The following is a 55734-nucleotide window of genomic DNA, read 5'->3' on the forward strand; positions in this document are numbered from 1 at the left end:
TCAATCACCGCAAATTGCCATTCAATGATCTCGTAGGCGGCGGCTACAGCCATGATTAAAAACAGCCCGAATAACATCGCCGTCACGGGGCGAGCCCATTGCTTACGCAGCAATAACTCAGCCGCCGCATAGGCATAAAAGCCCACACTAAAATGAGCCACCCGGTCGTAATGGTTGCGCTCAAAGGCAAAGGTTTCGGTGACCCAATCAAATGGCACTTTGGCAAAGGTGTAATGCGCACCTATGGTGTGCATGATGAGTAGCACGCTCATCAAAAGGTAGCTGGTATTGCTAAACTGAAAGTGCTTGTAGGTGACGGCCAAGCCGATAAAGATCGCAAAAATAGGTACCATTTCAGCCCACCAAACCCGATTATCAGCAGGCGCTATGGCTGACCAGCAGACGACCACCACAAACAGGCTGGCTAAGAATAATGGAACACGGTGATGGGTGGGCATATGCGTTTCCTTGTTATTGTTTGTGTTAAGTGCCAGCGAGGCTTAGCTGTTGCTTGCGGGTTGCAAGGGCCAGCCACCGAGATCTTGATAGCGATTAACCATATAGCAAAACAGCTCAGCGGTACGTTCAGTATCATACAGGGCAGAATGCGCCTGTTTACTATCAAAGGCAATACCAGCTGCTTGGCATGCTTTGATCAGCACAGTTTGACCTAAAAACACCGCAGCTAAAGCGGCCGTGTCAAAAGTAACAAACGGATGGAACGGATTGCGTTTGAGTTGTGCTCGCTCTGCTGCTGCCATAACAAAGCTATGGTCAAAGGTCGCATTGTGGCCGACTAAAATACAACGTTGACAACCCGCGTCTTTTTGCGCTTTACGAATCGGCTTGAACATGTCTTTGAGAGCTTCGCTCTCTGCTACTGCGCCGCGTAAGGGCGAGTGCGGGTCAATGCCATTAAAATCGATGGCAGCTTGCTCAATGTTGGCACCTTCGAAAGGCTCAACATGATAGTGCAAGGATTTGGCCGGTTGCAGTTGTCCGGCCTGATTGAATTCCAGAATAACCGCGGCAACTTCAAGTAAGGCATCAGTTTTGGCATTAAAACCTGCGGTTTCAACGTCAATAACGACCGGCATGTAGCCGCGAAAGCGCTCTTGCATGGTCACCGCAGCAGCGGGTGCAGTGCTGGCTGGCGTTGGTGTTGGCGTTGGCGTCTGGCTCATAAATCTCCAGGATTGGCTGCGCTACGCTCAATTAACTCAATGGCATAACCGTCCGGATCACGAACAAAAGCAATGATGGTTTTGCCACCTTTAACCGGCCCTGGCTTACGATAAACATCGGCACCAGCTTGCTCTAATTGCTCACAAACTTGATAAATATCGCTAACACCAATAGCAATATGGCCAAAGGCACCGCCGTGTTCGTATTCAGTAACCCCCCAATTGTAGGTTAACTCAAGCACGCTATGGTCAGCTTCATCACCGTAGCCAACAAACGCCAGAGAATACTTGTATTCTTCGTTATCAGCGGTACGTAATAGCTTCATGCCCAATAGTTCGGTATAAAATTGAATGGAGCCTTGCAGGTCGCCAACACGTAGCATGGTGTGCAGTAGTCTCATGTTAAACCTCGTCTGATGTCTTCTGTTTAAATTCGCACAAATCTTCGATTAAGCAACTGCCACATCTTGGTTTACGCGCAATACAGGTGTATCGCCCGTGTAAAATAAACCAGTGATGAGCATCTACTTTAAATTCGGCCGGAATCACTTTTTCTAGTCTATCTTCTACCGCTCGGACGGTTTTGCCTGGCGCAAATTTAGTCCGATTCGCAACCCGAAAAATATGGGTATCGACGGCAATAGTGGGCCAGCCAAACGCTGTATTGAGCACCACGTTAGCGGTTTTGCGTCCAACCCCTGGCAAGGCTTCTAGAGCCTCTCGGTCTTCTGGCACAGCGCCTTGATGTTGATTCACCAAGATAGTACAAGTTTTGATGATGTTCTCAGCCTTGGCATTAAAGAGGCCGATGGTTTTAATGTACTCTTTAACGCCGTCCACGCCCAAGGCTAACATGGCTGCCGGAGTATTGGCTGCGGCAAAGAGTTTACGAGTCGCTTTATTTACCCCAACATCGGTGGCTTGGGCCGATAACAACACAGCAATCAGTAACTCAAAACTCGAGTTGTACTCAAGTTCCGTAGTAGGGTGCGGATTGTGCTCGCGCAAGCGCGTTAAAATAGCAATACGTTTGTCTTTATTCATGATAGTTATTGGGCCGTAACCCGAGCCCGCGTTACTTGTTTTTCTGGTGTTTTGGCGCGTTCGGCTTGGCGCTGATCGAACCAGTTTTTACCCGCAATGATAAAGCCCATCACAATAAAGGCCCCCGGCGGCAGAATCGCCAACAGCAGCGGGTAGTCAAATTGAACCAGTTCGACACGTAGCTCACTGGCCCATGCCCCGAGTAGTAAATCGGCACCATCAAACAGGGTGCCGTTACCAATAATCTCACGAATGGCGCCTAACAACACTAATACTAAAGTGAACCCTAAGCCCATCATCAGGCCATCAAACGCCGATTTTTGCCAGGGGTTCTTGGAGGCATAAGCTTCGGCACGACCAATGATGGCACAATTGGTGACGATCAGCGGAATGAAAATACCCAGCGATTGATACAAGCCATACACATAAGCGTTCATCAATAATTGCATGACGGTAACAAAGGTTGCAATCACCATCACAAACACCGGAATACGAATTTCTTTAGGAACCCAGTCGCGCACTAGTGATACGGTGACGTTAGAACCCACCAACACCAGTAAGGTTGCCAAACCAAGCCCCAACGCATTCGTTACCGTTGAGGTAACTGCGAGTAGAGGGCACAGGCCTAGCAGTTGCACTAAGGCAGGGTTGTTGGTCCACAAGCCCTGTAGGGTTAACTCTTTGTAGGCGTTCATGAGCTTACTCCGGCACAGTTGTTAGGGGCCGCGAACCACTGTTGCTGTTGCTGCTGAAATAACAGGTTGGCACGTTTTACTGCCTGCACTACGGCTCTTGGGGTGATAGTAGCGCCAGTAAATTGATCAAACATACCGCCATCGCGAGTCACCGCCCAGCGGTTGTCATCAGCTCCTTGCACGGTTAAACCGTTGAAACTGGTGATCCAATCATCTTTGCGGATCTCAATTTTATCACCCAAGCCCGGGGTTTCTTGATGGCGTAGGGTACGCACGCCACTCACCTCACCGGCGACGGTGAAGGCTACTAGTAGTTCAATCGCACCACTGTAACCATTCGGTGCGGTCACTTCTACCGCTAAGGCGGTGGCTTGCTGGTTCAGGCTAGCCCGATAAATGCGATGAGAGCCAGGCCCCAGTTCAGCATGGTCAACTAAACTACAGCTCTGGTACAAGTCGTTATCATGCAGCTCAGGTGGAATTAATTGGTTCAGCACTTGCAATAATTCTTGTTCTTGTTGGCGCTTAATGGGCTCCTCGGTAAACTGAGCTGTGGCCACAATGAGCAGGGTTGCAACAATAGCGAACAAGGCTAGAACCATACCATTATGGCGCATACTTTTGCCGATCATGTTCTACCTCCATGGCCATAGGCTAGCGGTTGGCTGTACTTATCAATCACGGGAACGGCCATATTAGCTAGCAACACCGCAAAGGCAACAGCATCAGGGTAGCCCCCCCAAGTGCGAATCACCATCACTAAAGCGCCAATGATGAGGCCGAAAATGAAGCGGCCTTTGTTAGACGTAGCCGCTGTTACCGGATCGGTGGCAATAAAAAAGGCCCCCAACATGGTTGCACCACTCATCAGATGTAGCCAAGGAGAGATGCTTTGATCCGGATAGAACAACCACAACAAAGTAGCCGGCACCGTTAAGCCTAGCAGCACCCCGGCCGGGATATGCCAACTGATAATACGTTGATAAATAAGCACCAAGCCGCCAAGCAAAAAGGCCAGATTGAGGTAGCCCCAGCCAACCCCAGCAAAACTCCCAAAAATAGGTTTTTGCAGCGCTTCTGCGGTGGTGAGTTGATGACTAAGATCGGTGCGTAAGCTATCTAGAGGAGTTGCCATAGTGACTCCATCAATACCGCTACGCAATTGCTCTAAACTGTAGCCTGCTTGGCTATAACCACTGCTGATTAACTGCCACGTATCGGTTAGCGATAACTGTAACTGTGCCAGTTGTTGTGGGATCGGCCAACTGGTCATCTGTACCGGAAAGGACACCAGTAACAGCACATAGCCAGCCATGGCAGGATTAAATAGATTTTGGCCAACGCCGCCATAGACATGCTTCACCACCAAGATGGCAAAGGCGGTGCCAATCACAATGATCCACCAAGGTGCCAAGCTGGGTATGCTAATGGCTAACAACACCGCAGTCACTATGGCGGTATGATCCCGCCAAGCACTTGCTACGGAGCGTCCACGAACACGCATCACGGCAGCTTCACAGATCCATGCCGTGAGTAATGCTAACAACAGTTGTAAGAAAATCCCTAAGCCAAAAAAGTAGCTGTGTACCAAGATGCCAGGAATTACCGCTAGGTAAACCCAACGCATCACTTGCGTGGTGGTACGCCGTTGGTGAGCGTGGGGCGATGCGGCTATTTTAAATGTCATGATGATTCACCTTCGGCAGAGTCGTTGGCCTTGGCGGCAGCAGCGGCTTGTGCGGCTTTGCGAGCTTTGGCCCGAGCAATCGCTGCTTGGACCGCATCTTGCGGGTTATCAGCGCCAGCGGCGACCGCTTCAGCTTGGGCCGCTTTACGTGCTTCAGCAGCTTGCCGATGACGTTCTAATCGTTCTTGTTTTTCGCGTTCAAGGCGCTCTTGGCGCGCTTCAAAGCGTTCGCGTGCAATTTCTGCCTTGGCTTTTTCGCGCGCAATATTGCGGATCTCAGCTTTGGCTTTACGATAGTAATGCACCAACGGAATTTCACTTGGACAGACGTAAGCGCAGGCTCCACATTCAATACAGTCAAACAGGTTCTGTTGCTCGAGGCCATCATAATCTTTGGCTTTGGCCAGCCATTGCAGTTGCTGCGGCAACAGTTGCGCCGGGCACACGTCAGCACAAGCGCCACACCGAATGCAATTCATTTCTTGCTGGGCTGGGGCTAGCTCGGTGGTTGAGGGCAATAACAAGCAGTTGGTGATTTTCACCACCGGCACTTGTAAATTAGCCAAGGCAAAGCCCATCATAGGCCCGCCCATGATCACCCGTTGTGCAGCCTTACCGGTAGTTTCATGAAAGCCCGCATAAGCTAGCAGATCAGCGACAGGGGTACCAAGACGAACCCAGTAGTTACCAGGTTTATCCACTTGTTCGCCGGTGACGGTAACCACCCGTTGTATTAACGGTATGCCCAGTACGATAGCTTGATGAATGGCAAACGCAGTTCCTACGTTGTGCATCAATAAGCCGACATCAATCGGTAGGCCGCGACTGGGAACTTGCCGTCCGGTTAAAATTTCAATCAGTTGCTTCTCGCCGCCCGAGGGGTATTTTACCGGCACTTGGCGTAACGCAATGCTGCTTGCTGTTGCAGCGCGTTCACTGAGTAACTGGGTAAATATCGCAATCGCCTCAGGCTTGTTCTCTTCAATTGCAATCAAGGCTTTGTTGCAACCGCTAACCTGCATTAAGATCTCGGTGCCACTGATGATTTCAGCGGCATGTTCACGCATTAAGCGATCATCAGCAGTAATATAGGGTTCGCATTCCACCCCATTGATAATGAGATATTCAAGCGGACGTTGTAACGCTAATTTTTGTGCACTAGGAAAGCCCGCACCGCCTAAACCTGCAATCCCGGCTGCTTGAATGCGCTCTAACAGCTCAGCCCGACTTAATTGCTGATAATCAGGGCAGGGAGTTGTTGGATACCATGCATCTTGGCCATCGGCAGCAAGGGTAATGGTGAGGTCAGTTAGGCCCGACGGATGAGCGATCGGCTGTTCGTCGATCGCCAGCACTGTACCCGAGGTAGGAGCGTGCACGGGTAAGCCACGTTGTAAGCCCGGTTGGGTGAGTGGTTGGCCAGCACGGACGTAGTCGCCGACAGCAACCATTATTTCACCACTGTTACCACTGTGTTGCTTAACCGGCACCACAAACGTCTTGCTTAACGGCAAGGTTTGGATGGGCGTTTGGTTCGATAGCTGTTTGCGCTCGGGCGGATGAATGCCGCCGTGAAAGCTCCACAACTGACCTGCCTCAATAGCACTGATGTTGATCGCGGACATTATTTAGCTGACTCCACAACAGTCACTGGAATCTGTTCTAGGTTCCATTGCCAATTTTCTGGGCGCACGGGTACCGGCACCATATCAATACAATCTACTGGGCATGGCTCCACGCAAAGATCACAGCCCGTACATTCATGGGCTATAACCGTATGCATTTGCTTGGCGGCGCCTAAAATGGCATCTACCGGACAGGCCTGAATACACTTGGTACAGCCGATACATTCATCTTCACGGATCACCGCAACCTTTTTAACATCCTCGGTACCATGAGCGGCATCAAGAGGTTGTGGTTCTACCCCCATCAACTCAGCTAGTTGCTTAATGGTTGCTTCGCCGCCCGGAGGGCATTTATTGATGGCATCGCCGTTGGCAATGGCTTCGGCATAGGGGCGACAGCCGGGATAGCCGCACTGACCACATTGGGTTTGCGGCAAAATAGCATCAATTTGATCCACAATAGGATCGCTTTCCACTTTAAAGCGTACCGCCGCGAAGCCAAGAATAAGCCCAAACACCAGCGCCAGTACACCTAACACAATGATGGCAGTCAACATACTCATGCGTTGGTCACCAAGCCGCTAAATCCCATAAAGGCTAATGACATCAGACCGGCTGTAATCATCGCCACCGCCGCACCTTTAAACGGCAACGGCACATCGGCCGCAGCTAGGCGTTCGCGCAACGCTGAAAACAAAATAAGGACCAGCGAGAAGCCGAGCGCTGCACCCAAGCCATAGATGATCGACTCGACAAAATTATGTTGTTCATTGATATTTAACAAAGCCACACCAAGCACCGCACAGTTGGTAGTAATTAACGGTAAAAAGATGCCCAGTAAACGGTATAACGTGGGGCTAGTTTTATGTACGACCATTTCAGTGAATTGTACCACTACGGCAATCACTAAAATGAAACTCAATGTTTGCAGCGCCATTAAGTCTAGCGGTGCCAAGATGTATTGGTTAACAAGGTAGCTACATACCGAGGCTAACGTCAGCACAAAGGTGGTCGCAGCCGACATACCAATGGCTGTTTCTAGCTTATTAGACACGCCCATAAAGGGACATAATCCAAGAAATTTAACCAACACGAAATTGTTGACTAGTACTGTTGCAACCAACAGCAGCAAGTAGTCACTCATGAAGATACCTGTTCGCTCTTTATCGATACTGCATATTATCGAATTTTTAGCCGCTATAAACAACCGATCAAATGTAGTGTTATTAGCATTTGTCATCGATTGTTCATCGAGTTGTCACAGAGCTGCCATGGCTACTGGTTAAATTTGCGCCAGTTAACCTGCAGAGGAAGAGCATATGACGGGGTGGATTAAGCAGCTAAACGACTACGATCAGCGCAGTTTTAGTTGGTGTAATCATCGTTACCGCGCCTTAGCTCAACGCAAGTTGGTGCGCTGGATATCGCATTCAGGTGATGGCTATTTGTACGCTGGATTAGCCCTGCTGCTAGCATTATTACAAACCAAATCTCAGTTGCAATACGCATTATGGTTGGGATTTGCGCTAGAAGTACCATTATTTTGCCTGCTCAAGCGTTACTACAAGAGACCCCGTCCATATCAAGCCAAACCTGCGTTAAAAGCGGTGATTATTGCGCACGATCCTTTTAGTTTTCCATCCGGGCATACCACCGCAGCATTTTTAATGGCAGCGCTGTTAACTTGGACCTGGCCAAGTTGGTCGTGGTTGTTTTATGCCTGGGCAGTGGCGGTGGGATCGTCGCGGGTGTTATTAGGAGTGCATTATCCGGGCGACATTTTGGCTGGGATAGGGCTAGGAAGTATGATCGCTATAGGAGTAATAGCATGCGTATCTTAGTAGGAGTACAGGGCACCGGTAACGGTCATTTAAGCCGGTGCGCGGCATTAGCTGAGGCTGCTAGTCAACGCAGCGATATCGAGCTTGATTTTTTAGTATCAGGACGGCCGCAAGCGGCTTTGTTCGATATGGAAGCGTTTGGTGATTGGCAATGGTGCGAAGGCCTCACCTTTGCCGTGCAGCAAGGTCGAGTATCGCTACGAGAAACCATGCGGCGCAATAACTGGGGTAAGTTCTGGCAGGATGTACAGCAGTTGGATCTAGCTCCTTACGATCTCATCGTTAGCGACTACGAACCCATTACCGCCTGGGCTGGTCGTAAACAACAGCGCCGAGTGATTGGTATTGGCCGCCAGTTTGCCTTTTATAAAGCCACGCAAACACTCCCTATTCATGTCGCTCAACGGCAGTTGCTGCGTTGGTTTGCACCGGTAAGTGAGGCGCTGGGCATGCATTGGTTTGAGGATGGCCAGCACACGGTGCCACCTATTATTCACCAACGCGCGCAAGTGACGAATCTGCAGCAACGACATTATTTAGTTTATCTACCGTTTGAGAATTTAGCTGCAATCCATCAGTTGCTGGCGCCCCTCAGCGATTACCGGTTCAGTGTTTTTCATCCCCAAGCCGAGCATCAGCAAGTGGGACATGTGCATTATTTCCCGCCATCCCGGCAGGGGTTTGCGGATTGCTTTGCGAGTGTGGCAGGGGTGATCAGTAACGCCGGCTTTGAAACCAGCTGTGAAGCCTTAGCGATGGGCAAAAAGTTGTTAGTGCGACCGCTCCAAGGGCAGTTTGAACAAGTAGCAAATGCGCGTTGTTTAGACATTGCAGGCCTTGCACAGGTGATGGAAGAACTGAGTACAGAGCAAGTACAACGCTTTATTGAGCAAGACAGTGCGGTTTATTGTAAATGGCCGAATGTGGCAGAAGCGGTGGTTGCTTGGTTAGCTGCAGGCGCTCAAGAGCCGGTGGCTAAACTGAGCAAAAGACTGTGGCAACAAAGCGAATTGCATGATTATTTTCAATTGGTAAAGCGCTATTGAGTTAATTGGGGTAAGCGGGAGTTGCGTGGGGGCTAGGTTATTTGTGGCTCCCCAGGTTGGATTCGAACCAACGACACATGGATTAACAGTCCACCGCTCTAACCAACTGAGCTACTGGGGAATTACAAATAGGTTGCAAGGAAGGTGGTGTTGGCTCCCCAGGTTGGATTCGAACCAACGACACATGGATTAACAGTCCACCGCTCTAACCAACTGAGCTACTGGGGAACACCTCAAGCAACGGATGCGAATGTTAAAGGGGCTTGCAGCGCCTGTCAATACTAAAAAAGTTCGTTTGCACGTTTTGTGCGCAAACTTGATAAAATAGTCCTTGTCAAGAGTGAACAAGGGCAGCGTTTATATCAAAAGATATAGTTGTGATCCGTCCTATGTTATCCACAGATCGGCGCAGCTCTTGATTTCAAAAGGCTAGCGGATCTTATCCACTAAATCTGTGGATAACCTTGTGGGAAAATCTGTGAGTAGCCATGAATGGTGCGCTATACAGGCCGATTTAGAGATTGCTTAAAAATTGACTCTATTTGTATTTTCGCAATAAAAACAAATGCTTACATATATACCCAGAGTTACTTTACAGGCTTTAAGAAAAACTTGAAGAAGCGCTTCTTTCTTGATCTGCCACTGTGTATTTCTTGTCAGCTTTGCTTCAAATATCGCCAATCATAGCTTGACTTTTTGCTTTAATCGCTTGAGTTTTCAAGAAAGCTTGCCGTGGTTAAAATTTAAACAGCTGTTTGATTGTCGTTGTCACCAAAGATTCATAAAAAATCCCGGCTCGGGGCCGGGATTTTAAAGAACCTTGAACTTGTCAGCAGTTTAACCGCGAGCGTAGGCATCAATACGTCGCACCGCTTCTTCTAAAGTTGCCATACTGGTGGCGAAAGAGAAGCGACAATGGCCAGGTGCACCAAAGGCTGAACCAGGTACCAGCGCCACTTTAGCTTGATTCAAGAGTTGTTCGCATAATTCAATATCCGTACTCACCCCTTTTTGTGCCATGAGTTCAGTGATATTGGCAAAGGTATAGAAAGTGCCGTCACCAGCAATGCATTGCATACCAGGAATCGTATTGAGTGCTGCAACTAAATAATCATGGCGTTTCTTAAATTCAGTGACCATGGTGGTAATGCACGTTTGGTCACCTTCTAACGCTGCAAGTGCCGCATATTGGCTAATGCTGGCTGGATTAGATGTGCTCTGTGACTGAATCTTTTTCATTGCCGCAATCAAAGGTTTAGGGCCCGCGGCGTAACCAATCCGCCAGCCGGTCATGGCATAAGCTTTAGACACCCCAGAAAGAATCACAATGCGTTCACGTAAGTCTGGCGCCACCATGGCGATATTGTGAAAAGCCTCTTCTGTCCACAAGATATGTTCGTACATATCATCCGTAGCAATAAGAACCTGCGGGTGCTGGCGCAACACTTCGGCTAGGGCAGTCAATTCAGCTTTGCTATAGGCGGTACCGGTTGGGTTAGATGGACTATTTAAGAACAGTAACCGAGTGGCTGGGGTAATGGCCGCCGCTAATTGTGCCGCGGTGATTTTATAGCGTTGCTCAATACCAGCTTCAATAAAGCGTGGTACCGCACCCACCAATAAGCTCATATCAGGATACGACACCCAGTAAGGTGCCGGGATCAGCACTTCGTCACCTGGGTTAAGCCAAGCACTAAGTAGATTAAAAATACTGTGTTTACCGCCCGCCGAAATCAAAATCTCTGCAGGTTCGTAGCTGAGTCCATTGTCGCGCTGAAATTTGTTAATGACCGCTTGTTTCAGTTGCGGAATACCGTCGACGGCTGTGTATTTGGTATGGCCAGCATCAATCGCGGCCTTGGCAGCATCCTTCACGAATTGGGGCGTATCAAAATCAGGCTCACCAACGCCTAAGCCAATCACATCATGGCCAGCAGCTTTAAGCTCAGCGGCTTTTTGCGAAACTGCTAGGGTAGGAGAAGGTTGAATAGCATTTACACGATCAGAAAGTTGATATTTCACGCTGGTATCCCTTGCTTCAGAGCCGTTAATAAAATATTGAGGGGAAAAAAGATGCTTTACTATATAGATATTGGCTATTTTTGTCCACGCAAGCAAGCTCTGGTCGGGGTAGATTGAGGATGGTAGTAACCAGCAAATTTGGGTACACTAGGAGCCTTTACGATACCCAAGCAATGGCTAAGTCGCAGTCGTAGCGACAGGTCCAAAACTACAGTCCCGCAGTAATAACTAGCAGTAACAACTAAGAGTATCTTCATGAGCCCAGCAGTGTCGGCAAAATCGTTGCTTCATCGGCCTATTCCTAGCACCCTATGGCAGATGACTTGGCCCGTTATTATTGGCGTACTAACGCTGATTAGCTTTAACGTGGTTGATACTTTTTTTGTCGGTATGCTAGGCACGGATCCGCTCGCTGCGGTTAGTTTCACCTTTCCGGTAACTTTTACCGTGGTGAGCTTGAGTATTGGCTTAGGCATTGGTACCTCGGCGGTGATTGCTCGTAAACGTGGTTCGGGGCGCGAGGAGCATGCGCGTTTTGATGGCACTACGGCACTGACCGTCGCTGCTTTATTGGTCGCTGTCTTAGCTCTGATCGGCTGGTTGTTGATGCCAGCCATTTTTGCCCTGCTTGGTGCCCAAGAACGCTTGTTACCCGATATTTATGCCTACATGACACCGTGGTTTATAGGCGCCGTCTGGTTAGTTATCCCGATGGTGGGTAATGCGGTGTTACGCGCGGCTGGCGATACTCGTACGCCCAGCTTGATCATGGCATCAGGTGGCTTACTGAACGCCGTGTTTGATCCTATTCTGATTTTCGGTTGGGGCCCGGTGCCGGCACTAGGAGTGCAAGGTGCGGCGCTTGCGAGTGTGCTGTCCTGGGTTATTGGTAGTGTGCTGGTACTCTGGTATTTGCGCTACAAGCAACTGTTGAGTTTGCGCGCACCTAGTGGCGCCACTTGGCTGCATTCAGCCCGACAAATTTTGAGCATTGGCTTACCCGCAGCGGGTGCGAACATGCTCACCCCTCTGGCTATGGCGGTACTCACTGCCTTGGTGGCCGTTTATGGTGCTGAAGCGGTCGCGGCGTTTGGGGTTGGCTCGCGGCTAGAATCCTTAGCCAGTGTGGTCATTCTGGCACTATCCATGTCGTTACCACCGCTCATTAGCCAAAACTTTGGCGCTCATGCTTTTGACCGGGTCGGTGCCGCTTACAAAGTGGCAGTGCGAGCCGTATTGATCATTCAATTGTTGATGTACGGCTTGTTGATTGCCCTAGCTCCTATGATTGCAGCGGTCTTTACCAATGACCCTGAAGTGGCTGAATTGATTCGTTTATTCATCTACGTGATGCCGCTTGGCTACGGTGCGCAAGGGGTGATTATTTTAACCAACTCAAGTTTAAATGCTCTGCATTTGCCAATGTCAGCGTTGAGCTTAAGTGTGATCCGTTTGTTCGTGATGTTTGTACCCCTGAGCTGGTTGGGCGGACTCTGGTACGACTTACCCGGCTTATTTGTAGGTGGCGTTATTGCTAATATCGTCACTGGCTTCATGGCTTGGTTTTGGTTTCAACGGGCCTTAGCACAAGAACGCGACAAACAGCAGCACGCGGTAACAGGATAAAACATGGTGAAACGTTTCGAATTAACCTCAGACTATCAACCCGCAGGTGACCAACCCAAAGCTATCGAAGCTCTGGTGGATAATCTGGAAGCTGGCCTGGCTCATCAAACGTTACTTGGGGTTACTGGTTCAGGTAAAACCTTTACCATGGCTAACGTTATCGCCAAGGTGCAGCGACCAACGTTGATTTTGGCCCATAACAAAACTTTGGCGGCGCAATTGTATGGCGAGATGAAAGAGTTCTTTCCTAACAATGCCGTTGAGTATTTCGTGTCTTATTACGATTACTATCAGCCCGAAGCTTATGTGCCGACCACGGATACTTTTATTGAGAAAGATGCCTCGATAAACGAGCATATCGAACAAATGCGGCTGTCTGCCACCAAAGCCCTGATGGAGCGCCGCGACGTGGTGCTAGTGGCTTCGGTATCCTGTATTTATGGTTTGGGCGATCCTGAATCCTACATGAAAATGATGCTGCACTTACGCCGTGGCGATATGATCGATCAGCGTGATATTTTGCGGCGCTTGGCGCAACTGCAATACAAACGCAATGATGCGGCCTTCGAGCGTGGCACTTATCGGGTGCGCGGCGAAGTGATAGATATTTTTCCGGCTGAATCTGAACAGTTGGCCATTCGGGTTGAGCTATTCGATGATGAAATCGACCGCATTAGCTTTTTTGAACCCTTAACGGGGCAAGTAACGGAAGCCGACGTGGCGCGAGCTACCGTGTATCCGAAGACCCACTATGTTACCCCGCGCGAAACCATTTTAGCGGCGGTGGAACGCATCAAAGAAGAATTAAAAGAGCGCAAACAGCAACTGTTAGATGCCAATAAATTGGTCGAAGAACAGCGGCTGAGTCAACGTACTCAATACGACATAGAAATGATGCTAGAGCTGGGTTATTGCTCTGGTATCGAAAACTACTCGCGCTATCTATCTGGGCGTGCGCCCGGCGAGCCGCCACCAACCTTGCTGGATTATTTGCCTGATGATGCACTGATGATTATTGATGAATCACACGTGACTGTGTCGCAAATCGGTGCCATGTACAAAGGCGACCGTTCGCGCAAAGAAAACCTCGTGAATTATGGTTTTAGATTGCCATCGGCACTGGATAACCGGCCGTTAAAGTTCGATGAGTTTGAGGCCATTGCGCCACAACTTATTTATGTCTCGGCCACGCCAGGTAAATATGAACTAGAAAAATCAGCCGGTGAAGTGGTAGAGCAGGTGGTACGTCCAACGGGCCTCGTGGATCCGCTCATAGAGATTCGCCCAGTTGCGACTCAAGTGGATGATTTGATGTCAGAAGTTAGAATCCGCGTGGAACGCAATGAGCGCGTGCTAGCCACCACCTTAACCAAGAAGATGGCAGAAGACTTATCGGATTACCTAGATGAACATGGTATTCGTGTTCGCTATCTGCATTCAGATATTGATACTGTGGAGCGTATGGAGATTATTCGCGACCTACGCTTAGGTGAATTTGATGTGCTGGTGGGAATCAACTTGTTACGTGAAGGCTTAGATATGCCTGAAGTAAGCTTAGTGGCGATTCTCGATGCGGATAAAGAAGGCTTTTTGCGCAGTGACCGGTCGTTAATTCAGACCATCGGCCGAGCCGCACGAAACCTCAATGGCCGCGCTATCTTGTATGCGGACAGAATCACAGGTTCGATGCAGCGGGCGATTGACGAAACCGATCGACGCCGGCAAAAACAGCAAGCCTATAACGAAGAACATGGCATCACGCCAAAGGGCTTAAACAAACGCATCACCGATGTGATGGACCTCGGTGGTACGGGTATTCGGGCGCCGCGTAAAGAACAACAGCGGGCTGCAGCTGAGCCACAAGCTAGTTATGATGCGAGCTTGTTCGATCCGAAACTGTTGGTACAGAAAATTGAAGCGGCAGAAAAAGCCATGTATCAAGCGGCTAAAGATCTTGAATTTGAACGAGCGGCAAGCATTAGGGATGAATTAACTCAATTACGTGAACAGCTCAAACGCCTGTAATGAGACGGTCGATATCTTTAATCGGTATTATTAATTAGATAATACCAACCTGATTGCTATTATCTATTCATCAAGCGCTAACCTAAGCGCTCAAACAGATGAGGAGATAGGCATGGCAAAAACAGTATCCTTTGGCGTAATGCACGTAAGTGTGGCCTTTACGCTGGTATGGCTCATGACCGGCGATGTGATGTTGGGTGGGGCAGTGGCAATGATCGAACCTTTAGTGAACACCATTGCTTATTATTTTCATGAAAAATTTTGGTCAAGGCGGCAAGTAGGTGCAACTGCAACTGGGTGATGAGCGCTACATTACGGCAGACGGACAGCTGAAGACACCGTTAAGTTTAACGGTGTTGTTGCTGTTTTTTTTGCGTGGTTACGTGGCTTGGATTTTATCCCTTTCTTTTTTTGAAGACCGCTCGCTCATTCTGCAGTTTTTCTACACCAACACCCACCAGTTTGCGTTGGCTCTAGCGGTAGGGCTGCCTGCGTTGGTGCTCTTTGTGTTAACCACTCAAGTTAAAACCGAGATAGCAGCTTGGGTCAGTAAAGCCTTTCGCTGGGCGCCGCTGTTACTCTGGCTGAGCTGGGTACTGGATGGCATCTTATTACTGAGTTTAATTGGGGCGCGCTGGCCGGCGTTTTCTTGGGTGAAGGCTATGCTATTGTTTGGCTGGCTGATGGGCTGTTGGCTGCTGCTATTTTCGCGGCACTTGAAGCGTTATTTCCAGTTGGTACGCACGGCGCAAGAAGAATAATCACGGCGCCTAAAATCAATGAGCCCATCAGTACAGGTGGCTAACATGCTTATTTAGGTGCTAATTTATTACTAATGATTGAAGTATTCTAGATTAGAGTTTTGCAGAGCTGCAAAAAAATGGTGGATGGTACTGGGTTCGAACCAGTGACCCCCGCCTTGTAAGGGCGGTGCTCTCCCAGCTGAGCTAACCATCCACAGGGAGACAGAGAAAATGAAGAATTGGTGGATGGTACTGGGTTCGAACCAGTGACCCCCGCCTTGTAAGGGCGGTGCTCTCCCAGCTGAGCTAACCATCCTTTTCTCTGCGTTGCGGGGCGTATTATAGGGGGCTGTGCGATACTGTCAACAAGAAATATGAAATGTTTTGTTCGACTGCTGGCTTTTTCGTCAGTTTGCACAAGTTTACAGCGAATCAGCTTGTGTATGGTGCGTAGCTAGGTTGTTCTTGCTAAACTACAGCCCTTATTGCTCGTTCAAAACGCCATAGTTAGCGGAGATTTAATTGCTTATGACAGTTGTCACTCGATTTGCCCCCAGCCCAACTGGATTCTTACACGTAGGTGGTGCCCGTACCGCACTTTATTCATGGCTCGTAGCTAAAGCTGCTGGCGGTAAGTTTGTGCTGCGTATTGAAGATACGGATCGCGAACGTTCAACCCAACCTGCGATTGATGCCATTTTAGAGGGGATGGAGTGGCTTGGCTTAACTTGGGATGAAGGTCCTTATTATCAAACCAAGCGATTTGATCGTTATGAGCATTACATTGCGCAGTTATTAGCAGAAGATAAAGCTTATAAGTGCTATTGCTCGACTGAACGTTTAGAGCAGATGCGTGAAGAGCAAATGGCGAACGGTGAAAAGCCTCGCTACGATGGCCATTGTCGCGATAACCCAGCCGCTGGTGGTGATTCTTTCGTGATCCGCTTCCGCAACCCACAAACGGGTAGCGTTAAGTTTCATGATCACATTCGCGGTCCGATTGAGTTTGCCAACAGTGAACTTGATGATTTGATCATTGCGCGCAGTGACGGTACCCCCACCTACAACTTCTGTGTGGTGATTGATGACTGGGAAATGCAGATCACGCACGTGGTACGCGGTGAAGACCATATCAACAATACCCCACGCCAAATTAATATCCTGCAAGCACTCGGGGCGCCGATTCCTGAGTATGCCCATGTATCCATGATTTTAGGTGATGATGGCAAAAAGCTGTCTAAACGTCACGGCGCCGTGAGCGTCATGCAATATCGCGATGACGGTTATTTACCTGAAGCTGTGTTGAATTACTTGGTTCGTCTGGGCTGGTCGCACGGCGATCAAGAAATCTTTAGTGTGGCGGAGATGACTGAACTGTTTCGTTTAGACGACGTGAACAAAGCCGCCTCAGCTTTCAATACTGAAAAATTAAATTGGTTAAATCAGCACTACATGAAATCGCTGCCGGTAGAGCGGGTTGTTCCTTATTTGCAATGGCACTTTACTGATCAAGCCATTGATGTGAGCAAAGGCCCAGCCTTAGAGCAGTTGTTGCCAGTTATGGCGGACCGGGTTAAAACCCTGAAAGAGCTCGCGGCCCAAAGCCGGTATTTTTATGAAGAGTACGAGGCTTTTGATGAGGCTGCAGCGAAAAAACATTTACGCCCGGTGGCACGTGAAGCTCTAGAAGCGGTGCAAGATAGACTAGCAAGTTTAACTGAGTGGAACCCAGCAAGCATTCAGCAGGCGATTCAACAAACCGCCGATGATTTGCAAGTTGGTATGGGTAAAGTAGGCATGCCACTGCGGGTGGCAGTGACTGGCTCAGGTAACTCGCCGTCGCTGGATGTGACTCTGGCCATGTTAAGCCAAACCCAAGTGGTAGGACGTATCGCTCGAGCAATTTCGTATATTATGGAGCGCGAACAAGCGCAATAAAGAAGAAAGGGCGCCAGGCGGCGCCTTTTTTTCACCAAATATAAGGATACTTTTATGCTTAAGATTCGTCAGCTGCTGGCTAACAATGCCGCTTGGGCTGAACGCATGTTAAAAGCTAACCCGGACTTTTTTAACCAACTCGTGGCCCAGCAATCGCCAGAATACCTCTGGATAGGCTGTTCGGACAGCCGAGTGCCGGCTAATCAGGTGGTAGGGATGGCGCCGGGTGAATTATTTGTGCACCGTAACGTGGCTAATCAGGTGATTCAAACGGATTTTAACTGCTTATCGGTGGTGCAATATGCCGTTGAAACCTTACAAGTAAAGCATATTTTAGTGGTGGGTCACTACGGCTGTGGCGGGGTTAAAGCTGCCACCGAAAGTTGTAGCCATGGTTTGGTTGATCATTGGTTGTTTGGTATCAAGGATATTTACCGCGAATATCATCAGGAGCTTGAAGCCATCGGTGATAGCCGGGCGCGGTTAGACCGTCTGTGTGAGCTGAACGTGATCGAGCAGGTTCGCAATCTTGCTAAAACCACCATCATTCAACAAGCTTGGGATAGAGGCCAAGAGCTAGCTATTCATGGCTGGGTGTATAGTATTGAAGATGGTTTAGTGCGAGATATGGAAGTTACGGTCCGCGACCGAGCATCGTTAGAGCGTATTTATCATTTTAATGAGTAACTATTAGCGAAGAACTATTAACCAAGAGGCTAGAAGTTCAGGGAGTTGTGTATGGCTGAGTCCAAAGCAGTACTAGCAGCATCAGCAGCAATAAACAGAGGGCATAGCTTTGCCGAAGAGCTGCGTCGTCATTTGCAAGCCGTACAAGCCGCGAAGCAACAGGATCTCGCCAAGTTAACGGCAACCTCGCCAAGCACCGCAGAGCAAGAACCCGTCATGCAGCAGTTAGGTGATGAACTTGAACAGCTAGGGTATTGGCTGACTGCGCGTTTTACTGAGCTGGTGCGTTTGCTTGAGATCTCCGCTGAATTAAATAAGGCACTGATACTTGAAGATATTTTGGCGCGCATCTATACCTTCTTCAAAGATGTTATTCCCTACGACCGCATTGGTTGTGCGCTGATTGAGGATGATGGTGAGCACGTTACGGCCTATTGGGCTAAATTCACCTACGAGAATACGCCGCAGATTACCCCAGGCTATTCAGCACCTTTAGCTGGTTCTAGTTTGCAAACCATTATCGATACGGGCAAGCCACGTATTATCAATGACTTAGAAGCGTACTTGGCCGAGCACCCAGAATCAGAATCTACCCGCAAAATCGTCGCCGAGGGCATTCGCTCCAGTTTAACTTGTCCGCTCATCGCCGATGGCCGGCCGGTGGGTTTCCTGTTTTTCTCGAGCACCGAAGCCTACACCTACGATGGTTTGCATCAAGATGTTTTCTTGTACTTGGCTAACCAAGTGGCGCATTTAATAGAAAAAAGTCGCTTGTACCAGCAAATCATGGATCTTAATAAACGCTTAGTGGCTGCTAATCAGCAGTTACAAGATAAGTCCGCACGAGATGCCTTAACCGGAATCTATAATCGTGGAGCCATCATGGAATTCATGCAGCAGCAACTTGGCCAAAGTTCGCGAGGCTCACTGGCTATTTTGATGCTGGATATCGATTTCTTTAAGAAAGTTAATGATACCTACGGCCATTTAGCGGGTGACTTAGTGCTGCGTACCGTGGCTAACACCATTGCCCAATGTATTCGTCCTAACGATCGTATCGGCCGTTATGGCGGCGAAGAATTTGTTGCTGTGCTTACGGATATCACCGAGGCGCAAGCCGCGCACATAGCTGAACGCATTCGTAGTAAGGTCGCTGCGCTCGAGATCCACGCGGATGAGCAACTGATTAAGGTGACTATCAGTAGCGGTGGGGTATGGTTAGCGCCGATCACCAACATGCAACTGAGTGCGGCTTTAGATACCGCAGATAAACGTTTGTACGCGGCCAAGCGAGCAGGGCGTGATCAGGTGTGTTTTAGTTAATATTGCTGGTGAATTGCGCGAACTGGCTTATTTTTCAGCAAACAATTCGCTTTTCTAAAAAAAAGGTTGACGCTGGTGCGCAAATTACCCTAGAATTCGCCCCGCTGTCAGGGTACTACAGCAAGCCACAAAATGTGGGGCTATAGCTCAGCTGGGAGAGCGCTTGCATGGCATGCAAGAGGTCAGCGGTTCGATCCCGCTTAGCTCCACCAACTTTTGTGTTAAGCTTAGTACAAGTGAAAACCTGATAGAGATTTGTTCTGGTGCGTCCCCTTCGTCTAGAGGCCTAGGACACCGCCCTTTCACGGCGGTAACAGGGGTTCGAATCCCCTAGGGGACGCCAATAACAGAATAAATCAGCTGCATTAGAACAGCGTCCCCTTCGTCTAGAGGCCTAGGACACCGCCCTTTCACGGCGGTAACAGGGGTTCGAATCCCCTAGGGGACGCCAATTCTAACGTAGCAAGCAAGTCCGGGGTCCCCTTCGTCTAGAGGCCTAGGACACCGCCCTTTCACGGCGGTAACAGGGGTTCGAATCCCCTAGGGGACGCCATTTGTTTTACCTTTCCTAATGTTTTATTCCTTACCCTCAGTCTTAGCTATCGTCACTTGCTCTAACAAAGCTAGCAAATGCGGTTCCATAATATCTGCAATCATCGGCTGTGCCGCACGGTTAGGGTGAATGCCATCGCCTTGCATCAGACTATCGTCACCAATAATTTGCTCCATAAAAAACGGCACTAAGGTTATTTGGTGCTGCTCAGCTAGCTGTGGAAAAACCTCAGCAAACATCTCGCTGTAACGTGGGCCATAATTAGGTGGTATCCGCACTTGGCTTAAGGCCACCACAATATCCTGCTGCTGCAGGCGTGCAATAATCTGGGTTAAATTGTCACTAATTGTGTTTGGGGTAAAGCCACGCAGGCCATCGTTACCGCCTAATTCAACAAACACCACCGTAGGCTGATGCCGCTCAATAACGCCATCCAAACGATTCAGCGCACCTTGGGTGGTATCCCCGCTAATACTGGCGTTGACTAGGGTGATCTGAGGCTGCGATTGCTGCCAGCGCTGCTGTAAAATGCCCACCCAAGATTCACTTTGCGCCATCCCATAGCCGGCACTTAAACTGTCCCCTAAAACCACAAGTGAGACATTTGCCGAAACTGGACGTATAACAATAAATAATGCGAGTATTAGTACAAATTTTATAAGGAAGTTTTTCATAGATGCTTATTCAAACCACTCAATTAGAAAAAGAAGTCACCACCAGTGACGGTATTTTACACATTTTGCAGCCAATTAACTTAGAAATTGCCGCAGGTGAGACCGTTGCTATTGTGGGTGCGTCCGGCTCCGGTAAATCCACCTTGCTATCTTTGCTCGCGGGTTTAGACCTCGCAAGTAAGGGCGATGTTCTTATAGATAACGTAAAATTGAGCGATTTGGATGAAGAGCAGCGGGCAAAACTGCGGGCCGACAAGGTTGGCTTTATCTTTCAATCGTTTCTATTGATCCCAAGCCTAACCGCTTTAGAGAACGTGATGTTGCCAGCAGAACTAGCGGGAGCTAAGAATGCCCAGCAGCAAGCGCAAGAGCTGCTACGTAAAGTAGGCTTAGCCGATCGCCTCAATCATTATCCTAACCAATTATCTGGTGGTGAACAGCAACGGGTCGCCATTGCGCGCGCGTTTGTGGGAACACCGAAAATACTTTTTGCCGACGAGCCAACCGGCAACCTAGATAGTGTGACCGGGCAAAAAGTAGAAGATCTGTTGTTTGAAATGAATCAAGAGTCAGGCACCACGTTGGTGATGGTCACTCATGATAATGAGTTAGCCCAACGCTGCCAGCGAGTGTTGACCATGACGGCCGGTAGCCTAGTGCAAACCAAACCAGCAGCAACGCAGCAAGAGGGTGCGACTGATGTGGCATAAAATCAGCTGGCGACTGTTAAAGCAAGAGCTTAAGCGCGGTGAGCTGACCATCATGGCAGCTGCGATTGTGCTGTCGGTAACGGCGGTGTTGGCACTGTCGGTGTTTACTGAGCGCTTGCAAGCCGGATTAATGGCCCGTAGCGCAGAGTTTTTAGCGGCCGATCGGGTGTTAAGTTCACGCCGCGATATCCCACAAGAATGGATCACCAAAGCCGAGCAAGAGGGCTTACAGACCGCTGAACGAGTGGTCTTTAACTCGATGGCTTTTGCCGGTGAGCAACTGGCCTTGGTGGATATCAAAGCGGTTGGTGATGGCTATCCCTTGCGGGGCGAATTGCGCGTGGCTGAGCAACCGTATGGTGCTGAACAAGTGGCTCAAGGGTTGCCACAGAGTGGCGAAGCTTGGGTAGCCGCAGCGCTGTTTCAAGAACTTGAGCTGGCGATTGGCGATACCATTGAGGTGGGCCGCAGCCAGTTTGTAGTGAGCAAAGTATTAACCTACGAGCCAGATGTCGGTTTTTCGGTGTTTACTGATAGCCCTAATGTGCTAATTCGTTATCAAGATCTGGCCGCAACTGAGCTTATTCAACCGGGCTCACGGGTGCGCTACAACCAGCTGTTTGCTGGTACCTTAGAGCAGCTAGAGCAATACGAAGCTTGGCTAACCCCACAGCTGAACGAAGACACCCATAACTGGCGTAGCATTGAAGATGGTGATTCGCCTTTGGCGCGCAGTCTGCAGCGGGCCGAGCGGTTTATGCTGTTGGCTAGTTTACTGGGCGTGGTCTTAGCAGCAACAGCGGTTGCCGTTGCTGCACAGCGTTATTGTCAACGTAACTACGACGTGGTGGCTATCTTCAAAACGCTAGGGGCGAATAAGCGCATCATTCAGCGTATTTTTGTGCTGCACTTGCTGCTCCTGACTTTCATCAGTATCACCCTTGGCTTGTTGTTAGGCTGGCTGATCCAAAGCCAAGTCATTTATTGGGTGAGTCAGCAACTGGGCACAGCATTACCGCAATCGGGTTGGCAGCCGTTTGCCCTAGCTGCGGCCACCGGCCTCGTTAGTGCCGTGATGTTTACCCTGTATCCGCTATTGCGCTTGATTAGCATCCCGCCGTTACGAGTGCTAAATCGTGACCTTACTGGCAACAATGCCGGGCGCTGGCTGCATTGGTTAGCTTCAGGGGGCACCATTTATGCGCTCTTGTTGATTTACAGCCAACAATGGCTGCTCTCGAGTGCGCTCTTTGTTGGTGGTGCCGTAGCCGCGATTATTCTACTCACCGTAAGCCGCTTGTTTATTCGGGTAAGCCGGCAAGCGGGGATGCAAGCGGGTAGTTCTTGGCGCCTAGCAATGGCAGGGTTACAGCGGCGAGCTCAAGCAAACAGCGTACAAATGCTGAGTTTTTCGACCGCCATCATGTTGTTGTTATTGGTGTTAGCCTTGCGAAACGAGCTGCTAGCCGATTGGCAAGCACAGCTGCCAGACGATGCCCCTAATTACTTTGTGATCAACGTGGCCCGTGACGACGTGCAAAACCTACAACAGCGATTTGTTGAGCGAGAGATCGTTGCCAACGACATGTATCCGATTGTGCCGGGCCGGATGACGGCAGTAAATGGGGTACCGGTACGCGATGAAGTTACCAAAGAAGAAGATGGCGATGCGGCTGATACTGCGACCAATAATGCAGAACAACGCGAGGGCTTTGGCCGCGAGTTACAGCTCACATGGCGTGACACGTTGCCACCTAATAATACTTTGGTTGCGGGGCAATGGTGGGGTGACGATGCGCAGCCGCAGGTTTCGATCGAAACTGGCGTCGCCGACAGAATGAACCTGCAAGTTGGCGATGAGCTGGAATTTAACATTGGTGGTAGCGTCTTTACCGTGCCGGTCACCAGCATTCGTGAGGTTAACTGGGGCAGTTTGCAACCCAATTTCTTTATGATCTTTAACACTGCTACTTTGACGGACTTTCCTGCAACCTTTATCTCGAGTTTTTATCTGGAGCCTGAGCGTAAGTCAGAATTGTATGAGTTGTTTAGACCTTTCCCGCAAGTCTCACTCATTGACCTAGATGCCATCATTGGCCAATTGCGCGAAGTGATTGACCAAGTGAGTCTAGCTATCGCCTTTGTTTTGGTGGTGGTGATTATTGCTGGGATTTTAGTGCTGTTAGCGCAGGTACAGGCAAGTTTAGAAGAGCGCGAGAAAGAGCTGGTGATTCTGCGCACCTTGGGGGCGTCTGCGAAGTTATTGCGGCAAAGCGTCACCTACGAGTTTGTTATCCTTGGGGCGATTAGTGGGCTAATAGCGACGCTGGCGATGGAGCTCGCACTGTGGATACTGCAAACGCAGGTGTTCGATATGCAAGCCAGTATTCATTGGCGCTTCTGGTTGATTGGTCCCGTTGCCGGTGCCGTGGTCGTTGGATTAATGGGGCGTTTAGCCTGTGGCCGACTGATTAAACGCAATACGGCCCAGTTAATCCGTCGCTTAGCCTAAGCTATGAGCGGTTAACGCAGCTTGGATGGGCTCGCCAAATAGACGTGGCCACAACGCTTGTTGTGGCTGCTGAAAAATAGCGAAGTGGCCCAAGCGCTCCACCTCAAATTGGTGAGGGTGGTAGAGAATGCGTTGTTGCGGTGCTTGCCGATAAAAATCGTGCAAATGGTTCACTCGGCTGGGGGCTATCATTTCATCATCGCTAACGGCTAGCGATGTGATAGGAGTGCTGACGTTAGCGTAACTCTGATACAGATTTTCAGCCCCCACCAAGTAATCAGGATGCAAACACCAGCGCCGCCATTGCTGCATGGCAGCGGCTGGAACATCACCAATGATGCCTAATTTTCGGCCCGGGAAATACCCCACCAGTGGCACTGCTAGTGGCGTCACTAAACCCCACAGCAGCATGGATTTCCATTTAAAACTGCCGCTCATTGCGCGCCAGTAGCCGCTACCGGTATTGACGCTGATCATATGATGAATCAGCTGGTGATTAGGGATCATGCCAAATAACTGGCCACTGATGCTGTGCCCCAACCAAAGCTTAGGGTAAGTCGAGAATTCACTGTCGAGATAGCGCACTACGGCTGCGGCATCAAGTTCCGCCCATTCTGAAATGCTACTGTGCAACTGCTGCAGTGGCTGCGGGGTAGAAGCACCAATGCCGAAGTAATCAAAACTCAGCACATGGTAGCCTTGCGCAGCTAACCAAGTACAAAACGGCTGGTAGAACCTTTGTGGTACCGCCATCGCCGGGGCCATCACAATAACCGCCTGTGCCGCCGTGCTACTTGGATACCAGTGCGCTTGGATAAAGCGATTGGGCGCAGCTTGCAGTTGCAGCGGCTGCGCAGCTATGGATGCCATTAGGGCAGTACTTTCAGATAAGGTTTGACGGTTACCTGCTGGTACACGCCGGCGGCAACATAAGGATCAGCCTGCGCCCAAGCTTCGGCAGCAGCTAAATCATCAAATTCAGCGACCACCATAGAGCCGGTAAAACCAGCCTCACCTGGGTCAGCACTAGCAATTGCCGGGCAGGGCCCAGCCACTAACAGACGGCCCTCTTGTTGTAATTGATGCAACCGTTCTAAATGCGCTGGGCGTGTGGCTTTGCGCGCTGCCAGCGAGTTTGGCTTATCTTCAGCCCAAATAACAAACCACATTAGTCAATTTCCTTAGTGTCTTTTTCTCGGTCAGTATGATGTTTAAACATGTAAGCGCCAGAGCCAATACTAAACACCAGGGTAGCGCCCAAAATGCCAAATACCTTAAAGTTAACCCATGCATCTAAGCTCATGGTTTCAATAATATAAAGATTAATCACAGCTAAGCTTAAACTAAAGACAACCCAAGCATAAGTTAATCGTATCCAAGCAAAATGCGGCAATTGAATTTCGCTACCGAGCATGGCCTGTAACGGACTGCGTTTGTTCCACCAAGTACCAATCAGTAAAAACAGGGCAATAGCAATATAAATCACGGTGACTTTGATCTTTACAAACCAGTCATCGTTTAAGAATAAAGTAACACCACCAAACAATAACACCGCCCACATCACAATCCAGTGACGGGTGGTTACCGGTTCGCGTAGCAATTTCATGATCACCACTTGGAGTAGGGTGGCTACCATGAGCGCGGCAGTTGCAAGAAAAATGTCGCCCAATAAGTAAGCGATGAAAAAAATAACAATGGGCAGGTATTCAAGTACTAACAACATGGGTGATTTCCAACGAGACAATTAGCTGAAGTGTGCCAGAAAAGTTTGGTAAGCACCAGATTCTGTCGCTACACTTGAGACCAGTTGCAGTTTGGTTACGTGCTGGGATACCAGAGCAATAACAGTAAGATAACCTAGGGTGAGTAACACGATGATGAAAATTCTAATCACTGGCGGTACCGGCTTAATTGGTTCTGCGCTGATTCCGCAGCTTACAGAAAAGTATCATGTCACCCTGTTAACGCGGCAGCCGCAGCGTGCCATCGAGCGGTTTGGTAAGCAAGTACAGGCCTTAAAAAGCTTGGCTGAAGTGAGCGACATCAGCGATTTCTATGCTGTCATTAACTTACAAGGCGAAGGCATTGCCGATAAGCGCTGGACCGCCAAACAGAAACTACGCCTAGAGCAAAGTCGTTGGGCTGTTACGCGGCAATTATCGGAGCGGATGTTAGCCGCAGCTAATCCGCCGCAAGTATTTATCAGCGGCTCGGCCATTGGCTATTATGGTGCGCAGGGGCGTACCCCCGTCACCGAAGCAACTAAGGTGCAAGCAGATGATTTTGCGCATCATCTTTGTGCCGAGTGGGAGCAACTGGCGTTAGCGGCGGACTCAGATAAAACGCGCGTCTGTGTGCTGCGTACGGGCGTCGTGCTGGCCCCCGCCGGTGGTGCCTTACGGAAAATGTTGCCGCCTTATTTGTTAGGCTTGGGCGGTCCTCTTGGCCACGGCCAACAAGGCTTTTCTTGGATTCATCTTGATGACATGGTGGGCATTATTTTGCATCTACTGGAAACTGCCGACTGTCGTGGCATCTATAACGCCACTGCGCCAACTCCAGTAAGCCAACAAGAGTTTAGTGCTGCGATAGCCAAAACCTTGCGTAAATCACATTTTATGCGGGTGCCAAGCTGGGTACTGAAACTCGCCTTAGGTGAGCTGTCGGAGATGTTATTAACCGGCCAGTTCGTGCTGCCTGAGCGCCTGCAACAGGCCGGTTATCAGTTTCGGTATACGACGGTCGAGCCAGCCCTTAAGGCTTGTTTGTTGCCGCCTTCATCTGACGACTAAAGTCGCGTAACTGGGTGAGCATCAGCTCAGAATCAGCCAGGTTTTGTTCGATGATTTGCACCACGGCGGAGCCGCTAATGGCACCGGCAGCACCTGCAGCTAACGCCGCTTGCACATGCTCGGGTTTAGCAATCCCAAAGCCCAGTAACGGTGGTGCACTGTGGGCTTGCTGCAGGGCCTCGATGACTGCCGTGGTAGGGGTTTGCATGGAGGTTTCAGCCCCAGTAACACCGGCTCTGCTGAGTAAATACACGTAGCCTTCGCTAAGCGCAGCAATGCGTTGTAGCTGGGTGGCGGTGCCATCTGGCGGAGCAATAAAAATAGGCGCGATGCCATAGTGTTTAGCTACCGCAGCAAACCGCTCGCCTTCACGGCTTGGCACATCAGCAATCAACACCGAATCTACGCCTGCGTCAGCACAGCGCTGATAAAAGCTAGCTGCACCGTTGCTTTCTACGAGGTTGGCGTACACCAACAATCCTATTGGTAAGTTAGGGTACAGCGCCCGTATTTTTGCCAATAGCGCAAAACACTGTTGCACGCTAACGTTGCTTTGCAGGGCGCGGATATTAGCACGCTGAATGGTGGGGCCATCAGCGACTGGGTCGGAGAAAGGGAGCCCTAACTCAAGGGCATCGGCACCCCCTTCTACGAGGGCCTGGATCAGTGCAAAAGATTGCTCAAGGTTAGGATCGCCGAGGGTCACAAAGGGCACAAAAGCACCTTGCTGGCGCTCAGCTAAATCAGCAAACATGGCTTGATAGCGACTCATGATTATTCTCCTTGAGCGGTAGCTGCAAAAATGCGACGAACGTGATCGATGTCTTTATCACCGCGGCCTGAAAGGTTAATCAGTAATAGTTCTGGAGCATCGGGCTCAGCTGCACGTTTCAATGCATAGGCGAGCGCATGGGCTGACTCTAGTGCAGGAATAATTCCTTCTTTTTCTGCCAGCAACTTAAAGGCTTCCAGCGCTTCATCGTCGGTTACCGATTCATACCGCGCCCGGCCAATACTTTTCAGGTAAGCATGTTGTGGGCCTACGCCAGGATAATCAAGCCCAGCCGAGACCGAATAACTTTCTTCGATTTGGCCTTCGTCGGTTTGCATAATAAAGCTGCGACAACCGTGCAAGATGCCGGGCGCTCCGGCAGCTAAAGTGGCACCATGATGATGAGTATCAATTCCTTTGCCGGCTGGTTCGACTCCTACTAGGGCCACGCCCGGTTCATCAATAAACTCAGCGAACATGCCGATAGCGTTAGAGCCACCGCCCACACAGGCGATAACTTCATCGGGTAAGCGGCCGGCTTGGGCAATCATTTGTGCTTTGGCTTCGGCGCCAATCATGCGATGAAACTCACGCACAATGGTTGGGAACGGGTGCGGGCCAGCGGCGGTGCCTAAAAGGTAGTGGGTAGTTTGGTAACTGGCCGTCCAGTCGCGCATAGCTTCGTTTACGGCGTCTTTGAGGGTGCCACTACCGCTATCTACAGCCACTACTTTGGCGCCCATCAGTTCCATTCTGAACACATTAGGCTGCTGCCGAGCTACGTCTTTAGCACCCATGTAAATAATACATTCTAGCCCTAACAGAGCGCAGGCGAGGGCGGTGGCGGTACCATGTTGGCCGGCGCCGGTTTCGGCAATAATACGAGTTTTGCCCATGCGCTTGGCGAGCAGAGCTTGGCCAAGTACTTGGTTGGTTTTATGGGCGCCGCCATGCAATAGGTCTTCTCGTTTTAAATAGATTTTGCAGCCATTAGGCGATGTTAGCGGCAGATTGCGGCACAAAGATAAAGGCGTAGGACGACCCAAGTAGTTCTTGAGGAGGTCACTAAATTCCGCTTGAAAAGCCGGATCTTGTTGTGCTTCTAAAAAGGCTTGCTCTAGCTGATCTAACGCCGGCAATAAAATCTCGGGGACAAATTGCCCCCCAAAATCACCAAAATAAGGCGACAAAGTTTCCGCTGAGGTACGACTAGTCATGAGTGACTCCTTGCTGAATACGACCATAACCCCGTAATTGGGTCATGACTTGATTAATAAGGGCAGGGTCTTTGTGTGCTTTATAGAGTTCAACCCCAGAGTTAATATCACAGCGCGCTAGCCCAGTGGCTAAGGCAGCGCTTACATTGCTTGCGTTCAGCCCCCCAGCTATCATGCACTGCTGGCGCTGAGCCGGTGTTAAGTGAGCTAATAACGACCAATCAAAAGGTTCGCCGCTACCACCGTATCTGTTATCCAGTAAAAACGTATCTACTTCTAAATCAGGCAGTAACAAGGGCTCGTCCACCGCAACTGCCTTCCAGATCTGCACGTTGCGCGGAATCGCCTTACGTAATTGGCTAATGTAATCGAAGTCTTCTTGGCCATGCAGCTGAACTGCATGTAAGTTCAGCTGCTGGGTAAGCTCAGCCACCTCGTGCAGCGGTTGGTCGGCAAATACGCCCACGTAGGCAAGCAATGGAGCTGCTGCAATCACGGCTTGCGCCTGAGCTAAATCAACACAACGAGGCGAGTGCTTCACGAAGATCAAGCCACCAAATGCGGCTCCAGCGGCATGGGCACAGAGGCTATCTTCGGGGCGCTGCAAACCACAGATTTTGTGTTCGCCATAAACTAATTCACGGCAAGCTTGGTCGACATTCGCTTGCGCCGCCAATGCACTGCCCACTAAGAAGCCATCCACCACACCAGCTGCTGCTCGCACTTGTTGATTCGTATGATAACCAGACTCGGCGACCACCAATACGCCTGGAGGAATCTGCTGGCTCAGTTCCAAACTGGTGTCAGTATCAATCTTTAAGGTGTGCAAATCACGGTTATTGATCCCAATAATCTTCGCTTTTAAGTTAATTGCCCGCGTTAATTCAGCTTGGTTGGCGACCTCGGTGAGCACATCCAGCTGATATGTGGCGGCCAGCTCAGCCAAAACTTGGTACTGCTGATCGTCTAAAATCGACAGCATCAACAAAATCGCATCAGCACCAAAATATCGGGCTAGCAACACTTGCAAAGGATCAATAATGAAATCTTTGCATAGTACGGGTTTATCAACGGCTTGGCTGACCGCGGCCAAATAAGCATAACTACCTTGAAAATAGTTCGGCTCAGTTAACACCGAGATAGCGTCCGCATAACGAGCGTAAGTTTGGGCCAAGCTGACCGGATTAAAATCAGGTCGAATCAACCCCTTGCTGGGCGATGCGCGCTTACATTCTAAAATAAAACTGGCTCGCGGTTGCGCTAAAGCGGCAGCCAAACTGCGGCTACTGGGCTGCAATTGCGCTTGCAGTTGCTCGGCCTGATAGTGCTGGCTTAATTGCTCGAGTTCAGCTCGGCGGCTAGCCACGATTTCTTGCAGCACACTAGGAATACTCACGATTAAACTCCTGTAGCTTGTGTAAATGGGCAAGGGCTTTGCCGCTAGCTAAATGCTCGAGTGCCGCGGCACAGCCGGCGGCGATGGTTTCAGTTACGCCGCTGAGGTAGAGCATCCCGGCTACGGCTACGGCCACTGCGTCAAGCTGAGCTTGGCTAGCTTGGCCTTGCAACACACGTTGCAACAATTGGGCGTTGAAGTCAGCATCGCCACCGCGTAAAGCACTGATTGGGGCCGTTTGTACGCCTAATTGTTGGGGGGTAAGTTGATACTCAGTGAGTTCGCCATCACGTAACTCCACCACATGGGTGTTGGCATGAATTGCTATCTCATCTAAGCCTGAGCCATGCACCACCATAGCTCGTTTACAGCCTAACATACGCAAGGTTTCGGCCATCGGTTTACACCAACTAGGATCATAAACGCCGAGCAACTGGGCATCGGGTTGGGCTGGATTCACCAGCGGCCCAAGAAGGTTAAACAAGGTACGAGTTTTTAAAGTTTGTCGGCTCGGCATGGCATAGCGAATACCAGGGTGATAGTGGGGCGCAAACAAAAAGCAAAAATTAAAGCGATCCAGCTGCGCCGCTGCCACTTCAGGATCTTGGGTAACGGATAAACCCAAACTTTCTAGCACATCAGCAGAACCAGAGCGTGACGACACGCTGCGGTTTCCATGTTTGGCTACGGTCAGGCCCATGCTTGCGGCTACCAGAGCAGCGGTGGTAGAAATGTTCATGGTGTTACTGCCATCACCGCCGGTACCACAGCTATCTATCACCACTCGCTGAGGGCGTTGAAAAGGCTTGGCAGCGCGCCGCAGCGCTTGTGCGGCACCTGCCATTTCGCTGGGTTGCTCACCGCGCATTTTCATCGCCACTAAGGCTGCGGTGATTTGAATATCGTTCAGCTCACCTTTTACTAAGTGGTCGAACAGCCGCTCGGCAGCATCAACGGATAAGGCTTTACCGGCCATTAAATCGGTTATTGCTTGCATGGTAGACTCCCGTATTGAGCAAATAAATACGCCACACTCTGCGCCAGTAAACGAGTTCCGTGACTAGTTAAAATAGATTCTGGGTGAAATTGAAAACCCAAGGCATAGTAATCCTTAAAGTAGGCTGCCATCGGAATAGCACCGGTGGTGGCAAGCACCGCAATACTTTGCGGTAACTTGAAGCCACACAAGGAGTGATATCTAGCCACTCCTAAAGGACTTTCTAAGCCATCAAAAATAGGATGAGATTGGCAATCAATCAGCGCCTTTTTGCCATGTACCGTTTCACCACAGCGGTCAATCTCACCGCCAGCTGCGTGAATTAGGGCTTGAAAACCAAGGCAAATACCCAGCATCGGATACTGCCCACGACAGGCCTCAATCACCTCTAGCAAATGGCCTGCTTGGGCTGGATGGCCCGGGCCCGGCGACAAACACAGCAACTGGCGCCCGGGGTAATCAGCTAGGGCTGCAATGAATTGCTCTAGGGGCACATTATTACGATAAATCATCAGGGGATAACCTAATTGCCGCAGTTCATCCACCAAGTTGTAGGTAAAAGAATCAAAGTTATCTAATAACACGATTCTATCTGGGGCCGAGTTAGCGGCATCAGTGTTGATGTTCATGTTCGCACTCATGTTGTCACTCATAAAGAACCTCCGCTGCCAAAACCTTGTTGGTTGGCCTGTTGAATCGCTTCTAATACAGCTCGGGCTTTACCTTCGGTTTCATTCACTTCGGCGAGGGGCTGTGAATCATGAACCACACCGGCCCCAGCTTGTACCACGGCATAACCCTGGCTAACAAAGGCAGAGCGAATAACAATACAAGTATCCATGTCGCCATTGCCGGATAGGTAGCCCACGGCACCGCCATAGCTGCCGCGGCGCTGCTGTTCTACTTGGCGGATAATGGTGGCGGCATTGATTTTTGGCGCACCCACTAAGGTTCCCATATTCATACAGGCACGGTAGGCATGCAGCGCATCAAGATCATCAGCCAACTGCGCCACCACCCGTGAGACCAAGTGCATCACGTGGGAATAACGATCCACCTGCAATAGGTTAGCCACGTAACGGGTGCCAGGCTTAGCAATACGAGCTAAGTCGTTGCGGGCTAAATCAACCAGCATCATGTGCTCGGCGAGTTCTTTTTGATCCAGCCGCAACTCTAGCTCGAGGCGACTATCTAAATCTGCCGCGATGCTGCCATCAGCATGCTTGCCTCGGGGGCGGGTACCAGCGATTGGATACAGCTCAACTTGGTTGGTAGCTGCGGTATATTTAAGTGCTGACTCTGGCGAAGCGCCGAATAATTCAAATTCTGGGGTGCGTAAAAAGAACATGTAAGGGGAGGGGTTAGCCGCTTTTAGCTGCTGATAGGCAGCTAAACTATCGCGACACTCAATGCGAAACTGTCTTGAAGGCACCACCTGAAAAATATCCCCCGCCAAGATCCGTTCTTGCATCTGTTGCACTATCTGCATAAAAACGTCACGGCTAGGCTCTGCTTGCACTTCAGCAGTGTTGGCAGCCGGGGCTGGGGCCGCTGGTTTTATTGGGCTAGGAAGCTGACACAGGGCCGCTACCCGACCGGCTTGATGAGCCAACTGCTGATAATATTCGGCACTGTTCGGGCCGCTTAGTAAACCTGCAATGAGTTCTGTGGTTTGGCTCTGATGATCAATCACCAACAGGGTTTCTGCGAGATAAAACTGATAGTCCGGGCAGCTGTTGGCCGCCATCGGCACCTCGGGTAATTGCTCAAAACTCGCCACGTAGTCGTAACCAAACACGCCACCGATGAAAATGGCGAGTGGATGGGCATCACCGGCTTGCTGCAATTGTTGCTGGACGATTCGCAGTGGCTCAATATTAGAAACAGCACGTAAGCGCGAGTCTTCATCGCTGGTGCTATCCAGCTCAGCGAATAAGCATACCAACTGGGTGAGTTGGCCTTGCGCATTGCGCTCGGTGGTTAAGCTGCACAAAGGTGTCAGTTGTTCTTCTAACCAAGGTAAGAGCGACTCGCCGTTAGCCGTGAGTGCGGTGATGGTGACTTGATTGCCAGCACAGGTAAATTGCACCGAAGCGCTTACCATCAGCAAACTTTTGAGGTGCTGGCGCGATTGAATTTCAGCAGAATCAAGCAACAACGAATGCGGCTGATCGGCGCACACGCGCTGATACACAGCAAGCGTATCCGCTTGATAGGGTAGCTTGATGCGCAAACTACTGAGGGTTCCAAAAGATTCGATAATGTTCACAAAGACCTACTTGTTAGCTAAGTTGTATAACTTTTTGTATGGTTTTTAGTTTGATTTTCAGCCACAAAAAAACCCGCTCCAGGAGCGGGTTTTTTGAATCTAACTACGTGAGAGACACGCACAGACACACCACCCGCTATATCGGGAGATGCCACCACCAGTTGAATGCTTGAACTGCGATTGGGTTTGTCATGTGTTTGCCTTACGCTTTTTTTTTATTGTGTAACTATTTGACAGTGTTAACTTGTATACAGGAACTTTTGTATACAGGAACTTTTGTATACAGGAACTTTTGTATACAGGAACTTACCCTGATTTAGATCACATGTCAACGCACATTATGTTTCATAATACGTGCTTTTTGGCGCTGCCAATCACGTTCTTTAATGGTGTCACGTTTGTCGTGTGACTTTTTACCCTTAGCTAGGTAAATCTCTAACTTCACTAAATGCCGCTTCCAATACATGGCGGTTGCCACAATGGAGTAGCCATCACGCTCGCTAGCGCCAATCAATTTATCTAACTCGCGTTTTTTCAACAGCAGTTTGCGGGTGCGCTCTGGGTCGCATACCACGTGGGTTGAAGCTGAAATCAGCGGTTGGATCTGGGCGCCTAATAAATAGGCCTCACCATTTTTGATGATCACGTAAGTATCGGCAATGTTCACCTTACCTTCGCGGATGCTTTTGATTTCCCAGCCTTGTAAGGCGATACCTGCCTCAAACTTATCTTCGAGGAAGTATTCGTGACGGGCCTTTTTGTTCAGGGCTATAGTGCCTGAATTGACTTGTTTTTTAGCTTTGCTCATGTCAGTTATTATACCCATGCCTTGGTAAAATCATACGTTTTTATTGTCTTGTCGAAGGAATCAACAAATGTCATTGGGGAGATGATTCATGGCTTAAATTGCGCTATCATGCGCAGCATTTTACAGCTGTAACGCTTAGGCGTAAATCAGAGGATAAGAAAACCTATGCCAACAATCGAACGCAGCGCATTAGTACCGTACAGTGACGAACAAATGTATGCGTTAGTCGACGATATTGATAGTTATCCGCAATTTGTGCCGGGTTGTCGAGCTGCGGCTATTTTAGAGCAATCTGCCGAGATGAAAGTGGCGCGCTTAGAAATCAGCAAAGCGGGTATCAGTAAGTCTTTTACCACGCGCAACAGCCTGCATCCTTTTAGCCAAATCGGGATGGAACTGGTTGATGGTCCGTTTGAGTATTTGCGCGGTGGTTGGAGCTTTCATCGGTTAGATGAAAACGCCTGTAAAATAGTATTACGGTTAGAATTTGAATTTGCTAATCGCTTGTTAGGTATGGCCTTTGGCAAAATTTTCAATGAGCTACAAAGCCGCATGGTGGACGCCTTTGTACAGCGTGCGCAACAAGTGTATGGAGTGAATCGTGGCTGAAGCAATGCAATCGGCAGCAGCAGCGGCTGAACCTGTGCAGCCCGAACTTATACAAATAGAAGTGGCTTACGCGACGCCAGCTCAGCAACAAATTATCAAGCTCAGAGTGGCGGCGGAAACCCCAGTTCAGCAAGCCATTGAACAGTCGGGCATCCTGCAATACTTTCCTGAGATAGATCTTAGTCAGCAAAAAGTGGGTATTTGGAGTAAGGCGGTTAAATTAGACCACCAGGTGCGCGATGGCGACCGCATCGAAATTTATCGACCCCTCATCGCAGATCCTAAAGCCGTGCGCCGTCGCCGTGCCGATCAAGCGAAAGATGAAGGGCGTGCCGATCCTGTTACTGGCGGACGTAAGCGCGAACGTGCGGCAACTGAGAGCGAATAAAGCGTGACAATAACCTTATATTTGATGCGTCATGGTGATGCAGTAGCAGCTCAAGCCTTGCAAGCGGATGCGATTCGTCCGCTCAGCCCATTGGGCGAAGAAGAAGTGCTAGCGGCAGCTACTTGGCTGCAGCAGTACCTTGCTGAACAAGGCCAGTCAGGCCTAGATTGGCTGCTGGTGAGTCCTTATATTCGGGCCCAACAAACCGCCACCATAGTAGCGCAGACAACCACCGCCAAAGTACGTGACATCAGTCATGACATTACTCCAGCTGGTGATGCCGATATGTTCACGGAGTGGCTGTGGGTTAAGTTAGCGGCCATGGCAAGCACTTCGGCTCAGGTGATGGTGGTGTCTCACATGCCCTTTATAAGTTATTTGGTGGCGGCCTTAGATCAAGCCACACCGCCACTTATTTTCCCAACTGCTGGCATAGCAGAGCTGCAAGTGGATATCGCCAAACGCAAGATCAGCTTTGTGCGGATGATTGCGGCAACTCCAGCAGAATAAGCAGTGCAGCATCGCCACCCCATTGCTTTGGTGCTTGGTGAAAGGCCTTGACGGCAGGGTGCTGAACCAACCAATGGGGCAGGTTTTCTTTTAAAATACCTTGGCCATGGCCACTCATAATGGCACAGCAGTCAACCTGCTGTTTTTGGCATGCGTACAACAAGGCAGCAATTTCCTGTTTGGCTACAGCTTGGGTTAAGCCATGCAAATCAAGAAACAGTTCCGGCGCAAAATCTCCCCGCCGTAATTGCTTTAACACATGGCTAGCTGTGCCCGGTGCCAGATAGCGTATGGCTCCTTCAGCAAAGTGCGCGCGATAGGTATCAGAGAAAAAGAATTCCGCCTGTTGTTGCTTCATTTGTTGTGCCGCAGAAAGTTCCGGGCGTCGCCTGCGTAGCAGCTTGGGAGTAATGCTAGGGGGCTGATGCGAATCATCCACAATACGTTTATCCACCTTCACTAAATCAGCAAAAGATGAAGTCTCGGCAAGGTCAGGTGCTGGCTTGTTTGGGTCTTTAGTCATGCGGTTTAGGTTCAGCTTATGTTCGGCTTCTGTTCGGCATAGGTTCGGTCATAGGTTCCGCATAGGTTAGTGCGAAATGAGCAAGTTTAGGGTATCTTATAGCCTATTGGGGAACAACCAACAATTATCTGGAGAATGGATTGAGCGCTTTTACCACAACAAGCTTGTTAGACGCTTTGCGTTGGGCCGTGTCTGCGATGCAGCAGGCCGATGTTTATTTTGGTCATGGCACCGATAACGCCCACAGTGAAGCTCAACTCATGTTGGCTCATGTCACGCATTTACAATTTCAACAGCTCAATGGCTTTTTATCCGCTCATCTGACAGCTGCAGAATGGCAGCAGTTCAGTGGCCTGGTTAATGAGCGTATCAGCACTCGCAAGCCGGCGGCCTACTTGGTAGGGCAGGCATGGTTTGCGGGGCTTCCCTTTGTGGTTGACGAGCGGGTGCTGGTGCCACGTTCACCTATTGCTGAGCTGATTGAACAGCAATTTGCAACTTGGTTGACGCAACCACCTCAACGTATTTTAGATTTATGTACCGGCAGTGGCTGTATTGCCATCGCTTGTGCCTATGCCTTTGCAGACGCTGAAGTAGACGCGCTGGATATTTCATTAGAGGCATTGGCGGTAGCGGAAGAAAATATTGCCATGCATGAGCTAGAGCAACGGGTGTTTCCGATCCAATCAAACTTGTATGACGCCATTCCTAAGCAGCGCTATGATCTTATCGTGACCAATCCGCCTTATGTGGATGCGGACGATATGGATGATCTCCCCGAGGAGTTTCATCATGAGCCAGAGCTTGGTTTAGCGGCAGGTGAAGATGGCCTCGATTTAGTTCGCACGATTTTACGTGAAGCGCCAGATCATCTTACTGAGCAGGGCGTGTTGATATGTGAGGTTGGCAATTCATGGGTGGCATTGGCCCATGAATTTCCACAAGTGCCATTTGAGTGGATTGAATTTGAACGTGGTGGCGATGGGGTCTTTATGCTGCGCTACGCTGATTTAGTGGCTTGTCGCGACCTTTTTTAGTACTACCTAGCATAAATAACAGAAGCATTCGGTAATAGAGGATTTATGGCTGCTAATACTTGGGGCGAATTATTTCGAGTCACCACCTTTGGTGAAAGCCATGGGCCCGCAATTGGTGCGATTATTGATGGCTGTCCGCCAGGATTAGCTCTTAGCGAAGCCGATATTCAGCCTTTTTTGGATAAACGCCGGCCTGGCCAAAGTCGTTATACCACCGCGCGTCGAGAAGCTGATCAGGTGCAGATTTTATCAGGGGTGTTTGAGGGACGAACCACAGGCACGCCCATCGGACTACTGATTCATAATACCGATCAGCGCAGTCAAGATTATGGCGCTATCAAAGACCAATTTCGGCCCGGCCACGCAGATTATACCTATGCGCACAAATACGGTGAGCGTGATTATCGCGGTGGCGGTCGTTCGTCGGCGCGAGAAACCGCCATGCGCGTTGCTGCTGGTGCCGTGGCGCAACTTTATTTGGCCCAGCGACTAGGGATCACGTTCCGAGCAGCGGTAACCCAAATAGGCCCTCACCATGCCGACCCAACGGCGGCCAGTTTCGATTGGCAGCGGGTGCCCAACAGCCCCTTGTTCTGTGGTGATAGCGATTGTGAAGCCGCCGCCGCTGAGTACCTCAAACAATTACTGAAAGAGGGCGATTCGGTTGGAGCGCGGGTTAGATTAGAAGTACTAGGCGTTCCGGTAGGCTTAGGTGAGCCCGTGTTTGATCGCTTAGATGCTGATTTAGCCAAGGCATTGATGAGTATTAATGCTGTAAAAGCGGTCAGTATTGGTGATGGTTTTGCCGTCGCAGCACAACGCGGCAGCGAACACCGCGATGCGTTAACCCCCGCGGGCTTTAGCAGCAATCATGCGGGCGGTGTGTTAGGTGGCATTGCAACCGGTCAACCCTTGATTGCCGACGTAGCTTTTAAGCCAACCTCGAGTATTACCCAACCGGGTAGCACCATCGATAAAAACGGCAACGCTTGTGAGATAGTCACTCGTGGTCGCCACGACCCTTGCGTTGGTATTCGCGGGGTGCCAGTGGTTGAAGCAATGGCCGCCTTGGTGATCATGGACCATTGGTTACGCCATCGTGCTCAAAATGCTGATGTAAAACACAGTTTACCAACGATCGGTTGAGCATGAGTGGTAGATGATGACACGAGCACAAAGGGCCAACGAGCCCGATTATCTGGCACTTATTGACGTCTTTGAAGCGTGTTTTTTTGACAGCTATCGAACCCGCTTGGTAGCAGGTACCGACGAACCATATTATCAGCCAGGCGCGGGCGGTGAGCCGCATCAAATCGTGTTCGCTCATGGTTTCTTTAGTTCGGCACTGCACGAGATAGCGCATTGGTGTATTGCCGGTAAGGCCCGTCGCCAGCAATTTGATTACGGCTATTGGTACGAACCCGATGGTCGCACCCCAGAGCAGCAGCGCCTATTTGAGCAAGTAGAAGTTAAACCACAAGCCATTGAATGGCTGTTCTGTGTCTGCTCGGGGCGTAATTTTCAGGTGAGTGTGGATAATTTAAGTGCGCTTGAAAGCGGTGCTGAGATAGACCGCAATGCTTTTACCGACAACGTTCGGGCTCAGTTTAATGCCTACGTGGCGCACGGCTGGCCGCAGCGAGCTGCACAGTTTGCGGCCGCCCTTGCTAACCATTATGGCCAACCTTGGCCGGTTCAAGCTCAGCCTGCAGTGGTTGCTAAGCATAACTAAGGAGACCTGTTGTAACTCATGACCTCAAGTAATCTGATTCGTATTGGCTTGATTATCAATCCACTGGCAGGTTTAGGCGGCAGTGTCGCACTCAAAGGCAGTGATGGTGCTGCAACCGCCGCGCAAGCATTGGCCTTAGGGGCTCAGCCACAAGCCCAGCACCGTACCATGCAGGCATTGAAGCAATTAGGAGCTTGGTCTGAGCAAGTGCAATTCTATTGTGGTAGTGACGAACTCGGCGAACAGGTTTTGCAGCAACTGGGCTTGCCTCATCAAGTGGTTTACCACCCGAGTACGCAGCCTTCTACTGCCGCTGATACGCAAGCTATGGCACGTATGTTTGCGACTGAACAGCCGGTAGATTTGTTGTTGTTTGCCGGAGGCGATGGCACGGCTCGCGATATTTGTGCAGTGTATCCAGATGATCGCCCGGTGTTAGGAATTCCTGCAGGAGTAAAAATTCACTCCGGTGTGTATGCTATTAGCCCAGCTGCCGCAGGTAAAGTTCTACAGAAACTGGTGAGTGGTGAGTTAACGTCGGTAACCCGCGCCGATGTCATGGATATTGATGAAGAAGCCTTTCGCGCTGGTACGGTGCGAGCCAAGCGTTACGGCGAAATGATGGTGCCAGCTGAGTTACAGTACATCCAAGCGGTAAAAATGGGCGGTAAAGAAAGCGACGAATTGGTGCTTGCTGATATTGCTGCCGATGTCATTGAGAGCATGGAAGATGACACCCTCTACATTATGGGCTCAGGCTCCACTGTAGCCGCAGTGATGGAAGAATTAGGATTAGCAAATACCTTGCTCGGCGTGGATGTGATTGCTGCTGGTCAATTGTTAGCACAAGATGTGACCGCCAAACAGTTAGAAGCGCTCGTCACCGCGCATGCTGGGCCGGTGAAGCTAGTCATTACCGTTATTGGTGGACAAGGGCATATTTTGGGTCGCGGTAATCAACAACTTAGCCCAGCTGTGATTCGTCACGTGGGGGTTGAGAATATGATTGTGGTGGCAACTAAACGCAAATTGCAGCTACTAAACGGTCGCCCGCTGTTAGTAGATACGGGCGACCCGGAGTTAGATCAAGAGTTAACGGGCTTGCAAACCGTCACCTGCGGCTATCATGACCAAGTATTGGTACGTATCGCCGGGGTTTAATCGTAATTAATACTGAGATTTAGGTAATCTTACAACCAAGCCATCGAGTTCTTCGGTGATTTTAATCTGACAGCTTAAGCGGCTATGTTCGTTAGGCTCGATGGCCATATCTAGCATATCTTCTTCTCGCTCTGATGGCGGTGGAATAAGTGCTTGCCACTGTGGATCTATGTAACAATGGCAAGTTGCGCAGCTCATCACGCCGCCACACTCACCAAGAATTCCATCAATCATATTATCCACAGCACCTTGCATGAGGTTTTCGCCCACCGCAATATCTGCATCAAATTGGTTCTCTTGTGCATCAATAAAAATAACACGAGGCATAAAACAAGTGACTCCATAAACTTAAAAATTAGCTGCTAATGAGCGCAAGGTTACCATAGTTTTAGGTAGCTTGCGGACAGAAATCCGCTAAAATGGGCGTTATTATTTGCAAATAAAGGGATGAAAACGATGGTCGGCCACACCAATAGAGAATTTTTTGTATCGTGGGAAGAACTCCACCGCGCCACCAAAGAACTAGCCAGACGCCAATTGCCGGCAGAGCAGTGGCAAGGCATCATTGCAGTATCTAGAGGCGGCTTAGTGCCGGCAGCTATTTTGGCGCGCGAGCTGAATATCCGTGTGGTAGATTCAGTTTGTGTCAGCTCGTACGATCATACCAGTCAACGCAGCGACATTAGTTTGCTCAAAGATGTGAACGCCACCACGGATGGCGAGGGTTTTCTTGTCATCGATGACTTAGTGGATACCGGTAATACCTTGAAGTTCTTACGAACGCGCTTTCCGAAAGCGAAATTTATCACCGTTTATGCCAAACCAGCGGGTATGGATTTAGTCGATGACTTTGTGGCAAAGCTTGAACAAGAAACCTGGATTCATTTTCCTTGGGATATGCATTTACATTACGTTGAACCGCTGGCCGGCAAAGAAAGTTAGTCAAATATCCTAATTGACGTTTTAAATGCGAATCATTATCATTACCTCAGGTTTTTTACTTGAGGTAGGATAATTCATGCGACTAGCACTTGTAACTCTAGCAATCACATCTGTTTTAGCTGGGACAACCACGTCCACACAAGCACAAGATCTTGCAGCTCAAGAAGTGATACAGGTTTCTGCAACTCGTACCGCACAACCCGCCAGTAGTATTGCTGCAACGGTTACTGTGATTGATGGCGAGGATATTCGCGAGCAACTAGCAGTTGCTGATTCATTATCAGATGTACTAGGTAACTTAGTTCCTGCTTTTTCGCCATCACGGCAAAAGTTAACAAGTGCTGGAGAAACACTGCGTGGGCGTGAGCCACTCTACCTCATTGACGGTGTGCCGCAATCAAATCCATTGCGAAATGGCTCAAGAGCAAGCTACACCATCGATCCGCTGATGATTGAACGGGTTGAAATTATCCACGGTGCTAGTGCTATCCAAGGGATGGGGGCTAGCGGTGGTATCATCAATATTGTGACTAAATCAGCAACAGAGGGTTCGGATCAAGAGTTTGTTGCTGGTTTAACCACATCACCCGACGAATTTAGCGATGGTCTAAGTTATCGCGCCGGGTACCTAACCCGCCATGTCGCAGATGATTGGCAGGTGGTTGCTGGCGTGCAGTTGCGTAGCACCGGCATGTACGTGGACGGCAATGGACAATTCATTGGTACTGATGTAACCCAAGGCGATACGCAAGACTCAGAAAGCTTTGATGTGTTCACTAAAGTAGGTTACCGCATCGATGACCAGCAGCATTTAGAATTGATGGTTAATCACTTCAATCTACAAGGCAATGGTGACTTTTCGCCGGTGAACGGTGATCGTACCGAAGGGCTAGCTGCTGTCTCAGTGAAGCAACCAAGTGAAGGTGATCCAGCTGAGAACAAGGTCACTACAGCTACCTTAACCTACAAAAATAAATCTGTGTTAGGTGCCGATTTAAACTGGCAAGTATTCCTACAAGACTTCTCTGCGTTATACGGTGGTGGTCGCTACGGTACCTTCCAAGATCCTGCCTATGGTGATGATATTTTCGATCAGTCACGTAATGATTCGAATAAGTTTGGTTCACGTTTAACTATGAACTGGAGTGCCGGTGCCGTTGTACCCATAGATGTAAGTGCAGGTCTTGATTATTTAAACGATAAAACCTTTCAGGAACTCGCGCAGACGGGGCGTAAATGGGTACCAGAAACTGCATTTGTGAACTGGGCACCTTTTGCACAGCTGCGCTATCAACATAACGGGCTAACGATAAGTGGTGGCTTGAGATACGAATATGGCAAGCTAAAAGTAGATGATTTCACCACCTTATATGCCTACAACAGCAGTTTTGTTAAAGGGGGGCAGCCATCTTTTAACGAGTTACTTCCTAACCTCGGTGTGGTGTATGAGTTCAATGACGCTCTACGAGTGTTTGCGAGCTACTCTGAAGGCTTTAGCATGCCAGACGTGGGTCGCGTGTTGCGCGGTATTGATACGCCCAACTTAAGTGTTGATAGCTTTTTGGATTTGCAGCCGGTTATTGCAGATAACCGTGAAGTAGGGATTGAGTATCGCGGTCAAGATCTTCGTGCAAGTTTGAGTTATTTTACCTCTGAGTCAGATTTAGGAGCACGTTTGCAACCCAATGCGGATGGTATTTTTTCTGTGGCCCGCGAGCGTACTGAAATTGATGGTATCGAGTTCTCAGCAAGCTATGCATTATCAAACGCCGCTAGCTTTGATTTGAACTACGCTGATACCGATGGCAAATACGACAGTGATGCAGACAATGTCGTTGATACCAAGTTAGGCGGACGAAATATCGCACCTCGGCGTTTAAATCTAAGTTGGAAGCACCAGTGGAGCGATCTAATCAATACCCGTTTGCAGTTAAATACGTTGTTTGATCGTGATATTTATTCAGGAGCTCAGGCAATCAATAACTTTGATGGCTACCAAACGATTGATCTACAAATGAATTATGATACTCCAGAATATGGCCTCTTTACGTTGGGTATTGAGAATTTACTGGATGAATTCTATCTAACTTATTACGCGCAAACAGCAGGTGCAGATGCAACCAACTTTGCTGGTCGTGGCCGTACAGTGAGTGTCAATTGGTTCTATCAATTCTAATTAAGCTGCATCGCTGGCTTGGGTTATTCTTTGGTTTATGGTTGGTACTCGTCGCGCTGACGGGTACCTTACTGTTGTACAAAGTAGAGCTGCTGCAGTGGACTTACCCACAACTCAAGCTACAGCAAATACCAACACAAGCGACTGCAGCCGAGGTCTTTGATCGTTATCAAGAGGGGTATGCTTACCTGCCGCGTGATGCCAATCCGTGGCTTGAAATTGTCATGCCAAGTGGGGTTCGGCATTATTACAATGATCAAGGTGAGCACATCTTAGCACGCCCCTATTTAGGTGATTGGATTAGCGTGATGGTAGAGTTCCATCACCATTTGCTCTTGCATGATCTGGGCAAAGATTTGCTCGGCTACCTGGGAATAGCAGGGCTCATATTACTCATAACCGGACTTATTCGTTGGTGGCCACGTCATTGGTCCCGACGATTATTAAGTGTGCGCTGGGTATGGCCGTGGCAACGAGGCTTTGCCGCAACCTTGTTTCAGCTTCATAAGGTGGTTGGTAGCCTACTTTTTTTGCCTTTGTTGGTAGGCATACTGACCGGTACGGCCATCATGTATGCTGCTGCCGTCAGTTCTGGTTTAACAGCCTTGTGGCCTAGCCAGCAGCAACAACCGATAACAGCAGACCAATGGCGCACAGTTGCAGCTGCGCACAGCTGGCAACAGCGCTTTGAGCGTGCACAACAATTACTGCCAGAGCATCAACCGCAATTGGTGTCTTTATCGAATCTTAGTATGAGGCTTACATTTCCTGGTGAATGGCATCCAAACGGCCGTAGTCACGTGCAATTTGATGCGAAGACAGGGGCAGTGACGAGTGTTTACGATCTGCGCTATGATAGCCGAGGCTACCAGTTAAGCCAGATGATCTTTCCTGTGCATATTGCCGCAGTGGGTGGCTTAAGCTGGTTTATAGTCGTGCTCATGGGCGGCTTAGCACTGGTACTTTTACCGCTAACTGGTATCTATTTTTGGGGGTGGCGGCAGTTTAAGCAGCGTGCTAGAAGATGATTCATTGGCTCGCTTAACCTAATAATCGAGGGGATATAGCATAGATGTTTGATGTGATCGGTGACATTCATGGTCATGGTGACCGGCTTGAAGCCTTGCTAAAAAAGCTAGGCTACCAGCTGCGTCAAGGTGCCTGGCGGCATCCCGAGCGAACCCTGATCTCGGTTGGTGATCTGATTGATCGTGGCCCACAACAGCGCAAAACCGTTGATATTATTCGTGCCATGCAAGACGCAGGGCAGGCGCAGGTGATTTTAGGCAACCATGAATTAAATGCAGTAGCCTGGACTCTCAGTGACGGCAACGGCGGCTTTTTACGTGCGCACAATGCTAATCATACCCGCCAACATGCGGCTTTTTTAGCTGAAGCTGAGCAAGATAAAGCTTGGTATGCCAGTACCTTAGCTTGGTTTAGAAGCCTACCTGTTTACCTCGACCTACCGGCATTACGAGTGGTGCATGCCTGTTGGCATGCGCCATCGAAAGCTATTATTGATGCCCATAGCGATGCCCAAGCGGTATTGACGGAAGCGGCTTGGATTGCAGCTAACAGCAAGGGACACGCCTTGTATGATGCCATCGAAGTGATGAACAAAGGCTGGGAAGTGAGCTTACCACCCGGCTATTCGTTTGTTGATAAAGGTGATCATCGGCGCTTTGCTATTCGTACTCAATGGTGGCGGACGGACACTCAGCATTACCGTGATTTGGCACTTGGGGTTGAACCACTCGATACTTTGCCCGACGGCCCTATAGAGGCGGGTAAGTTACCCGGTTATGACCAGCACAAACCACTATTTATTGGGCATTATTGGATGCGTGGTCGGCCACAATTACAATCTCCACAGATTGCCTGCGTGGATTGGTCCGTTGCCGATCCTAGTGGCGATGGAGTATTAGCAGCTTACCGCTTTGACGGCGAGCAGCAATTAAGTAACGACAAGTTTGTTTGGGTTTGATCCTAGCCGGCTGAATTTTTTACGCTAACTAAGGTCGACTAACTAAGGTCGAAAGGTTTAGATCATCAGGAGATAGCGTATGAATACAAAAGGTTTGCTCGAGCAGTTATTAGGGTCTGGTAGTTCGAATAACTCGGCCGCTAAGGGTCAAGGCCGTGGCTTTTTTGATAGTTTTGGTGGCGGTGCGGTTACTGGCGGAGCACTGGGTTTACTCTTAGGTAGCAAAAAAGGCCGTAAACTTGGCGGTAAAGTGCTTACTTATGGGGGCCTCGCGGCGCTTGGGGTGTTTGCCTACAAAGCCTACAACAATTATCAGCAAAAACAGAGCAATACTAACAGTAATACCACCAGCAACCCCAACAGCAACCCGCAAGGTTTCTCTGCGCAGACCATCGATCGTGTGCCAGCGGCACAAGTAGAAACTCACAGTGTGGCAATTTTAACGGCGATTATTGGTGCTGCTAAAGCTGATGGCCATATTGACGAGCGCGAACGCCAGCTGATTGACCAAGAAATAGGCCAATTACAAGCCGATGCCGATACCCAACAATGGTTGCAGGCTGAACTGGCTAAGCCGCTTGATCCTAGCGATGTTGCGAGACAAGCAAGTTCACCTGAAATTGCGGCAGAAATGTATTTAGCTAGCGTGTTTGCGGTAGATACCCAAAACTTTATGGAGCGTAGCTACTTACAAGAATTAGCGCGCCAGTTACGGTTAGAGCCGGGCTTACAGGCCGAACTAGACCAGCAAGCCCAACAAGCATTACAGCAATCCTAGCGGCCAACCAAAGCGCCACACGTAAGCGCAAAAAACGATAGTCACTACCAGTAATAACCAAAAACCCCAACGCGTGCGTGGTTGCGCGTAGGGGTCGGCTAACGCCCGCTCAGAGTGCTCTGGTAACTTAGCTACCCCGGTGAGTGCCGCCCCGAACGGGATATTAATGATAGCGCGAGTATTCACTGCCCAACCATTAGCATCCAACAGCGGGCCCAAATTACGGCGGCGCAAGGTCATGGCAGCCATCAACATCGATGGGCCGGAGATCAATAACATCACCCCTAGCAATACCAGTGGCATTTGCCATGCCGGCAGCGCCAAAAAGCCAGCAGCGAGGGCGGCTAAAGCGGTACCAATGGCACCCAACGCCAAACCAATGGCGGCAAAAATACCGGCAAACTTGGCAATATCAAAACTGCTTTTAGCAGCTGGCGCTGGGGCTTTGGCAGTAGCTTGAGTACTTGCCTGAGCACTCGCTTGAGTGATGCCGGCGCTGGTTTTGCTATCAATGTCTTTATCGCGCGCAGCCGCAAATTTATTGATTTGTGTTTCAATAAAAGCAGCTAATCGTTTGTAGGGTGACCAGAACGCCTGGCGCACGCTGATTGGTTGTGACACCACTTTAGTAACCGTTGCTTTCCAATCGCGCCCTTGGCGATCATAAAAGACCCCATTGCGGCCGGCGGCCATCGAATAATCGACATCTCCTGCGGTGAGTGCGGCAACGATCTGCAGCGGGGCTTGGTCTTTACGGGTGCAGGTGCAGTAAAGCAGATAGCAACCACTGAACGAGGCCATGCTGGCATGTTTAGCTGCATCGGCTACTCGCAATACAAGTTCGCAGCTGCGCTGATCAATAAACAAGGTACCGGCCTGAAAGATAGCTTTTTGGCGGCGCTGATAAAAGTCGCTTAAACTAACAAAGTTACGCAGGAGTTGTACCAAATCGCGCTGATAACGGCATAATTTTTCGAGTGCCTGCACGTTTTCAGCAAAACTGGTAATGGCTGCATCTTCAGCAATAAGAGCTGCTAAGTCGGCTTGGCCATGGCCTTGAGCCAGCTCAGCCAGGCGTTCAGCGGGCAGTTGATGTAACGCACTTGCTGGGCGCTGTGCTTGCCACGCCTGCCATGGTGCTAATAAGCCTTGTACCGCAGTCCAGTCAGCCCGGCTAAGATGGGTGCGAGTGGGCTCGGCACCTAATAGCGGCTCGACCACTTGGGTCAGTAGTTGTTGCATGGCATCAGCCCAAGCTGGGTTTACTCCTGTTTGCAATGGCAATGCTGCGGCAGCATCAATGGTGGCCAAGGGCAGGGCCGCCAATTCTGTATCTAGAGTAGCAATAGCGCGGTTACTTAAACTACCGTACACGCCGGTATCAGGATTTAACGAAGCAGCAGCGCGCTCATCAAAAGCGGCCAACTGACAGCGCACAAAATAGTCATCCACTTTGGCTTGCACCCGTTCCAGTGCTGCTACCGCCGCTGGCGTTTCAGCTCCTAACGGCCATAGTTGGGAATCATCGGCGTCACCTGCTTGTTGCCAAGCCACAATGGCTGCTGCTTGCTGAAAAAACTGCTCGAGCAAACTTTGGTTCACGCCCTGGCTGCCACTGCGATCGGCAACGCCACCTAAACAATCGATGATGTCTTGGATCAATTGCTGTAGTTGCGGATCTTGCGCCAATTGAGGCGCCACCACACCATCACCATTAAAATGGTCGGCAGCATAAAGTTTGGTGGTATCAAGAAAATCTTGCACCGTCAGAGCAGCATCGCTGGGTTTATCCAAGTAGGTCAACACGCGCTGAGCTGCCGCGTACAAGGCAGCACCCTCGGCATCGTCGGTCTTTAATGCAGTTAACGGCACACCTGGTTCAGCAAACATCAAGTTGCTATCCACCAGCCGAGCACAGCACCAACGTACCGCCGCAAGTAACTCAGGTACCCGAATCTGACCATCGTTATCGGTATCTAATAACGAAGTTGTGGCAGCATCAAACTCTAAGCCTAAGGTAGGACAGTTCAACACTGTCCATAATTTTTGGTCTAACTCGCTGAGGTGTTCTAAATCAGCGCCACGGCTAATCACCACTTGATCAAATCCGCCGGAACGAAAAAAGCGCCAAGTATGGGAAGATGAAGTTGAAGAGATGCTCACGATAACTGCTCCATGGAGTTACATATCAATTGATATGCTTAATCATTGAGCAGAAGCTGAAATAGCGCAAGTGCTATTTCAGCTTAGCGGGTTTTTAGCTTAGAGCATGGCTTACAGCATGGTACGCATCGGTGCTCCATACCAAACTCATGAGGACACTCACTAGTGCCAGTAGCAGCGGCATCAGAATAGGTAAACAGAGTAATAAAACAAGACTCCACAGGGCTAACCGAGCGGTGGGTTGAGGCGGCTGTTTTAGCTCAGATTGATAATTAGTGCCAGGCATAGTCTACTCCAAACCAAAAGGTGCGGCCGGTGAGGGTTCGCGATGAACGCTCGAGTTACTTGATTATTAGTTTGGTCGGATCTTAATGCGAATTATTATCATTTGCAAATAATCGATGGGAATTTTTATAGGCTCAAAAACACAATCGCAAGCCCAAGTTTTTTAACACTTTTGTTTAAAAAAGATTGCATGGTTTGCAAACTGCTAACAGAATATCGGTGCATTCGACCCTCTAATAACAGCTCACGGAGCAGCTTGATGACCTACATAGCAAAGCATTGGCGCGGTGAATTATCCTTGGCAGTCGCGTTCTGGATTAACCTGGTGGTGGTTAATATTGTGCTGAATATTCTGTCCTCGGTGGGCTTGGTGGTGCTGGTTGCACTGGCAGAAGTTGCGGGTTATACCCCAAGCGATAGTGCCATCATGGTTGGGATGTTGGTGTTGATGCTGGCCTACATACTACTTAGTGTGTGGCAACTTGTGGGTACTTGGCGCTCAGCTCGCCGGCATATTCAACAAACGGGTCGTTATGGCTGGGCCATAGTCACCAAAATTTTAGTTTTTCTGGGTTGGTGTTCGCTGTTGTTTGTATTGCTCGCGGTGCTGATGGCGTTTACGGCCGAAGACGGCGATTGGTTTGAGTCGTTTGATACTGAACAAGTACGTTTAGATGACGCCGGGCATGTGCTCTTTGTTAACGGATATTTGGACCGCGGGCTTGCCAACTACGTGGATCAGCAATTAGCACAAGCTCCGTTAGTGCAAGTGGTAGCCTTAAATAGCGAGGGTGGTTTAGTTGCAGAAGGGCGCAAGTTAGGCGAAGTTATCAGCAATTACGGCCTAAATACCTATGTTAGCGAGCATTGTGCTTCGGCTTGTACCTTGGCTTTTATTGGCGGCTACACTCGGTACCTTGCCCCCGGCGCTAACTTAGCTTTTCATCAATACTCGATGGAAAACCCTACGGCGGCGCAAGAAGCTGATTTAAAGCTCCAACAATACGATGACATGCAGTTATTTCGGCTAGCCGGCGCCAGTGAAAACTTTGTCCAGTCGATGTTTCTGGTAGCTGCTGACGATCTTTGGTATCCCACCATCGATGAACTGATTGAGCATGGCGTCGTCACCGCGGTCGCGCCGCTACGCCAACTGGTGCTGAAGCTCAGCAATCAACACGCCGGTCAGGTAACTGATGCCTATCAGCTCGCCGATGAAGCTTTTAGTCAATTGCCGCCTTTTATCACCATCGCCGAGCAAGCTCCCGAGGTGTATCAAGAGATCTTAAACGAGTTTGTGAGCTTGTACCAAGTTGGCGCGGATTTTTCTGAGATTCAGATACAGGTTGCCAACTACGTGAATGAATTGAAGTTTAACGCTCTGCTGGCGGTCCCTGATAAGGTAGTGATTGAATATATGCAAGCCGAATTGGATATTTACCGCGCCTTGGTTGAGCAAGAGCCGATTTTGTGTATGAAGGTGCTTTATCCCGATAGCTTTGGCAACATCGTCTTTACCAATCATTTTGATCAGCAATTTCTTAATAATCAATATCAAGCCGTCAGCTCATTGCTCAGCCACGGCTTAAACCAAGAGCCCGTGGCCATCAACCACGAAGGCGCCGAAAACGATTTGCCGCTAGTGCTCGAAGGCCTTGACGACTGGCTGCCGTACCTACAGAACTTAGGTAGCGATAGAGTGGGGTACGCCAACCATTGTCAGGCGACCATCCAATTATATGAGTCAATCTTAACCCGGTTACCAAGCGACCAAAGCGCTAACATGCTGCGCTGGATGATGGTGCCTTAGTCGTCAGGTAAAAGCGGCTGACAGAAAGGCTCATGCCTGAGCTAAAAAGAGTGGGTTAACTAGCAGCTCGTGGTTTATTCATCTAAAGAACATTGCAAGCAGCGCTCACGTCCCGTAATTAAACGCGAAATACCATTGCGATTACGAGCAAAAAATAAGTAGCCACGATCTGCCAGCCAGCGGATCAACGGCCAGCGTAATGCGGCTGTCAGCCAACCACGACCCACCGCCGACCATGCGGCATGAGTCACATCGAGGCCGTACAGCATGGTGCCATCAGATTGCTGACCGTGCAAAATGCGGTTAGCTTCAGCTACGTCGATATGAGGAAAGCGCTCGGCGAAATCTGTGGCCCAAATATTTTCAAACTGCAATCGTTGTTGTTTGTCTTTGCGTTTAAGGTGGCGCATTTCGTTCACACACAGTGGGCAACCGCCATCATAAAATAAGATCAAAGCCATACTGACTACTCCGCTTTATCATTGCGCTATAGGTTACGTAGCTTACATAAGTTACATAAGTTACATAAGTTACATAAGTTACGTAAACAAGCGTTAAAAGATCGTTTTTTGGGGCCTTGCACTGAACTTTATTGCGCACCTTTATGACACATTGCTGCTGAGCATCTTAAGCCTTTCTTAAGCTTCACCAACTAATCTAGCCATCAGCTGCTACAAGCAATGGAGCTCGATGATGTTGTCTCAATTTATTTTACCTAATCACCCTAAACGCAACCAGGTCGAGCGGTTTATTTGTGACCGCTATTGGCTTCATTTTCAGGCCTGTTTAGAACGGCTACCACCCCTGTTACTAGCTTTGTTTGAAGACGAAGAGGTGGTTGCGGGCTGTGCTATTCAGTTAGCAGAACAGGGCCCGATGTTTTCTGAATATTATTTACCAACAGCCGCACAAAATTGCATAGCAACAAGGGTCGCAGCCACAGTCTCGCGGCAACAACTCGCAGAGATAGGCTCATTAGCAGTGGCTGATGGCCGTTATCTGACGCCACTTTTTTCAGCGGTTTATCAAGCAGCTACAGCGCTTAATAAGAACTACCTATTGTTTACCGTAACGCGGTTTTTGCAGCTTAAGTTACAGCGCTTGGGTATTCAAACCCAGCCGTTAGGTTTAGCTCATGAGCAGCAACTGCCGAGCACATTACAGGGCCTCTGGGGTAACTATTACCAACAGCAACCGCAGGTGATTTTGGTGGCTGTAAACCAAGGCTGGCCGTTAGCAACTCAAGTGCCGGCCAATGCGCCGCACAGTAGCGAGGCAATATCATGCTAATGCAACCGCAACTGCTGAACCTGATACCTTTGATGGCACGCTTGCAACAGCATGCGCAACAACAGCCACATCAGCTTGCCCTGCAAGACCACCAGTGCAGTCTTACCTACGCTGAGTTGTATCATGAGGTAAGCCAGCTTAGTCTGCAATTCTGTCAAATGACATCACCGCGGATTGCTATACAGCTTGATAACTCGGTGCAATGGGTGGTGACGGATCTGGCCATCTTGGCCGCCAATGCGGTGCAGCCGACCGTGGCTATTCCCATCCCAAGCTTTTTCAGCGCCCAACAGCAACAACAAGTTTTGCTTGATAGTGGCGCTAATCTGTTGATTGATGCTGCTGGTATGCAGCCGTTACTGGTAGCGCAGCCCGCACCACCGTTACCGCTTGGCACCGTCAAGGTCACATATACCTCTGGTAGCACAGGCACCCCCAAAGGGGTCTGTTTGAGCGCCCAAAATATTCAGACCACGTTGGTGGCGTTAGATCAGCGCTTAGGAGAGCTAGCCGTGCGTAAGCATCTGAGTTTAATGCCACTGGCGGTGCTGCTGGAAAACCTTGCGGGTGTGTATCTAAGTTTATGGCGCGGCTATCAGGTGCAGTTACAACCCGGCGCAAAGCTTGGTATGCATGGTGCGCACGAACTTCAGCTTAGCTCATTCTTTCAAGCGTTGAATCAGTTACAGCCCCATAGCCTGATAGTCACCCCGGGGTTAGTCAAAGCGCTGGTTTATGGGGTGCAGCAGCAGTACCTCAAATTGCCTGACTTGCAACTGGTTGCGGTGGGCGGAGCGCGCTTGCTACCCGAGTTAGAACGGCAAGCGTTAGCTCTGAAAATCCCCTTGCTGCAAGGCTATGGGCTATCAGAATTTGGTTCGGTGGTGTGTTTTAACCAACCCACAACAAGCACGGCTACGGACCAAGTCGGCACCGTGGGCAAGCCCTTAGATCATGCCAAAGTCTGGTTAGAGCAAGGCGAAGTGGTGGTTTCTGGCAACGCCATGCTGGGGTATCTTCATGATCCCAGTAGTTGGTATCCAACCTGTATTCGTACCGGCGATTGGGGCGAGTTTGATGAGCACGGCCGACTGCTGATAAAAGGTCGCAAAAAGCACATCATCGTCACCGAATTTGGTCGAAATCTCGACCCCGAATGGGTAGAAGCAGAGCTAACCGAGCAGCCGGAAATTTATCAGGCCGCCGTGTTTGGCAGTGAAACCTTACCCTTAACCGGCATTATCGTGGCGGCAGCCGAGGTCAGTGATAGCGCCATCAATGCGGCCATCGCCAAAGTAAATCAAAGTTTACCTGACTATGCTCGGCTGCATGCATGGCACCGAGCAGACTCAGTATTTTCAATCAACAACGCGCAGTTAACCGGCACCGGACGTCTACGCCGGGCTGAAATTGCCAAGGTCTACGCCCACTATTTGTCCTCAGAGAGGTTATTTGTATGAGTTTTTTCAATACTTTAGTAACGGCCACAGCAGACGAGCAAAACTATTTACTCAGCGCCCCGGTAATCACACAAGCACTGCAGGGTGAGATCAGCTTACCGCTGTATCAAGCCTTTTTGCAGCAAGCCTACCATCACGTGAAATACACCACGCCGTTGCTGATGCGGGCGGGGAGCGCTATCAGCCATCAACAAGAATGGCTGCGACAAGCGCTGATCGACTACATCAACGAAGAGTACGGTCACGAGCAATGGATCCTCAACGACTTAGCAGCGACCGGTATCGACCCAGAGTCGGTGCAGAACAGCCAACCTCATGCCAGTACTGCGGCTATGGTGGCGGTGGTGCATGGCAATATTGATTTGCTCCATCCGACTGCCTTTTTCGGCATGGCCCATGTGCTTGAAGGCACCAGTGTAAAATTAGCTAGCCAAGCAGCAGGTACCATTCAACAGCAATTGGCCTTACCTGACCGAGCCTTCAGCTACTTAAATTCACATGGTTCGTTAGATCTCGAACATGTGCAGTTCTTTGCCCAATTGATGGATAAAGTGACTGATCCTGTGGCGCAAGCGGCCATTATCACCACCGCCAAGCAAGTGTATCGATTGTACGGCGATATGTTCCGTGCTCTGCCTGAGCTGGCGCAGAGGAGTGTTTAGATGGCGACGTTCTCGTGGACTAACCAGCATGTGCTGTTGACTGGTGCCGCCGGTGGGTTAGGGCGTTGTATCGCGCAACAACTAAGCGCGGCCGGAGCCAAGGTGTTGTTGGTGGGGCGCAATAGCAGCAGCCTCGAAGCCTTGGCGCAGCAGCTACAGCAATCTTATTTGCAAGCCGACATCACCACCACGGCAGGACAACAAGCATTACTTGATTACGTGTTGCATTGGCGCACCACGCAGACGCCTGTTACTGGCCTGATCAACAATGCCGGGATCAATCACGCGGGCTTGTTTAGCCAGCAATCGACAACAGCTATCGCTGAGGTGATACAAACCAATCTGTTGGCACCCATGCAATTAACCGCGATGATATTGCCGTATCTGCCCCATCAGCGCGGCTGGTTAATGAACCTAGGTTCGGTGTTTGGCAGCATCGGCTTTCCTGGGCAAACCCTCTATTGTGCGAGCAAGTATGGCTTGCGTGGCTTTACCGAAGCGCTGCAACGGGAACTACCCGCGCAGCAAATAACGGTGATGTACTGCGCTCCGCGGGCTATCGATACCAACTTCAACAGCCCGCTTACGGTGGCGATGAACCAAGCCTGCGGTAGCACCGCGGATGCGCCGGAATGGGTGGCTCGCAAAGTCCTGCAACAAATTGCCCGCGGTAAATCGAAGCAGGTGCTGGGCTGGCCCGAGCGATTTTTTGCCTGGCTTAATGGCTTTATCCCAAGTTTGGTGGCGAACTCCATGCGCTCACCAAGACAACATCTTTATCGGTTAACGAAGGAGTTATCGAAATGAAACTATCTACTTACTCAGTTGTTGCCCTGACCCTGTTAGCACTACCAGCAGCAGCCATCGCCACGAATACGGAGACACCGGCAACGACCATAGTGGCGCCTGGTCAGCAAAGTCGTTTAAGTGACATTCAACAACGCTGGGCCGAAGTGAATTACCGCCTTACAGACGAAGCCCAGCAGCAGGGCTTTGAGCAATTACTAGCTGATGTACAAGCCTGGGTAGCGGCTCAGCCACAAAGCGCTGAAGCCCATATTTGGCAAGGTATTGTGCAAAGCACTTATGCTGGAGCCAAAGGTGGGTTAGGTGCTCTGAGCCTGGCCAAAGCCGCTCGCAACAGCCTAGAGCAAGCGTTAGCGCTACAACCCGATGCCCTGCAAGGTTCGGCTTATGCTAGTTTAGGCACGCTCTACTTTAAAGTACCGGGCTGGCCACTAGGCTTTGGCGATGACGATAAGGCCAAGCAATTACTTGAAAAAGCGTTAGAATTAAACCCAGATGGGATTGACCCTAACTATTTTTACGCTGATTATTTATTTGACCAAGGGGACTATCAACAGGCGCTTAGGTACACCGAGCTGGCTTTAGCGGCAGCACCGCGCCCAGAACGTCCTTTAGCCGATGCCGAACGCCGTAAAGAGGTGCAGGCATTACGCCAGCGGATTCAAGAAAAAGTGAGATAGGATGCACATTCTACTGGTAGAAGATGATGCGATGTTAGGCCAAGCGGTAGCGCTTGGCCTTAACGATCGTGGCTTTAATGTGGCTTGGGTGCAAACGGGAGCAGCCGCCATTAGTGCGCTACAACACCATGCCTATCAGGCGATGATTCTCGATTTAGGTTTACCTGATCTGGAAGGCTCGCGCGTGCTGATCAATTGTCGCAAACGTGGACTACGGTTACCGATTCTGATCTTAACCGCACGCGATAACAGTCATGAAATTGTCCAGCAACTGGACAACGGCGCTGATGATTATCTCACCAAGCCCTTTGATCTCAACGAATTAGGAGCGCGTTTACGTGCTTTGATCCGACGCCAACAAGGGCATACGTCGGCCACACTCAGCCTAGGCGAGTTGCAACTCAACACCGAAACCCGAGTGGTGCAGCTACAGCAACAACCGATTAGTTTATCGCGGCGCGAGTTTGAGCTGTTAAAAGCGCTGATCTTACAGCCCGGTCGGGTTCACAGCCGTGACCAACTAGAAGCCTCGGTGTTTGATCAAGACA

At 49.9% G+C, this 55734-nt stretch carries 58 protein-coding genes, 8 tRNA genes and 1 other annotated feature (2 of these 67 cut by a window edge); of the genes, 35 read left to right on the forward strand and 31 right to left on the reverse strand.

From position 1 onward, the window contains the following. The 10 genes in view from ACQ661_RS07125 to rsxA are tightly spaced (at most 59 nt apart) and all read right to left on the reverse strand, a layout consistent with a single transcriptional unit that may run on beyond the window. Window positions 1–458: the 5' portion of a DUF2238 domain-containing protein gene (locus ACQ661_RS07125; RefSeq protein WP_110074684.1), read on the reverse strand. The gene continues 145 nt to the left of window position 1, outside the view; only the first 458 of its 603 coding nucleotides appear in the window; the start codon lies at window positions 456–458; its stop codon lies beyond the left edge, outside the window. A 42-nt stretch (window positions 459–500) separates the two neighbouring features. Continuing rightward, on the reverse strand, window positions 501–1121 hold the full coding sequence (gene rnt / locus ACQ661_RS07130; protein ID WP_313932684.1) for a ribonuclease T: 621 nt from the start codon (window positions 1119–1121) through the stop codon (window positions 501–503). A 59-nt stretch (window positions 1122–1180) separates the two neighbouring features. Further along, window positions 1181–1585: a lactoylglutathione lyase gene (gene gloA / locus ACQ661_RS07135; protein ID WP_153826672.1), complete on the reverse strand. Its 405-nt coding sequence runs from the start codon at window positions 1583–1585 to the stop codon at window positions 1181–1183. Between the two features lies 1 nt (window position 1586). Then, window positions 1587–2228 (reverse strand): endonuclease III, encoded by a 642-nt coding sequence (gene nth / locus ACQ661_RS07140; RefSeq protein ID WP_054202968.1) that lies wholly within the window; start codon window positions 2226–2228, stop codon window positions 1587–1589. Window positions 2229–2233: 5 nt separating this feature from the next. Further along, complete coding sequence (locus tag ACQ661_RS07145) at window positions 2234–2923, reverse strand: electron transport complex subunit E (RefSeq protein WP_431668027.1); 690 nt, start codon at window positions 2921–2923, stop codon at window positions 2234–2236. Further along, the gene (rsxG, locus tag ACQ661_RS07150; protein ID WP_416380903.1) at window positions 2920–3552 is read right to left on the reverse strand and encodes an electron transport complex subunit RsxG; all 633 of its coding nucleotides are present in this window, start codon (window positions 3550–3552) and stop codon (window positions 2920–2922) included. The genes ACQ661_RS07145 and rsxG overlap by 4 nt, the downstream gene beginning before the upstream one ends. Continuing rightward, complete coding sequence (gene rsxD, locus ACQ661_RS07155; RefSeq protein WP_431668028.1) at window positions 3552–4610, reverse strand: electron transport complex subunit RsxD; 1059 nt, start codon at window positions 4608–4610, stop codon at window positions 3552–3554. The genes rsxG and rsxD overlap by 1 nt, the downstream gene beginning before the upstream one ends. Then, window positions 4607–6235, reverse strand: coding sequence for an electron transport complex subunit RsxC (gene rsxC, locus ACQ661_RS07160; RefSeq protein ID WP_431668029.1), 1629 nt, complete (start codon window positions 6233–6235; stop codon window positions 4607–4609). The genes rsxD and rsxC overlap by 4 nt, the downstream gene beginning before the upstream one ends. Beyond that, entirely contained in the window at window positions 6235–6798 is a 564-nt protein-coding gene (gene rsxB, locus ACQ661_RS07165; protein WP_110074677.1) for an electron transport complex subunit RsxB, read from the reverse strand. Before rsxB ends, rsxC begins: the two co-directional genes overlap by 1 nt. Further along, window positions 6795–7379, reverse strand: a complete 585-nt coding sequence (gene rsxA / locus ACQ661_RS07170) for an electron transport complex subunit RsxA (protein ID WP_110074676.1) — start codon at window positions 7377–7379, stop codon at window positions 6795–6797. The genes rsxB and rsxA overlap by 4 nt, the downstream gene beginning before the upstream one ends. Window positions 7380–7554: 175 nt before the next feature. Here rsxA and ACQ661_RS07175 point away from each other — a divergent pair, with 175 nt between their 5' ends. Continuing rightward, complete coding sequence (locus tag ACQ661_RS07175; protein ID WP_431668030.1) at window positions 7555–8076, forward strand: phosphatase PAP2 family protein; 522 nt, start codon at window positions 7555–7557, stop codon at window positions 8074–8076. Next, window positions 8064–9122 (forward strand): glycosyltransferase family protein, encoded by a 1059-nt coding sequence (locus tag ACQ661_RS07180; RefSeq protein WP_313932643.1) that lies wholly within the window; start codon window positions 8064–8066, stop codon window positions 9120–9122. Before ACQ661_RS07175 ends, ACQ661_RS07180 begins: the two co-directional genes overlap by 13 nt. A gap of 44 nt (window positions 9123–9166) precedes the next feature. Here ACQ661_RS07180 and ACQ661_RS07185 read toward each other — a convergent pair. From ACQ661_RS07185 to ACQ661_RS07195, 3 genes are all read right to left on the reverse strand, one after another. Next, window positions 9167–9243, reverse strand: a tRNA-Asn gene (locus ACQ661_RS07185). A 30-nt stretch (window positions 9244–9273) separates the two neighbouring features. Further along, a tRNA-Asn gene (locus tag ACQ661_RS07190) sits at window positions 9274–9350 on the reverse strand. A gap of 609 nt (window positions 9351–9959) precedes the next feature. Next, complete coding sequence (locus ACQ661_RS07195; protein WP_431668031.1) at window positions 9960–11144, reverse strand: pyridoxal phosphate-dependent aminotransferase; 1185 nt, start codon at window positions 11142–11144, stop codon at window positions 9960–9962. 255 nt (window positions 11145–11399) lie between these two features. Here ACQ661_RS07195 and ACQ661_RS07200 point away from each other — a divergent pair, with 255 nt between their 5' ends. From ACQ661_RS07200 to ACQ661_RS07215, 4 genes are all read left to right on the forward strand, one after another. Further along, on the forward strand, window positions 11400–12770 hold the full coding sequence (locus ACQ661_RS07200) for an MATE family efflux transporter (protein ID WP_431668032.1): 1371 nt from the start codon (window positions 11400–11402) through the stop codon (window positions 12768–12770). Window positions 12771–12773: 3 nt separating this feature from the next. Next, window positions 12774–14795, forward strand: a complete 2022-nt coding sequence (gene uvrB, locus ACQ661_RS07205; protein WP_153826664.1) for an excinuclease ABC subunit UvrB — start codon at window positions 12774–12776, stop codon at window positions 14793–14795. A gap of 112 nt (window positions 14796–14907) precedes the next feature. After that, window positions 14908–15096 carry a DUF2061 domain-containing protein gene (locus ACQ661_RS07210; protein ID WP_110074670.1) on the forward strand — a complete coding sequence of 63 codons (189 nt, stop codon included), beginning with the start codon at window positions 14908–14910 and terminating at the stop codon, window positions 15094–15096. Next, window positions 15077–15556, forward strand: a complete 480-nt coding sequence (locus ACQ661_RS07215) for a DUF2919 family protein (protein WP_110074669.1) — start codon at window positions 15077–15079, stop codon at window positions 15554–15556. Before ACQ661_RS07210 ends, ACQ661_RS07215 begins: the two co-directional genes overlap by 20 nt. Before the next feature lie 120 nt (window positions 15557–15676). Here ACQ661_RS07215 and ACQ661_RS07220 read toward each other — a convergent pair. Together ACQ661_RS07220 and ACQ661_RS07225 are read right to left on the reverse strand one after the other, a co-directional pair. Continuing rightward, window positions 15677–15752: transfer RNA gene (locus tag ACQ661_RS07220), tRNA-Val, on the reverse strand. A gap of 26 nt (window positions 15753–15778) precedes the next feature. Then, window positions 15779–15854 (reverse strand) — tRNA-Val (locus tag ACQ661_RS07225). Between the two features lie 212 nt (window positions 15855–16066). Between ACQ661_RS07225 and gltX the strand changes: the two genes are divergently transcribed. From gltX to ACQ661_RS07260, 7 genes are all read left to right on the forward strand, one after another. Next, the gene (gene gltX / locus ACQ661_RS07230; RefSeq protein WP_431668033.1) at window positions 16067–17476 is read left to right on the forward strand and encodes a glutamate--tRNA ligase; all 1410 of its coding nucleotides are present in this window, start codon (window positions 16067–16069) and stop codon (window positions 17474–17476) included. Between the two features lie 54 nt (window positions 17477–17530). Further along, window positions 17531–18163 (forward strand): carbonate dehydratase, encoded by a 633-nt coding sequence (can, locus tag ACQ661_RS07235; protein WP_110077117.1) that lies wholly within the window; start codon window positions 17531–17533, stop codon window positions 18161–18163. A 51-nt stretch (window positions 18164–18214) separates the two neighbouring features. Continuing rightward, on the forward strand, window positions 18215–19486 hold the full coding sequence (locus ACQ661_RS07240; RefSeq protein WP_431668034.1) for a sensor domain-containing diguanylate cyclase: 1272 nt from the start codon (window positions 18215–18217) through the stop codon (window positions 19484–19486). Window positions 19487–19622: 136 nt separating this feature from the next. Continuing rightward, window positions 19623–19698, forward strand: a tRNA-Ala gene (locus ACQ661_RS07245). Between the two features lie 55 nt (window positions 19699–19753). Then, window positions 19754–19829: transfer RNA gene (locus ACQ661_RS07250), tRNA-Glu, on the forward strand. A gap of 32 nt (window positions 19830–19861) precedes the next feature. After that, window positions 19862–19937 (forward strand) — tRNA-Glu (locus ACQ661_RS07255). A gap of 26 nt (window positions 19938–19963) precedes the next feature. Beyond that, window positions 19964–20039: transfer RNA gene (locus tag ACQ661_RS07260), tRNA-Glu, on the forward strand. A gap of 23 nt (window positions 20040–20062) precedes the next feature. Here ACQ661_RS07260 and ACQ661_RS07265 read toward each other — a convergent pair. Beyond that, entirely contained in the window at window positions 20063–20713 is a 651-nt protein-coding gene (locus ACQ661_RS07265; protein WP_431668035.1) for an arylesterase, read from the reverse strand. Window positions 20714–20715: 2 nt separating this feature from the next. On the opposite strand from ACQ661_RS07265, the gene ACQ661_RS07270 reads away from it, so the two are divergent. Both ACQ661_RS07270 and ACQ661_RS07275 read left to right on the forward strand, forming a co-directional pair. Then, window positions 20716–21423 (forward strand): ABC transporter ATP-binding protein, encoded by a 708-nt coding sequence (locus ACQ661_RS07270; RefSeq protein ID WP_110076293.1) that lies wholly within the window; start codon window positions 20716–20718, stop codon window positions 21421–21423. Next, window positions 21413–23935: an ABC transporter permease gene (locus ACQ661_RS07275; RefSeq protein WP_431668036.1), complete on the forward strand. Its 2523-nt coding sequence runs from the start codon at window positions 21413–21415 to the stop codon at window positions 23933–23935. Before ACQ661_RS07270 ends, ACQ661_RS07275 begins: the two co-directional genes overlap by 11 nt. On the opposite strand, the gene ACQ661_RS07280 is transcribed toward ACQ661_RS07275, so the two are convergent. From ACQ661_RS07280 to ACQ661_RS07290, 3 genes are read right to left on the reverse strand one after another with little or no spacing between them, the layout of a single operon-like run. Further along, complete coding sequence (locus ACQ661_RS07280; protein ID WP_431668037.1) at window positions 23927–24805, reverse strand: alpha/beta hydrolase family protein; 879 nt, start codon at window positions 24803–24805, stop codon at window positions 23927–23929. The genes ACQ661_RS07275 and ACQ661_RS07280 overlap by 9 nt on opposite strands. Next, window positions 24805–25104 (reverse strand): YciI family protein, encoded by a 300-nt coding sequence (locus ACQ661_RS07285; protein WP_431668038.1) that lies wholly within the window; start codon window positions 25102–25104, stop codon window positions 24805–24807. The genes ACQ661_RS07280 and ACQ661_RS07285 overlap by 1 nt, the downstream gene beginning before the upstream one ends. Next, complete coding sequence (locus ACQ661_RS07290) at window positions 25104–25658, reverse strand: inner membrane-spanning protein YciB (protein ID WP_153826656.1); 555 nt, start codon at window positions 25656–25658, stop codon at window positions 25104–25106. The genes ACQ661_RS07285 and ACQ661_RS07290 overlap by 1 nt, the downstream gene beginning before the upstream one ends. A gap of 151 nt (window positions 25659–25809) precedes the next feature. Between ACQ661_RS07290 and ACQ661_RS07295 the strand changes: the two genes are divergently transcribed. Beyond that, entirely contained in the window at window positions 25810–26727 is a 918-nt protein-coding gene (locus ACQ661_RS07295) for a TIGR01777 family oxidoreductase (protein WP_313932633.1), read from the forward strand. Here the strand turns inward: ACQ661_RS07295 and trpA are convergent. The 7 genes from trpA to smpB form a co-directional block, all read right to left on the reverse strand. After that, complete coding sequence (gene trpA, locus ACQ661_RS07300; protein ID WP_431668039.1) at window positions 26690–27499, reverse strand: tryptophan synthase subunit alpha; 810 nt, start codon at window positions 27497–27499, stop codon at window positions 26690–26692. The two genes, ACQ661_RS07295 and trpA, sit on opposite strands and share 38 nt — an antisense overlap. A gap of 2 nt (window positions 27500–27501) precedes the next feature. Beyond that, window positions 27502–28716: a tryptophan synthase subunit beta gene (trpB, locus tag ACQ661_RS07305; RefSeq protein ID WP_110076299.1), complete on the reverse strand. Its 1215-nt coding sequence runs from the start codon at window positions 28714–28716 to the stop codon at window positions 27502–27504. Then, a complete protein-coding gene (gene trpCF, locus ACQ661_RS07310) occupies window positions 28709–30112 on the reverse strand; it encodes a bifunctional indole-3-glycerol-phosphate synthase TrpC/phosphoribosylanthranilate isomerase TrpF (RefSeq protein WP_431668040.1) in 1404 nt (467 codons plus the stop codon). The genes trpB and trpCF overlap by 8 nt, the downstream gene beginning before the upstream one ends. Then, window positions 30099–31109, reverse strand: a complete 1011-nt coding sequence (gene trpD, locus ACQ661_RS07315; RefSeq protein WP_313932630.1) for an anthranilate phosphoribosyltransferase — start codon at window positions 31107–31109, stop codon at window positions 30099–30101. Before trpD ends, trpCF begins: the two co-directional genes overlap by 14 nt. Continuing rightward, on the reverse strand, window positions 31097–31762 hold the full coding sequence (locus tag ACQ661_RS07320) for an aminodeoxychorismate/anthranilate synthase component II (RefSeq protein WP_431668041.1): 666 nt from the start codon (window positions 31760–31762) through the stop codon (window positions 31097–31099). Before ACQ661_RS07320 ends, trpD begins: the two co-directional genes overlap by 13 nt. Further along, window positions 31759–33378, reverse strand: a complete 1620-nt coding sequence (locus tag ACQ661_RS07325; protein ID WP_431668042.1) for an anthranilate synthase component 1 — start codon at window positions 33376–33378, stop codon at window positions 31759–31761. Before ACQ661_RS07325 ends, ACQ661_RS07320 begins: the two co-directional genes overlap by 4 nt. Before the next feature lie 63 nt (window positions 33379–33441). Then, window positions 33442–33544 (reverse strand) — a sequence feature (Trp leader region). Between the two features lie 162 nt (window positions 33545–33706). Further along, on the reverse strand, window positions 33707–34186 hold the full coding sequence (smpB, locus tag ACQ661_RS07330; protein ID WP_110076302.1) for an SsrA-binding protein SmpB: 480 nt from the start codon (window positions 34184–34186) through the stop codon (window positions 33707–33709). A gap of 165 nt (window positions 34187–34351) precedes the next feature. Between smpB and ACQ661_RS07335 the strand changes: the two genes are divergently transcribed. From ACQ661_RS07335 to sixA, 3 genes are read left to right on the forward strand one after another with little or no spacing between them, the layout of a single operon-like run. Beyond that, window positions 34352–34795, forward strand: a complete 444-nt coding sequence (locus tag ACQ661_RS07335; protein WP_313932627.1) for a type II toxin-antitoxin system RatA family toxin — start codon at window positions 34352–34354, stop codon at window positions 34793–34795. A gap of 4 nt (window positions 34796–34799) precedes the next feature. Next, on the forward strand, window positions 34800–35183 hold the full coding sequence (locus tag ACQ661_RS07340) for an RnfH family protein (protein WP_153826715.1): 384 nt from the start codon (window positions 34800–34802) through the stop codon (window positions 35181–35183). A gap of 3 nt (window positions 35184–35186) precedes the next feature. Further along, the gene (gene sixA / locus ACQ661_RS07345) at window positions 35187–35693 is read left to right on the forward strand and encodes a phosphohistidine phosphatase SixA (protein ID WP_431668043.1); all 507 of its coding nucleotides are present in this window, start codon (window positions 35187–35189) and stop codon (window positions 35691–35693) included. On the opposite strand, the gene smrB is transcribed toward sixA, so the two are convergent. Further along, on the reverse strand, window positions 35653–36216 hold the full coding sequence (smrB, locus tag ACQ661_RS07350; protein WP_431668044.1) for an endonuclease SmrB: 564 nt from the start codon (window positions 36214–36216) through the stop codon (window positions 35653–35655). The genes sixA and smrB overlap by 41 nt on opposite strands. A gap of 140 nt (window positions 36217–36356) precedes the next feature. Here smrB and prmB point away from each other — a divergent pair, with 140 nt between their 5' ends. Genes prmB through ACQ661_RS07370 form a run of 4 tightly spaced genes read left to right on the forward strand, consistent with a single transcriptional unit; the run spans window position 36357 to window position 40146 of the window. After that, window positions 36357–37253: a 50S ribosomal protein L3 N(5)-glutamine methyltransferase gene (gene prmB / locus ACQ661_RS07355; RefSeq protein ID WP_431668045.1), complete on the forward strand. Its 897-nt coding sequence runs from the start codon at window positions 36357–36359 to the stop codon at window positions 37251–37253. A 45-nt stretch (window positions 37254–37298) separates the two neighbouring features. Beyond that, window positions 37299–38399: a chorismate synthase gene (aroC, locus tag ACQ661_RS07360; protein WP_431668046.1), complete on the forward strand. Its 1101-nt coding sequence runs from the start codon at window positions 37299–37301 to the stop codon at window positions 38397–38399. A 13-nt stretch (window positions 38400–38412) separates the two neighbouring features. Next, window positions 38413–38985 (forward strand): elongation factor P hydroxylase, encoded by a 573-nt coding sequence (locus ACQ661_RS07365; protein WP_431668047.1) that lies wholly within the window; start codon window positions 38413–38415, stop codon window positions 38983–38985. A gap of 18 nt (window positions 38986–39003) precedes the next feature. Then, window positions 39004–40146, forward strand: a complete 1143-nt coding sequence (locus tag ACQ661_RS07370) for an ATP-NAD kinase family protein (RefSeq protein WP_431668048.1) — start codon at window positions 39004–39006, stop codon at window positions 40144–40146. Window positions 40147–40152: 6 nt separating this feature from the next. Here the strand turns inward: ACQ661_RS07370 and ACQ661_RS07375 are convergent, their stop codons facing one another. Further along, the gene (locus ACQ661_RS07375; protein ID WP_110076309.1) at window positions 40153–40473 is read right to left on the reverse strand and encodes a 2Fe-2S iron-sulfur cluster-binding protein; all 321 of its coding nucleotides are present in this window, start codon (window positions 40471–40473) and stop codon (window positions 40153–40155) included. 129 nt (window positions 40474–40602) lie between these two features. Here ACQ661_RS07375 and gpt point away from each other — a divergent pair, with 129 nt between their 5' ends. From gpt to ACQ661_RS07400, 5 genes are all read left to right on the forward strand, one after another. Next, the gene (gene gpt, locus ACQ661_RS07380; protein ID WP_110076310.1) at window positions 40603–41088 is read left to right on the forward strand and encodes a xanthine phosphoribosyltransferase; all 486 of its coding nucleotides are present in this window, start codon (window positions 40603–40605) and stop codon (window positions 41086–41088) included. A gap of 76 nt (window positions 41089–41164) precedes the next feature. Continuing rightward, window positions 41165–43264: a TonB-dependent receptor gene (locus ACQ661_RS07385; RefSeq protein WP_431668049.1), complete on the forward strand. Its 2100-nt coding sequence runs from the start codon at window positions 41165–41167 to the stop codon at window positions 43262–43264. After that, entirely contained in the window at window positions 43246–44292 is a 1047-nt protein-coding gene (locus ACQ661_RS07390) for a PepSY-associated TM helix domain-containing protein (protein ID WP_431668050.1), read from the forward strand. The genes ACQ661_RS07385 and ACQ661_RS07390 overlap by 19 nt, the downstream gene beginning before the upstream one ends. Window positions 44293–44336: 44 nt before the next feature. Further along, window positions 44337–45251 (forward strand): metallophosphoesterase, encoded by a 915-nt coding sequence (locus tag ACQ661_RS07395; protein ID WP_153826646.1) that lies wholly within the window; start codon window positions 44337–44339, stop codon window positions 45249–45251. Window positions 45252–45330: 79 nt separating this feature from the next. Further along, complete coding sequence (locus ACQ661_RS07400; RefSeq protein WP_431668051.1) at window positions 45331–46029, forward strand: tellurite resistance TerB family protein; 699 nt, start codon at window positions 45331–45333, stop codon at window positions 46027–46029. Here the strand turns inward: ACQ661_RS07400 and ACQ661_RS07405 are convergent. Together ACQ661_RS07405 and ACQ661_RS07410 are read right to left on the reverse strand one after the other, a co-directional pair. Continuing rightward, window positions 46015–48192 (reverse strand): hypothetical protein, encoded by a 2178-nt coding sequence (locus ACQ661_RS07405; protein ID WP_431668052.1) that lies wholly within the window; start codon window positions 48190–48192, stop codon window positions 46015–46017. The genes ACQ661_RS07400 and ACQ661_RS07405 overlap by 15 nt on opposite strands. Before the next feature lie 94 nt (window positions 48193–48286). After that, window positions 48287–48478: a hypothetical protein gene (locus ACQ661_RS07410; protein WP_431668053.1), complete on the reverse strand. Its 192-nt coding sequence runs from the start codon at window positions 48476–48478 to the stop codon at window positions 48287–48289. Between the two features lie 258 nt (window positions 48479–48736). Here ACQ661_RS07410 and ACQ661_RS07415 point away from each other — a divergent pair, with 258 nt between their 5' ends. Next, the gene (locus tag ACQ661_RS07415) at window positions 48737–50287 is read left to right on the forward strand and encodes a hypothetical protein (protein ID WP_431668054.1); all 1551 of its coding nucleotides are present in this window, start codon (window positions 48737–48739) and stop codon (window positions 50285–50287) included. Window positions 50288–50361: 74 nt separating this feature from the next. Here the strand turns inward: ACQ661_RS07415 and ACQ661_RS07420 are convergent, their stop codons facing one another. Then, the gene (locus ACQ661_RS07420) at window positions 50362–50748 is read right to left on the reverse strand and encodes a thiol-disulfide oxidoreductase DCC family protein (RefSeq protein ID WP_110076318.1); all 387 of its coding nucleotides are present in this window, start codon (window positions 50746–50748) and stop codon (window positions 50362–50364) included. Between the two features lie 229 nt (window positions 50749–50977). Here ACQ661_RS07420 and ACQ661_RS07425 point away from each other — a divergent pair, with 229 nt between their 5' ends. The 6 genes in view from ACQ661_RS07425 to ACQ661_RS07450 are tightly spaced (at most 1 nt apart) and all read left to right on the forward strand, a layout consistent with a single transcriptional unit that may run on beyond the window. Next, a complete protein-coding gene (locus tag ACQ661_RS07425) occupies window positions 50978–51577 on the forward strand; it encodes a thermostable hemolysin (RefSeq protein ID WP_431668055.1) in 600 nt (199 codons plus the stop codon). Next, on the forward strand, window positions 51571–53037 hold the full coding sequence (locus ACQ661_RS07430) for an AMP-binding protein (RefSeq protein WP_431668056.1): 1467 nt from the start codon (window positions 51571–51573) through the stop codon (window positions 53035–53037). The genes ACQ661_RS07425 and ACQ661_RS07430 overlap by 7 nt, the downstream gene beginning before the upstream one ends. Further along, window positions 53034–53699 (forward strand): TenA family transcriptional regulator, encoded by a 666-nt coding sequence (locus ACQ661_RS07435; protein WP_431668057.1) that lies wholly within the window; start codon window positions 53034–53036, stop codon window positions 53697–53699. Before ACQ661_RS07430 ends, ACQ661_RS07435 begins: the two co-directional genes overlap by 4 nt. Beyond that, entirely contained in the window at window positions 53700–54506 is an 807-nt protein-coding gene (locus tag ACQ661_RS07440) for an SDR family oxidoreductase (protein WP_431668058.1), read from the forward strand. Then, the gene (locus ACQ661_RS07445) at window positions 54503–55186 is read left to right on the forward strand and encodes a tetratricopeptide repeat protein (RefSeq protein ID WP_431668059.1); all 684 of its coding nucleotides are present in this window, start codon (window positions 54503–54505) and stop codon (window positions 55184–55186) included. The genes ACQ661_RS07440 and ACQ661_RS07445 overlap by 4 nt, the downstream gene beginning before the upstream one ends. Window position 55187: 1 nt before the next feature. After that, window positions 55188–55734, forward strand: partial view of a response regulator gene (locus ACQ661_RS07450; RefSeq protein WP_153826636.1) — the 5' portion only. It continues 131 nt past the right edge of the window; the window shows 547 of its 678 coding nt (coding positions 1–547); it begins with the start codon at window positions 55188–55190; the stop codon falls past the right edge of the window.

This window comes from Pseudidiomarina sp. WS423 (genome assembly GCF_050750165.1).
GTDB classification, from domain to species: Bacteria; Pseudomonadota; Gammaproteobacteria; order Enterobacterales; family Alteromonadaceae; genus Pseudidiomarina; species Pseudidiomarina fusca.

Excerpts from the sequence above, each read along its gene's own strand:
- ACQ661_RS07240 (WP_431668034.1), top strand. The coding sequence starts at position 18,215 with ATGGCTGAGTCCAAAGCAGTACTAGCAGCATCAGCAGCAATAAACAGA.
- rsxD (WP_431668028.1), bottom strand. The coding sequence starts at position 4,610 with ATGACATTTAAAATAGCCGCATCGCCCCACGCTCACCAACGGCGTACC.
- ACQ661_RS07425 (WP_431668055.1), top strand. The coding sequence starts at position 50,978 with ATGATGTTGTCTCAATTTATTTTACCTAATCACCCTAAACGCAACCAG.
- gltX (WP_431668033.1), top strand. The coding sequence starts at position 16,067 with ATGACAGTTGTCACTCGATTTGCCCCCAGCCCAACTGGATTCTTACAC.
- ACQ661_RS07435 (WP_431668057.1), top strand. The coding sequence starts at position 53,034 with ATGAGTTTTTTCAATACTTTAGTAACGGCCACAGCAGACGAGCAAAAC.
- uvrB (WP_153826664.1), top strand. The coding sequence starts at position 12,774 with ATGGTGAAACGTTTCGAATTAACCTCAGACTATCAACCCGCAGGTGAC.
- rsxB (WP_110074677.1), bottom strand. The coding sequence starts at position 6,798 with ATGAGTATGTTGACTGCCATCATTGTGTTAGGTGTACTGGCGCTGGTG.
- ACQ661_RS07145 (WP_431668027.1), bottom strand. The coding sequence starts at position 2,923 with ATGAACGCCTACAAAGAGTTAACCCTACAGGGCTTGTGGACCAACAAC.
- trpA (WP_431668039.1), bottom strand. The coding sequence starts at position 27,499 with ATGAGTCGCTATCAAGCCATGTTTGCTGATTTAGCTGAGCGCCAGCAA.
- ACQ661_RS07410 (WP_431668053.1), bottom strand. The coding sequence starts at position 48,478 with ATGCCTGGCACTAATTATCAATCTGAGCTAAAACAGCCGCCTCAACCC.
- ACQ661_RS07335 (WP_313932627.1), top strand. The coding sequence starts at position 34,352 with ATGCCAACAATCGAACGCAGCGCATTAGTACCGTACAGTGACGAACAA.
- trpD (WP_313932630.1), bottom strand. The coding sequence starts at position 31,109 with ATGCAAGCAATAACCGATTTAATGGCCGGTAAAGCCTTATCCGTTGAT.
- ACQ661_RS07270 (WP_110076293.1), top strand. The coding sequence starts at position 20,716 with ATGCTTATTCAAACCACTCAATTAGAAAAAGAAGTCACCACCAGTGAC.
- nth (WP_054202968.1), bottom strand. The coding sequence starts at position 2,228 with ATGAATAAAGACAAACGTATTGCTATTTTAACGCGCTTGCGCGAGCAC.
- ACQ661_RS07365 (WP_431668047.1), top strand. The coding sequence starts at position 38,413 with ATGATGACACGAGCACAAAGGGCCAACGAGCCCGATTATCTGGCACTT.
- rsxA (WP_110074676.1), bottom strand. The coding sequence starts at position 7,379 with ATGAGTGACTACTTGCTGCTGTTGGTTGCAACAGTACTAGTCAACAAT.
- ACQ661_RS07375 (WP_110076309.1), bottom strand. The coding sequence starts at position 40,473 with ATGCCTCGTGTTATTTTTATTGATGCACAAGAGAACCAATTTGATGCA.
- ACQ661_RS07175 (WP_431668030.1), top strand. The coding sequence starts at position 7,555 with ATGACGGGGTGGATTAAGCAGCTAAACGACTACGATCAGCGCAGTTTT.
- trpB (WP_110076299.1), bottom strand. The coding sequence starts at position 28,716 with ATGACTAGTCGTACCTCAGCGGAAACTTTGTCGCCTTATTTTGGTGAT.
- ACQ661_RS07200 (WP_431668032.1), top strand. The coding sequence starts at position 11,400 with ATGAGCCCAGCAGTGTCGGCAAAATCGTTGCTTCATCGGCCTATTCCT.
- ACQ661_RS07445 (WP_431668059.1), top strand. The coding sequence starts at position 54,503 with ATGAAACTATCTACTTACTCAGTTGTTGCCCTGACCCTGTTAGCACTA.
- ACQ661_RS07385 (WP_431668049.1), top strand. The coding sequence starts at position 41,165 with ATGCGACTAGCACTTGTAACTCTAGCAATCACATCTGTTTTAGCTGGG.
- can (WP_110077117.1), top strand. The coding sequence starts at position 17,531 with ATGCTTAAGATTCGTCAGCTGCTGGCTAACAATGCCGCTTGGGCTGAA.
- ACQ661_RS07420 (WP_110076318.1), bottom strand. The coding sequence starts at position 50,748 with ATGGCTTTGATCTTATTTTATGATGGCGGTTGCCCACTGTGTGTGAAC.
- ACQ661_RS07400 (WP_431668051.1), top strand. The coding sequence starts at position 45,331 with ATGAATACAAAAGGTTTGCTCGAGCAGTTATTAGGGTCTGGTAGTTCG.
- rsxC (WP_431668029.1), bottom strand. The coding sequence starts at position 6,235 with ATGTCCGCGATCAACATCAGTGCTATTGAGGCAGGTCAGTTGTGGAGC.
- gpt (WP_110076310.1), top strand. The coding sequence starts at position 40,603 with ATGGTCGGCCACACCAATAGAGAATTTTTTGTATCGTGGGAAGAACTC.
- rnt (WP_313932684.1), bottom strand. The coding sequence starts at position 1,121 with ATGCAAGAGCGCTTTCGCGGCTACATGCCGGTCGTTATTGACGTTGAA.
- ACQ661_RS07340 (WP_153826715.1), top strand. The coding sequence starts at position 34,800 with ATGCAATCGGCAGCAGCAGCGGCTGAACCTGTGCAGCCCGAACTTATA.
- ACQ661_RS07415 (WP_431668054.1), top strand. The coding sequence starts at position 48,737 with ATGACCTACATAGCAAAGCATTGGCGCGGTGAATTATCCTTGGCAGTC.
- ACQ661_RS07280 (WP_431668037.1), bottom strand. The coding sequence starts at position 24,805 with ATGGCATCCATAGCTGCGCAGCCGCTGCAACTGCAAGCTGCGCCCAAT.
- ACQ661_RS07210 (WP_110074670.1), top strand. The coding sequence starts at position 14,908 with ATGGCAAAAACAGTATCCTTTGGCGTAATGCACGTAAGTGTGGCCTTT.
- ACQ661_RS07275 (WP_431668036.1), top strand. The coding sequence starts at position 21,413 with ATGTGGCATAAAATCAGCTGGCGACTGTTAAAGCAAGAGCTTAAGCGC.
- ACQ661_RS07320 (WP_431668041.1), bottom strand. The coding sequence starts at position 31,762 with ATGAGTGACAACATGAGTGCGAACATGAACATCAACACTGATGCCGCT.
- gloA (WP_153826672.1), bottom strand. The coding sequence starts at position 1,585 with ATGAGACTACTGCACACCATGCTACGTGTTGGCGACCTGCAAGGCTCC.
- ACQ661_RS07290 (WP_153826656.1), bottom strand. The coding sequence starts at position 25,658 with ATGTTGTTAGTACTTGAATACCTGCCCATTGTTATTTTTTTCATCGCT.
- ACQ661_RS07430 (WP_431668056.1), top strand. The coding sequence starts at position 51,571 with ATGCTAATGCAACCGCAACTGCTGAACCTGATACCTTTGATGGCACGC.
- ACQ661_RS07265 (WP_431668035.1), bottom strand. The coding sequence starts at position 20,713 with ATGAAAAACTTCCTTATAAAATTTGTACTAATACTCGCATTATTTATT.
- ACQ661_RS07180 (WP_313932643.1), top strand. The coding sequence starts at position 8,064 with ATGCGTATCTTAGTAGGAGTACAGGGCACCGGTAACGGTCATTTAAGC.
- ACQ661_RS07285 (WP_431668038.1), bottom strand. The coding sequence starts at position 25,104 with ATGTGGTTTGTTATTTGGGCTGAAGATAAGCCAAACTCGCTGGCAGCG.
- smpB (WP_110076302.1), bottom strand. The coding sequence starts at position 34,186 with ATGAGCAAAGCTAAAAAACAAGTCAATTCAGGCACTATAGCCCTGAAC.
- aroC (WP_431668046.1), top strand. The coding sequence starts at position 37,299 with ATGGCTGCTAATACTTGGGGCGAATTATTTCGAGTCACCACCTTTGGT.
- ACQ661_RS07440 (WP_431668058.1), top strand. The coding sequence starts at position 53,700 with ATGGCGACGTTCTCGTGGACTAACCAGCATGTGCTGTTGACTGGTGCC.
- smrB (WP_431668044.1), bottom strand. The coding sequence starts at position 36,216 with ATGACTAAAGACCCAAACAAGCCAGCACCTGACCTTGCCGAGACTTCA.
- ACQ661_RS07295 (WP_313932633.1), top strand. The coding sequence starts at position 25,810 with ATGATGAAAATTCTAATCACTGGCGGTACCGGCTTAATTGGTTCTGCG.
- ACQ661_RS07370 (WP_431668048.1), top strand. The coding sequence starts at position 39,004 with ATGACCTCAAGTAATCTGATTCGTATTGGCTTGATTATCAATCCACTG.
- ACQ661_RS07395 (WP_153826646.1), top strand. The coding sequence starts at position 44,337 with ATGTTTGATGTGATCGGTGACATTCATGGTCATGGTGACCGGCTTGAA.